Annotated in this window: 52 protein-coding genes (2 of these 52 running past the window's edge); 10 read left to right on the forward strand and 42 right to left on the reverse strand. The window is 64.2% G+C overall.

What is annotated here, in order from left to right; all coding sequences use genetic code 11:
- From OX459_RS16800 to OX459_RS16850, 11 genes are all read right to left on the reverse strand, one after another.
- On the reverse strand, positions 1–1,085 hold the 5' portion of the coding sequence (locus OX459_RS16800) for a CpaF family protein (RefSeq protein ID WP_099668285.1). Its footprint begins 262 nt before the window's first position; only the first 1,085 of its 1,347 coding nucleotides appear in the window; the start codon lies at positions 1,083–1,085; its stop codon lies off the left edge, out of view.
- Between the two features lie 50 nt (positions 1,086–1,135).
- Positions 1,136–2,305 (reverse strand): AAA family ATPase, encoded by a 1,170-nt coding sequence (locus OX459_RS16805; protein ID WP_077398652.1) that lies wholly within the window; start codon positions 2,303–2,305, stop codon positions 1,136–1,138.
- A 52-nt stretch (positions 2,306–2,357) separates the two neighbouring features.
- A complete protein-coding gene (locus tag OX459_RS16810; protein ID WP_289905870.1) occupies positions 2,358–2,966 on the reverse strand; it encodes a TadE/TadG family type IV pilus assembly protein in 609 nt (202 codons plus the stop codon).
- On the reverse strand, positions 2,956–3,438 hold the full coding sequence (locus OX459_RS16815; RefSeq protein WP_289905871.1) for a TadE/TadG family type IV pilus assembly protein: 483 nt from the start codon (positions 3,436–3,438) through the stop codon (positions 2,956–2,958). The genes OX459_RS16810 and OX459_RS16815 overlap by 11 nt, the downstream gene beginning before the upstream one ends.
- The gene (locus tag OX459_RS16820) at positions 3,435–4,862 is read right to left on the reverse strand and encodes a pilus assembly protein TadG-related protein (protein ID WP_289905872.1); all 1,428 of its coding nucleotides are present in this window, start codon (positions 4,860–4,862) and stop codon (positions 3,435–3,437) included. The genes OX459_RS16815 and OX459_RS16820 overlap by 4 nt, the downstream gene beginning before the upstream one ends.
- Positions 4,852–5,154: a hypothetical protein gene (locus OX459_RS16825; RefSeq protein ID WP_289905873.1), complete on the reverse strand. Its 303-nt coding sequence runs from the start codon at positions 5,152–5,154 to the stop codon at positions 4,852–4,854. Before OX459_RS16825 ends, OX459_RS16820 begins: the two co-directional genes overlap by 11 nt.
- A 16-nt stretch (positions 5,155–5,170) precedes the next feature.
- Positions 5,171–6,601 carry a type II and III secretion system protein family protein gene (locus OX459_RS16830; RefSeq protein WP_289905874.1) on the reverse strand — a complete coding sequence of 477 codons (1,431 nt, stop codon included), beginning with the start codon at positions 6,599–6,601 and terminating at the stop codon, positions 5,171–5,173.
- A gap of 38 nt (positions 6,602–6,639) precedes the next feature.
- Positions 6,640–7,497 carry a Flp pilus assembly protein CpaB gene (gene cpaB, locus OX459_RS16835; RefSeq protein WP_289905875.1) on the reverse strand — a complete coding sequence of 286 codons (858 nt, stop codon included), beginning with the start codon at positions 7,495–7,497 and terminating at the stop codon, positions 6,640–6,642.
- Positions 7,494–8,867 carry an ATP-binding protein gene (locus OX459_RS16840; RefSeq protein WP_289905876.1) on the reverse strand — a complete coding sequence of 458 codons (1,374 nt, stop codon included), beginning with the start codon at positions 8,865–8,867 and terminating at the stop codon, positions 7,494–7,496. Before OX459_RS16840 ends, cpaB begins: the two co-directional genes overlap by 4 nt.
- Positions 8,868–8,960: 93 nt before the next feature.
- Complete coding sequence (locus OX459_RS16845; RefSeq protein WP_289905877.1) at positions 8,961–9,494, reverse strand: A24 family peptidase; 534 nt, start codon at positions 9,492–9,494, stop codon at positions 8,961–8,963.
- Positions 9,495–9,547: 53 nt separating this feature from the next.
- Entirely contained in the window at positions 9,548–9,730 is a 183-nt protein-coding gene (locus tag OX459_RS16850) for a Flp family type IVb pilin (protein ID WP_034752975.1), read from the reverse strand.
- A gap of 481 nt (positions 9,731–10,211) precedes the next feature.
- Between OX459_RS16850 and OX459_RS16855 the strand changes: the two genes are divergently transcribed.
- A complete protein-coding gene (locus OX459_RS16855; RefSeq protein WP_289905878.1) occupies positions 10,212–11,258 on the forward strand; it encodes a GGDEF domain-containing protein in 1,047 nt (348 codons plus the stop codon).
- Here OX459_RS16855 and OX459_RS16860 read toward each other — a convergent pair.
- Positions 11,255–12,481, reverse strand: coding sequence for an HD-GYP domain-containing protein (locus OX459_RS16860; protein WP_289905879.1), 1,227 nt, complete (start codon positions 12,479–12,481; stop codon positions 11,255–11,257). The two genes, OX459_RS16855 and OX459_RS16860, sit on opposite strands and share 4 nt — an antisense overlap.
- Before the next feature lie 138 nt (positions 12,482–12,619).
- Here OX459_RS16860 and OX459_RS16865 point away from each other — a divergent pair, with 138 nt between their 5' ends.
- Both OX459_RS16865 and OX459_RS16870 read left to right on the forward strand, forming a co-directional pair.
- A complete protein-coding gene (locus tag OX459_RS16865) occupies positions 12,620–13,561 on the forward strand; it encodes a LysR substrate-binding domain-containing protein (RefSeq protein WP_289905880.1) in 942 nt (313 codons plus the stop codon).
- Positions 13,562–13,755: 194 nt separating this feature from the next.
- Positions 13,756–17,352, forward strand: a complete 3,597-nt coding sequence (locus OX459_RS16870) for an indolepyruvate ferredoxin oxidoreductase family protein (protein ID WP_289905881.1) — start codon at positions 13,756–13,758, stop codon at positions 17,350–17,352.
- A 53-nt stretch (positions 17,353–17,405) separates the two neighbouring features.
- Here OX459_RS16870 and OX459_RS16875 read toward each other — a convergent pair whose 3' ends face one another.
- Positions 17,406–18,416, reverse strand: coding sequence for a substrate-binding domain-containing protein (locus OX459_RS16875; RefSeq protein WP_289905882.1), 1,011 nt, complete (start codon positions 18,414–18,416; stop codon positions 17,406–17,408).
- Between the two features lie 452 nt (positions 18,417–18,868).
- Between OX459_RS16875 and OX459_RS16880 the strand changes: the two genes are divergently transcribed.
- Positions 18,869–19,201, forward strand: coding sequence for a hypothetical protein (locus OX459_RS16880; RefSeq protein WP_289905884.1), 333 nt, complete (start codon positions 18,869–18,871; stop codon positions 19,199–19,201).
- A 6-nt stretch (positions 19,202–19,207) separates the two neighbouring features.
- Here OX459_RS16880 and OX459_RS16885 read toward each other — a convergent pair whose 3' ends face one another.
- Positions 19,208–20,251, reverse strand: a complete 1,044-nt coding sequence (locus OX459_RS16885; protein WP_289905885.1) for an MBL fold metallo-hydrolase — start codon at positions 20,249–20,251, stop codon at positions 19,208–19,210.
- Positions 20,252–20,420: 169 nt separating this feature from the next.
- Here OX459_RS16885 and OX459_RS16890 point away from each other — a divergent pair, with 169 nt between their 5' ends.
- Positions 20,421–21,044 (forward strand): TetR/AcrR family transcriptional regulator, encoded by a 624-nt coding sequence (locus OX459_RS16890; RefSeq protein ID WP_099665834.1) that lies wholly within the window; start codon positions 20,421–20,423, stop codon positions 21,042–21,044.
- On the opposite strand, the gene OX459_RS16895 is transcribed toward OX459_RS16890, so the two are convergent.
- Both OX459_RS16895 and OX459_RS16900 read right to left on the reverse strand, forming a co-directional pair.
- On the reverse strand, positions 21,017–22,123 hold the full coding sequence (locus OX459_RS16895; RefSeq protein ID WP_289905886.1) for an exo-alpha-sialidase: 1,107 nt from the start codon (positions 22,121–22,123) through the stop codon (positions 21,017–21,019). The genes OX459_RS16890 and OX459_RS16895 overlap by 28 nt on opposite strands.
- A gap of 4 nt (positions 22,124–22,127) precedes the next feature.
- A complete protein-coding gene (locus OX459_RS16900) occupies positions 22,128–22,397 on the reverse strand; it encodes a MoaD/ThiS family protein (protein WP_099665836.1) in 270 nt (89 codons plus the stop codon).
- Between the two features lie 91 nt (positions 22,398–22,488).
- Between OX459_RS16900 and OX459_RS16905 the strand changes: the two genes are divergently transcribed.
- Positions 22,489–22,800 carry a hypothetical protein gene (locus OX459_RS16905; protein ID WP_070258491.1) on the forward strand — a complete coding sequence of 104 codons (312 nt, stop codon included), beginning with the start codon at positions 22,489–22,491 and terminating at the stop codon, positions 22,798–22,800.
- Position 22,801: 1 nt separating this feature from the next.
- Here the strand turns inward: OX459_RS16905 and OX459_RS16910 are convergent, their stop codons facing one another.
- The 13 genes from OX459_RS16910 to OX459_RS16970 all read right to left on the reverse strand — a co-directional run bounded on the left by OX459_RS16910 (position 22,802) and on the right by OX459_RS16970 (position 35,876).
- Positions 22,802–23,098 carry a 2Fe-2S iron-sulfur cluster-binding protein gene (locus tag OX459_RS16910; RefSeq protein ID WP_289905888.1) on the reverse strand — a complete coding sequence of 99 codons (297 nt, stop codon included), beginning with the start codon at positions 23,096–23,098 and terminating at the stop codon, positions 22,802–22,804.
- Between the two features lie 9 nt (positions 23,099–23,107).
- The gene (locus tag OX459_RS16915; protein WP_289905889.1) at positions 23,108–24,259 is read right to left on the reverse strand and encodes a Gfo/Idh/MocA family oxidoreductase; all 1,152 of its coding nucleotides are present in this window, start codon (positions 24,257–24,259) and stop codon (positions 23,108–23,110) included.
- 9 nt (positions 24,260–24,268) lie between these two features.
- Positions 24,269–25,321, reverse strand: a complete 1,053-nt coding sequence (locus OX459_RS16920) for a sugar phosphate isomerase/epimerase (RefSeq protein WP_289905890.1) — start codon at positions 25,319–25,321, stop codon at positions 24,269–24,271.
- A 46-nt stretch (positions 25,322–25,367) separates the two neighbouring features.
- Positions 25,368–26,303, reverse strand: coding sequence for a substrate-binding domain-containing protein (locus tag OX459_RS16925; protein WP_226941190.1), 936 nt, complete (start codon positions 26,301–26,303; stop codon positions 25,368–25,370).
- Positions 26,304–26,391: 88 nt separating this feature from the next.
- Positions 26,392–27,417, reverse strand: a complete 1,026-nt coding sequence (locus tag OX459_RS16930; RefSeq protein ID WP_289905891.1) for an ABC transporter permease — start codon at positions 27,415–27,417, stop codon at positions 26,392–26,394.
- Entirely contained in the window at positions 27,398–28,885 is a 1,488-nt protein-coding gene (locus OX459_RS16935; protein WP_289905892.1) for a sugar ABC transporter ATP-binding protein, read from the reverse strand. The genes OX459_RS16930 and OX459_RS16935 overlap by 20 nt, the downstream gene beginning before the upstream one ends.
- The gene (locus OX459_RS16940) at positions 28,885–29,910 is read right to left on the reverse strand and encodes a LacI family DNA-binding transcriptional regulator (protein WP_289905893.1); all 1,026 of its coding nucleotides are present in this window, start codon (positions 29,908–29,910) and stop codon (positions 28,885–28,887) included. Before OX459_RS16940 ends, OX459_RS16935 begins: the two co-directional genes overlap by 1 nt.
- Before the next feature lie 159 nt (positions 29,911–30,069).
- Positions 30,070–30,657, reverse strand: a complete 588-nt coding sequence (locus OX459_RS16945; RefSeq protein WP_099665844.1) for a hypothetical protein — start codon at positions 30,655–30,657, stop codon at positions 30,070–30,072.
- Positions 30,658–30,685: 28 nt separating this feature from the next.
- Positions 30,686–31,597, reverse strand: coding sequence for a glycerophosphodiester phosphodiesterase family protein (locus OX459_RS16950; protein WP_289905894.1), 912 nt, complete (start codon positions 31,595–31,597; stop codon positions 30,686–30,688).
- Positions 31,572–33,176, reverse strand: a complete 1,605-nt coding sequence (locus OX459_RS16955) for a hypothetical protein (protein WP_289905895.1) — start codon at positions 33,174–33,176, stop codon at positions 31,572–31,574. Before OX459_RS16955 ends, OX459_RS16950 begins: the two co-directional genes overlap by 26 nt.
- A gap of 1 nt (position 33,177) precedes the next feature.
- Positions 33,178–34,005 carry a hypothetical protein gene (locus OX459_RS16960; RefSeq protein WP_289905896.1) on the reverse strand — a complete coding sequence of 276 codons (828 nt, stop codon included), beginning with the start codon at positions 34,003–34,005 and terminating at the stop codon, positions 33,178–33,180.
- A gap of 75 nt (positions 34,006–34,080) precedes the next feature.
- Positions 34,081–35,115, reverse strand: coding sequence for a hypothetical protein (locus OX459_RS16965; RefSeq protein ID WP_289905897.1), 1,035 nt, complete (start codon positions 35,113–35,115; stop codon positions 34,081–34,083).
- A complete protein-coding gene (locus OX459_RS16970; protein WP_289905898.1) occupies positions 35,112–35,876 on the reverse strand; it encodes a hypothetical protein in 765 nt (254 codons plus the stop codon). Before OX459_RS16970 ends, OX459_RS16965 begins: the two co-directional genes overlap by 4 nt.
- A 187-nt stretch (positions 35,877–36,063) precedes the next feature.
- Here OX459_RS16970 and OX459_RS16975 point away from each other — a divergent pair, with 187 nt between their 5' ends.
- The 4 genes from OX459_RS16975 (at position 36,064) to OX459_RS16990 (ending at position 40,426) form a co-directional block, all read left to right on the forward strand.
- Positions 36,064–37,440 carry a caspase family protein gene (locus OX459_RS16975; RefSeq protein ID WP_289905899.1) on the forward strand — a complete coding sequence of 459 codons (1,377 nt, stop codon included), beginning with the start codon at positions 36,064–36,066 and terminating at the stop codon, positions 37,438–37,440.
- Between the two features lie 85 nt (positions 37,441–37,525).
- A complete protein-coding gene (locus OX459_RS16980; RefSeq protein ID WP_289905900.1) occupies positions 37,526–38,347 on the forward strand; it encodes a hypothetical protein in 822 nt (273 codons plus the stop codon).
- 35 nt (positions 38,348–38,382) lie between these two features.
- The gene (locus tag OX459_RS16985; RefSeq protein ID WP_289905901.1) at positions 38,383–39,114 is read left to right on the forward strand and encodes a hypothetical protein; all 732 of its coding nucleotides are present in this window, start codon (positions 38,383–38,385) and stop codon (positions 39,112–39,114) included.
- Between the two features lie 46 nt (positions 39,115–39,160).
- Positions 39,161–40,426, forward strand: coding sequence for a DUF6445 family protein (locus tag OX459_RS16990; RefSeq protein WP_289905902.1), 1,266 nt, complete (start codon positions 39,161–39,163; stop codon positions 40,424–40,426).
- Here the strand turns inward: OX459_RS16990 and OX459_RS16995 are convergent.
- The 13 genes from OX459_RS16995 to OX459_RS17055 form a co-directional block, all read right to left on the reverse strand.
- Positions 40,423–41,364: a LysR family transcriptional regulator gene (locus tag OX459_RS16995; RefSeq protein WP_131689644.1), complete on the reverse strand. Its 942-nt coding sequence runs from the start codon at positions 41,362–41,364 to the stop codon at positions 40,423–40,425. The genes OX459_RS16990 and OX459_RS16995 overlap by 4 nt on opposite strands.
- A 93-nt stretch (positions 41,365–41,457) precedes the next feature.
- Positions 41,458–42,432 (reverse strand): glycoside hydrolase family 43 protein, encoded by a 975-nt coding sequence (locus OX459_RS17000; RefSeq protein WP_289905903.1) that lies wholly within the window; start codon positions 42,430–42,432, stop codon positions 41,458–41,460.
- Positions 42,433–42,436: 4 nt separating this feature from the next.
- On the reverse strand, positions 42,437–43,411 hold the full coding sequence (gene yjfF, locus OX459_RS17005) for a galactofuranose ABC transporter, permease protein YjfF (RefSeq protein ID WP_289905904.1): 975 nt from the start codon (positions 43,409–43,411) through the stop codon (positions 42,437–42,439).
- On the reverse strand, positions 43,408–44,439 hold the full coding sequence (locus tag OX459_RS17010) for an ABC transporter permease (protein WP_289906101.1): 1,032 nt from the start codon (positions 44,437–44,439) through the stop codon (positions 43,408–43,410). The genes yjfF and OX459_RS17010 overlap by 4 nt, the downstream gene beginning before the upstream one ends.
- A 47-nt stretch (positions 44,440–44,486) precedes the next feature.
- Positions 44,487–46,040, reverse strand: a complete 1,554-nt coding sequence (locus tag OX459_RS17015; protein ID WP_289905905.1) for a sugar ABC transporter ATP-binding protein — start codon at positions 46,038–46,040, stop codon at positions 44,487–44,489.
- Positions 46,041–46,049: 9 nt separating this feature from the next.
- The gene (locus OX459_RS17020) at positions 46,050–47,024 is read right to left on the reverse strand and encodes an ABC transporter substrate-binding protein (protein WP_077398584.1); all 975 of its coding nucleotides are present in this window, start codon (positions 47,022–47,024) and stop codon (positions 46,050–46,052) included.
- A gap of 163 nt (positions 47,025–47,187) precedes the next feature.
- Positions 47,188–49,545, reverse strand: a complete 2,358-nt coding sequence (locus tag OX459_RS17025) for a glycoside hydrolase family 127 protein (protein WP_289905906.1) — start codon at positions 49,543–49,545, stop codon at positions 47,188–47,190.
- A gap of 9 nt (positions 49,546–49,554) precedes the next feature.
- Positions 49,555–50,589, reverse strand: coding sequence for an arabinan endo-1,5-alpha-L-arabinosidase (locus OX459_RS17030; RefSeq protein ID WP_289905907.1), 1,035 nt, complete (start codon positions 50,587–50,589; stop codon positions 49,555–49,557).
- Positions 50,590–50,657: 68 nt separating this feature from the next.
- The gene (locus OX459_RS17035) at positions 50,658–52,208 is read right to left on the reverse strand and encodes an alpha-L-arabinofuranosidase C-terminal domain-containing protein (RefSeq protein WP_289905908.1); all 1,551 of its coding nucleotides are present in this window, start codon (positions 52,206–52,208) and stop codon (positions 50,658–50,660) included.
- Positions 52,209–52,416: 208 nt separating this feature from the next.
- Complete coding sequence (locus OX459_RS17040; protein WP_289905909.1) at positions 52,417–53,184, reverse strand: SDR family oxidoreductase; 768 nt, start codon at positions 53,182–53,184, stop codon at positions 52,417–52,419.
- 86 nt (positions 53,185–53,270) lie between these two features.
- The gene (locus tag OX459_RS17045; protein WP_289906102.1) at positions 53,271–54,842 is read right to left on the reverse strand and encodes an aldehyde dehydrogenase (NADP(+)); all 1,572 of its coding nucleotides are present in this window, start codon (positions 54,840–54,842) and stop codon (positions 53,271–53,273) included.
- A gap of 2 nt (positions 54,843–54,844) precedes the next feature.
- On the reverse strand, positions 54,845–55,837 hold the full coding sequence (gene araD1, locus OX459_RS17050; protein WP_289905910.1) for an AraD1 family protein: 993 nt from the start codon (positions 55,835–55,837) through the stop codon (positions 54,845–54,847).
- A gap of 12 nt (positions 55,838–55,849) precedes the next feature.
- Positions 55,850–56,893, reverse strand: the 3' portion of a protein-coding gene (locus OX459_RS17055) for an IlvD/Edd family dehydratase (protein ID WP_289905912.1). The gene runs 699 nt beyond the window's last position; only the last 1,044 of its 1,743 coding nucleotides appear in the window; the start codon falls outside the window, past its right edge; the stop codon is at positions 55,850–55,852.

A 56,893-nucleotide genomic window follows, 5' to 3' on the forward strand; every position in this document is an offset into this window, starting at 1 on the left:
GCCGAACAGATCTGCTGGCGCGTGGCGCGCGGCGTCAGGTTCACGCTGGCCATGCCGACCATGTTTTCCAGCCGCGCCAGCGCATCGCGCGCCGTGTTCGAGTGGATGGTCGCCAGCGAACCCTCATGCCCCGTGTTCATCGCCTGCAGCATGTCGAGCGCCTCGGCGCCGCGCACCTCGCCCAGGATGATACGGTCGGGCCGCATGCGCAGCGCGTTGCGCACCAGCGCGCGCTGGCTCACTTCTCCCTTGCCCTCGATATTCGGCGGGCGCGTTTCCAGGCGCACCACGTGCGGCTGGCGCAGCGCCAGTTCGGCCGCATCCTCGATGGTGACGATGCGTTCGCTGCCGGGAATGAAGCCGGACAGCACGTTGAGCAGGGTCGTCTTGCCGCTGCCCGTGCCGCCCGAGATCAGGATGTTGACCTTGGCCTGCCCCAGCGCCTGCAGCACCTGCACCATGGGCGGCGTCAGGCTTTTGTAGTCGAGCAGATTGGCGATGCTCAACGGCTGCACGGCAAAGCGCCGGATCGACAGGATCGGGCCATCGACGGCCAGCGGCGGAATGATGGCGTTGACGCGCGAGCCGTCCGGCAGGCGCGCGTCGACCATCGGGCTCGATTCGTCGACCCGCCGTCCCACGCGCGAGACGATCTTCTCGATGATCTTCATCAGGTGCGCATTGTCGTGGAAGGTCACGTCCGTCAACTGCAGCCGCCCGCCCCGCTCCACATACACCTTGTCGCAGGTGTTGACGAGGATATCGGACACGCTGGCATCGGCCAGCAACGGTTCCAGCGGGCCGAAGCCCAGCATCTCGTGCTGGATGTCGAGCACCAGGCTATGCCGCTCGTGCTGGTTCAGGACGATGCGCTCTTCCTCGATCACGCGCTGCACCAGCAGCGCCAGCTCGTGCTTGAACTGCTCGGCCGTCAGGCGTTTCAGGCGTTCCAGGTCGATACGGTCGAGTATCGTCTGGTGCATGGTCTTTTTCAGTTCCTGGTAGGCGTGCAGCGCCAGCGCCCCTTGTCCATTCGTGGCGGGGCGCACCGTTTCATTCGCCGCCAGGCGTTCGCGTAAAGTCATCTCGGCTCCCATGATGGCTCCCGGCGGGAGCCTTGACATCCATCCCCGTCCTAAGCCTCGCTGCGGCTGAACAGGCGGTCGAACAGGCCGCGGCTTTCCGTCACGCGGCGCGCCGTCACCAGTTCCACCAGTTCGGCCAGGCTGCGCGCCACGGCGCTGGTGCGCGACAGCTGCAGCAGCGGAATGCCCTGGTTGACGGAATCGGTGGCGGCGATGTAATCGTTGGGCACCGTGTGCACCACTTCCGCGCCCAGCGCCTGCTCCAGGTCCGCCAGGCGCAGGCGCCCGCCCTTTTCATAGCGGTTGACGATCAGGCGCAAGCGCTCGCCCGGATAGCCGAGCGAACGGAAGATATCGAGCAGGCGGCGCCCGTCGCGGATGTCGGGCAAGGCCAGCTGCAGCACCGGATAGATGGCGTCGGCGTTGTCGAGCGCGCGCAGCGACAGCGCATCGATCTGGCGTCCCACGTCGAGCACGATGTAATCGTAGTGCTGGCGCGCCACGGCCAGGATGCGGTCCATGTGCTCGGGCTGCATGTCGACCTTGTGCGCCGGGTCGTCGGCCGCCGCCAGCACGCCGAAGTTCGGCGTGATGTGCACCAGGCACGAGGCGAGAAAGGCGCCGTCCATGCGCGCGATCTGCGCGCAGATGTCGGACAGGGTCATGGCCGGCTTCTGGTCCGAGACATACAGGGTGGCGTCGCCGAACTGGCCGTGCAGGTCGATCAGCAGCACCTTGCAGCCGGCCAGGCTGGCCAGCGCATAGGAAAAATTCGTCGACAGGAAGGTGGCGCCGCTGCCGCCCTTGCACGAGATGAAGGCGAGCACTTTGCCGTCGCGCATCTGCGTCACGCCGGCCTGGATATCGACCCGGTCCATCGCTTCGTGGAAGGCCTTGTGCACCAGCGGCAGCTGCAGCACTTCGCGCATGCCGGCGCGCATGGCGCGGATCAGCACATCCTGCTGCTGGCCGCGCGTGAGCAGCATCAGCACGGCCAGCGGATACTGGCGCGCCAGGCGCTCGAGCAGGTCGGCTTCGTCGGCATCGATGCCGCTGGCGTCGACGATCACCAGCTCGGGCGCTTCGGGCAGCATGCGCTCGACGGCGTCGCGCAAGCCGCTGCGCCGGTCCAGCAGCCGCAGCACGGGCATGCGGGCCGCGCCTTGCGCCGCGATTTCATCGTGCAGGCTGGCGTCGCGGGTAATCATCAAGGCTTTCATCCCCCCTCCTTCATTCAAGGCATTACATTCGGCTGCGCCGACGCACTGGCGCTCATGGACAAAAGCCGGGATTGTCCGCGTAGCCCAGCGACTCGGCCACCGCCATGGTGGTCCCGCTGGGCAAACGTATGGCGCCTGCGCCGGAGGGAAACATCATCCCCAGCAACGGCAGGATGGGCCGGTACGGCACGCGCTCGCAGCGCGCGCCGACGCCGGGCTGGCACAGGCGCGCGCGCACGAAGCGGATGCAGCTGGCGCCGTGCGGATCGTCCAGGCAATTGATGCGGTTGCGCTGCGGGCAACCCGGCAGCACCGTCACCGGCAGTGCCGCCAGCGCGGCGCCGTCACCGCTCTCCGACAAGTAATCGATGCGCACATGCGCGTCGCCGAGGCCGCCGCCCAGCGGCAGCGTGCCCGGCGTGGCGCGCAGCACGGCGTGCGTGCGCACGGCTTGCAAGGCGCCGGCATCGCTGAAATCGGTGACGGCGGCCGCGCGCGCCGCGCGCCGGGTAATTTCATGCACCATGTTCCACATGTACACGGCGCGCGCCATTTCCAGCATGGCGAACAGGAACAGGAAGAACAGCAGCGCCAGCATGGCGAATTCGACGGCGAAGACGCCGCGCTGGCGCTGCCGGCGGAGGCGCGGGTTAATGGACATAGCGCAACGTCGCGTTGGCCCGCAGCGGGATCGGCGCCAGTTGCGGCAGCCACTTGCGGGTCAGCCCCGGCAGGAAATCGACCGGCATGTCGGCGGTGACCTTGATGCGCACCTGCAGCGGCGCCGTCGCGTAGCTGCCGCAGGCGTAGGAATCGTCGGCATACACGCATTCCACGTTGACCCACGCGGGATTGATGCCCGGCCAGCTTTCTGCCATCGCCTCGGCCACCATCTCCCGGGCCAGCGCGGCGCCCTGGCTCGCCGCGTCGAACTTGCCCATCTGCGGCAGCGGCATGGTCGCCATGTAGCGCGCCGCATCGTGCGCGCTTTTTTGCAGGGCCGTGTACACCAGCAGCGCACGGCCGAACAGCAGCACGAAGGGCAGCAGCGCCATGAAAAACAGCAGGATCAGCGCCAGCTCGATGGCGGCGACACCGCCCTGGCGGCGCGCAGCGCGGCGGAGCGGCCTCATTGCAGCAGCTCCGCGGGGCCGGCCAGCGCGCCCTCGTCCACCAGTCCGGCAAATTCGGCGCTCAATACGCCATTGCTGGCCGGCGCCGTCATGAAGAAGCGGCCGACGCCGCGCACCCGCGCCAGCACGTCGCTGCCGGCCGGCACGGGGCAAGCCAGCAGGGGAATATGCAGCAGGCGGCGCTGCGCCACGCCCGTGTTGCTGGCCGGCGCCGTCTGGAAGCCCAGCGTCTGGTAGGGCGGCGTGGCTGGGTAGCCGGACTTCGCGGCCGGCGCGGCCGGGCTGGCCGGATACAACCTGGGCCAGTCGCTGGTGGCAAACGGCAGATAGCCGCCGGCCGGCTTCGGGTTGCTGTACCTGGCCGCCCTGGAAAACGACCACAGCGGTCCATAGCTGCCGACGGCGGGCGGCGTCGCGTTCGATTCCGGATCGGCCACGGACAGCAGCGGATTGCCCGTGCTCAGGGCGCTCGGCGCGTCGGGCATGTTCATCATCCACCAGCTCGCGGCCGTATTCGGATAGGCGCGGATATTCGTGTCCGGCGGCGCCGTGACGGCATGGCAGCCGCTGCCCGCATGCTGGTTGAAGCGCGCGTTGAAGGCCGTCCACAGCGCGGCGGGAAAAGGCCGGTGCACATGCACCTGGGCGCTGCCGATACGCGGATACAGCACCGTCCCGCTGCAGACAAACGGCAGCACGCTCGCTTCGCCGACCTGCTGCGACGACCCCAGCACGCCCGGCTGGCCCAGCGGATTGAGCACGAAGTGTTCGGCCGCGGGGCCATGCGGATTGAGTTTTAACAGGTTATACGCCACGCCGCGGCGAAAGCCATATTCCAGCAACTCGACGGCCGGCAGCAGCGCCGCATTCGTGCGCGGGCTGGCCGCGCTGGCCGACAGCGCGCAGATGGCCAGCGGCGTCAGATACAAGCTGGTGCGCCCCGCCACGGCCCGCGCGCCCGTCTCCAGGGTGCGCAGCGCCGGCGACCAGGCACCGAGGAACGCCGTCGCCACCCGTCCCAGCGAGGGGGTACTGGCTTGCGTATCGACGCGCACGAACAGCGCCGTGGCGGCGTCGGGCACGGCACCAGCCGCATGCCAGGCGCTGGCTGGCGCGTCGGGCGCGCTGGCGAAGCGGATGCTGGCGTCCGACAAAGTCGCGCCCTGCATGCGGCGGCGCCATGCGCTGCGGTCGGCCGCGCTACCCTTGGCTTTTTCCACGGCGACGAGCAAGCCCTCGGGCGTGCCCACCAGTTCCGCGGCGGCCGCCATCGCCGCATTGTCGGCCAGGTTCTGCAGTTCCGTCTTGCGGCCGATGACTTGCCCCACATCGAGCGCCAGGCCGACAAAGCCCAGCACCACGATGAGCAGGATGGAAAAGGCGATCAGCATCGCCCCGCGCTGGCCCTGGCGTCTATTTGCCATTGCCGCCTCCCAGCATGAATTGCACCGGCTGCGGCGCCTGGGCATTCGGTTCCGCGAACGAGGCGCGGTAGCGCTGCATGACGGCGTGCGCGCTGGGGCCGTCGAGACCATCGGCAGGCGTGCGATTGCCCGCGCCGGCCGGATCGCGCACCTGCTGCGCCATGGACAGGCGCACGGCGTCGCCGAAGCGCCGATCCAGCTGCGGCGTGCTGCCGTACGCGCAGGCGGCCAGCTGCAAGGCCAGGGCCAGGGCGGCGCAGCGCCGCAGCGACGTCAAGAGCGAGTTCGGCATGGCGTATCTCCCCGTCTCATTTCAACTCGAAAACGTTGGCTGCGCGCGGCGGCGGCACGGACGGCGGCGTGCCTTCCATCTTGCCGCCCAACATCAAGTCCATGCGCGAAGGCGGCGCCAGCTGCGCCGTCGGCAGCACGGCATCGGCCGGCAAGGGCTTGACCAGGTGCGCGGTAATGACGAACAGCAATTCCGTGCGGTCGTGCTGGAAATCCGTGCTGCGGAACAGCGCACCGAGGATGGGCACTTCGCTGAGCCAGGGCACGCCCGTGATGTTGCTCACCTGGTTATTCTTGATCAAGCCGCCGATGGCGTAGCTCTGGCCGTCGTACAGCTGCACCGTGGTCGAGGCGCGCCGCGTGGTGATGACGGGCAAGATCGAACGCCCGCTGACGCCGGCCGCGGAAATGCCCACGCCCTCGCGCGACAGTTCCGACACTTCCGGCGCCACCTTCAGATTGATGCGTCCGCCCGACAGCACGGTGGGCGTAAAGCGCAGGCCGACGCCGTATTCGCGCTCTTCCAGCGTGATCTTGTTGTTGTCCTGGCCGACAGGAATGAAGATCTTGCCGCCGGCCAGAAAACTGCCCTCTTGCCCGCTGATCGCCATCACCGTCGGTTCGGCCAGGATGCGCACCAGGCCATCCTGTTTCTGCGCCTCGATGGTCAGCTGCTGGCGGCCATTCGACTTGCGCACGTCGAGCAAGCCATTCGCCGTGCCGCTGAGGAAGTTCGACAGCAAGGTGGTGGCCCAGCTGCCGGACGCGAGACGCAGGGTGGCGCCCACTTCCAGCCGCTCCAGCAGGGACTTCGACACTTCGGCAATTTGCACGGCCAGCATCACCTGCTGCGGCGCGCTGACGTCGAGCATGTTGATGATGCGGCTGTGCGCGCCGCCCGCGCCGCTGGCGGGCGCCGTGGCGGCGGGCGGCATGGCGGCGCCATCGGCCGGCTTGGGCAGCGCCAGCGGTACGGTTGCGCGGCGCACGTAGGCGTGCGCCAGCTCGACGGCGCGCAGCACGGCGCCCGCATCCTGCACCGTACCCGACAGCACCAGGGTGTCGGCCACGGCCGTGACGCGGATGGCTTTTTCTTCCGGCATCAGCGCCGCCAGGGTCGTTTGCAGGCCGGCCGGGTCCATGCTGACGCTGACGTTCACCACGCTGCACACGCCGCTGCGGCCCTGGATGATCATATTCGTGCTGCCCACGTCGACGCCGACCACGTACAAGGTGTCGGGCGCGACCAGCATGGCTTGCACCACTGCCGGATTGCCGACGCTGCGCTGCTGCACCGCCTCGGGCAGGCGCAGCATGCTCGACTTGCCCACCTGCAGCTGCAAGTGGCCGGGCGAAGCCGCTTCGCCGCCGCAGCGCGGGCCAGGATCGGCCGCCGCGCCGGCAAGCGGCGACAGCAGGCAGAACATTATCAGCAGGGCGCGGTTCATGAGCGTGTCCATGGTTGAGCAAGGCAAAGGCCAAAAGGCTAAAAACATTCGCGCGACTGGCGCGTCCCGTCGATGACGCCGCTGCACAGGCGCTGCGGTTCCGGCGGCGCCTTCGCCACGCGCACGGGACGCGGCGCGGCGGCCAGCACGGGCGCGGCGGCAGGAGGGGCAGGCTCGGCTTCATGCGGTCCGCCCAGCAGGGTCAGCTTGGTGGCGCCCGCCGTCACGCCCGGCTGCGGGTCGACCTGATTGCGCAGCACCAGCGACAGGCTGCCCACGCTGCGCGCCAGGTCCAGGTTTTCCGCCTGTTCCGGCGTCACTTCCAGGGTCACCGCATTGACCACGCGCGGCTTGGTCTCGTCGCGCCCCACTTCCTGCGCCACGGCCAGCACGAGGATGCGTTCGAGCACGATCTTGGAAATGTTGCGGCTTTGCGGAAACGCGCGGTCGCCGGCATCCTGCTGGGTGCTCACGATGATGTCGACATAGTTGCCCGGCAAGGCGAAGCCGGCCACGCCGATCACATCGTTGACGCGCACGGTGATGGCGCGCCGCCCTTCCGTGATCAGGGCCGACAGGCCGCCCAGGGTGCCGGCCGGCGCCAGCTTGGCCTCGCTCAGGGGCTCACCGCGCAGCACGCTGGTTTTCAGCACCCGTCCCGCCAGTGTGGCCGGGTCTTGCAGCGCGCCCTGCGGCAAGCTTTCCGCCGGCCACTCGGCCAGGCGCAGCATTTCGGGCGTCAGGCGCTGGCCCAGGTTGACATCGCTGGCGGCCACGACGATCTTGCCCTTGCCGGCCGGCGTCTGGCGCAGCAGCCAGTGCGAGGCCAGCAGCACGGCCAGCAAGCCCAGCACGACCGCCAGGCCCATCATCAGGAGGGCGCGCCGGTTCTTCATGCGATGCGCTCGCACAGGCTGGCGGCCGGCATGTCGCAGCTGGCGAACAGGCTGCCCCAGGCCTGTTCCAGGGCGGCCACCGTCAGGCGCGCCTCGCTGCCGGCAAAGCCGGCGAAGTCGCCTATGCGCGCCAGCAATTCCTGCGGATAGCTGGCCAGCAAGGGCCGTCCCTGCGCGCCATGCAGCTGCAGCAGATGGTTCAGGACCTGCTCGTCGATGGCCATGCCGGCCAGCCGGCATTGCTGGCGGAACAGGGCGCGATAGGCGCTCTCGGTCAGCGGCCCCACCTGCACCTTGTAGCCGATGCGGCGCAGCAAGGCGGCGTCAAACAGCTCGTCCGGCGGCACGTTCGTGGCCAGCACGAGGGCATTGTCGAACGGCACGCTGATCTGCACGCCGCCGGGCAAGCCCAGCTGGTCGCTGCCGCGCGCCAGCGGCTGCATCAGCCGCGTCAGCAGTTCTTGCGCCCCCAGGCGCTGGCGGCCCAGGTCGTCGATGATCAGCATGCCATTGTTGGCGCGCACATGAGGCGGCGCCTGGTAGCAGCCGCCGCTGGCGTCATAGCGCAGCTCCAGCATGCCGGCGTCGAGCTCGGCGCCCACGTGGATCACGGGACGCTGGCACAGCACCCAGCGGATGTCCGTGCTGCGCCGCTCCAGCGCCTGGCGCGCATGGCTGACGTGCTGCGGCGCGGGCGGCAGGTGCTGGGCCGGGTCATATAACTGGATGATGTCCTGGCCGACGACGATGGCGTAGGGCACGGCGACCAGCCCGTGCAGCAATTGTCCCAGCTGCAGCGCCAGGGTCGACTTGCCGCTGCCGGGCGGACCGTACAGCAGCAGCGAGCGTCCCGAATGCAGGGCTGCGCCGACCACGTCGAGCATGCCCGGCCCCGCATGGGCACCTCCCAGCACGGCGGCCAGATCGTCGCTGCCGACGCGCTGTTCCTGCGCCAGCCACGACTGGCGCGCCACCATGGCGCGGTACGCTTCCAGGGTAACGGGGGCGGCGCCGATATACGCGCAGCGCTCGAGGAAGGCGCTGGCGCGCTGCTTGCCGGCGCCCGTCAGCTGGTACTGCACGTCGATATCGGATTCGCCGCGCCAGGCCACCTCGGCCATCTGCTCCGTCACCATGAAATCGAGCACTTCGCGCAAGACATTGATCGACAGGCGCAAGCGCGTCGTCAGCGCGGACAGGTGCGTCTTGCCGCCCACAAACATCAGCTTGGCGATCAGCTCGACCACCAGCGGCCGCTCGAGTCCCGTTTCACGCAAGCTCTTCGGTTGCGGCGGCAGGGGCGGCATCAGGTTCGCGTCGGCAGGGCGCGGCGCACTCTCGGTGCTCAGGGAATAGTCGACCTCGATCATGCTGCGTCTCCAAGCCGGTTAAGAGGGCATTCAACAGAATTCATTCTAGCGAGCGGAGACTGGCGCCCATTGATCAAGAGCAATGAATACCAATCAGAAATAATGACGCCCCTGCACCGCCAGGCAGCCCAGGGCAATGGCCAGGCCGTACGGCATGTTGCCCACGCTGGCCTGGCTGCCGAGTGCAGTTGGCGCCAGGGGAATGCCGGCCATGCGCGCGATCATCGGCCACAGCAGCTGGCGCAGATTGCCCAGGCAGGCGCGCCACTTGCCCTGCCAGGTGATCATCAGCACGGCCATCACGCCGCCCAGGACGAACGTGGCGAAACAGATCTGCAGCACGGGCCAGGGGCCGGCAAAGGCACCCGCCATGGCGATCAGCTTGACGTCGCCGGCGGCCATGCCGCGCAGCACATACAAGGGTAAAAAGAGGAAAAAACCCGTCGCCATGCCGCCCAGCCACACGGGCAGTACGCTGTGCGGCCACAGCCACAGGTGCAGGGCCAGGGCGGCGAGGATGCCGGACAACACCACACCGTTCGGTATCTTGCGGCGGATCAAATCACTGACGGCAGCTCCCGTCACGAAGCACAGCAACAGCAAATCGCACAAGGCGGTTGCAGGCATGGCACACCTCCCGAAAAAAACCCGCCACTGGCCGGCCAGCGGCGGGCACCCGCTTAGGGCGTCAACACCAGGTTCGACGAAATGTCGGTGAGGACGGCCAGCAAGTTGGTCTTGATCAGCAAGAAACCGGCCGTGATGGCGGTAGCCATCAAGGCCGCGATCAAGCCGTATTCGATTGCCGTAATGCCATCCTCATCCTTGACAAACTGCTGTACTGCCGACAGGAAGGTATGCATGACAAGCTCCCAAAAGTGAATCACAAGTCCCTGGCGCAATCGGGTGTGAAACATTGCCCATTCCTGCTAATATGTTTCCTGCCGTAAATTTCTGCGCCATTGCATTGACTATAAAGCGTCCACGTTTTGGCAAATTGACGCGCCACAAGTTTCCATATGGAAATTATCAAACCCTGTCGACATGTCGGCTGACGCAAACAAATGTTGCGATCTGGATTGAAAGCCTTCGTCAGGGCAAGTTTTTTGCAATGCAGTGCATGAATCTCATGTATTTACATGAAATATTGCATACGTTAATTGCCTATTAGGCAAAAAGACATTATCCTGCTTAGCTCTTCTTTGGAAAGGCCTCTCGCCCGGCGGTACAGAGCGTCATGCCACCAAATAAATCTTGGCTTCTTGTAGACGGACGCGAACATGCTCTTGCTTGATGCAATGCTGGTATGACGACACTTGTGTGACTACTTTCCAGAGATCGACAATGGATTCCCTACTGAAACACATGGTGGACATGACCGGGCACCGCGACCACACGATGCTCGACATCTCCGTGATCTCGGCGGTCCAGGAACTCGCTGCCGCATCGCAGACCCGTGTGCTGGCCCTGACCACCGTGCGGGGCCAGGTGTTCGTGCGGTCGCGGGCCATCATCGTGGCGGGCAGCGTGGCCCGCATGGAAGAGCATACCGATCCTACCCTGCCGGGCGAACCGCTGTCGGACTACCCGGCCTTGGCCGCCTGCATCAAGCGCCATGAAGCGAGCGCCGACACCCTGTGCGCCGACGGCCGCCACCTGCTGTGGCTGCCCATCTGGATCGGCGACCAGGTCACCACCTGCCTGGAAATCACCAATCCCACGCCCTACACGGGCGCCACCATCCAGGTGATCGGCGGCATCGTCAGCGTGTACCGCAATTTCCAGAACCTGCTCGACTACAGCGAACGCGATTCGCTCACCGGCTTGTTGAATCGCAAGACCTTCGACGACCAGCTGGCAAAAATCCTGCAAAGCCGCGGCGAACCGGAAGCGGACAAGCCGCGTCCCGTGGATGAAGAACGGCGCCACCATACGGACACGGAACGGCAATGGCTGGCCGTGATCGACGTCGATCATTTCAAACTGGTCAACGATAAATTTGGCCACCTGTATGGCGATGAAGTGCTGATCCTGATCGCCAACCAGCTGCAATCGTCGTTCCGCTCGCAAGACCGCATCTTCCGCTTCGGCGGCGAGGAATTCGTCGTGCTGCTGCGCTCGATCACGCTGGAAAATGCGCAGAAAATCATCGACCGCTTCCGCACCAATGTCGAGGCGCACGACTTCCCGCAAGTGGGCAGGGTGACCGTCAGCGTGGGTTTCGTCAGCATCAACGCCTACGAAGCGCCCGTGATCATCCTCGGCCGCGCCGACCAGGCCCTGTATTACGCGAAAAGCCATGGCCGCAACCTGGCGTGCCACTATGACGAGCTGGTCGCCAAGGGCCTGTTAACTACCATTACCTCGAACGATACGGCGGAATTTTTCTAGGCATCCGCCAGCGATAAAAAACGCATGGGATCGACTTGCCACTTGGCGGCCGACTCATGGCCGACGATCTTGTCGGCGCCGCCGAAGCCGAAGCCGCGCGACAGGTCGACCGTTTCCGGCTTGATGTAGGTCTTGCTCTTCGTACTGAAAAACACATTCACTTTCGGCGCCAGCAGATTGCTTTCGTGCGCCTCGATGACGACGGCCAGGCGGCCCGATTCCAGCATCACCATGGTGCCTACCGGATAGATACCCACGCAGCGCATGAAATCCTGCGCGAACACGGGATTGAAGTGGAATTTGCTCCATTCATAGATCTTGCGCAAGGCTTCGGCCGCGGGAATGCCCTTGTGATAGCTGCGGTCGGACGTCAGCGCGTCATACACGTCGACGATGGCGGCCATCTGCGTCAGTTCGCTGATGGCGTCGCCGGCCAGCTGGTCCGGATAGCCGCTGCCGTCGCGCCGTTCGTGGTGGTGCAGGGCAATATCGAGCGGTATCGCGCCCACCTCGGGCGACTGGCGCAGGATATCGTAGCCGTCGCGCGGATGGCGCTTGATCAGGGTAAATTCTTCCGGCGTCAAAGGACCGGGCTTGTTCAGCACGCTATCGGGCACCAGGGCCTTGCCCGTGTCGTGCAGCAAGCCGCCGAGGCCCGCCTGGTGCGTGGTCGTGGCATCGATGCCGCGCGAGCGGCAAAACGCCACCAGCAGCGCGCACACGCTGACGGAATGCAAAAAGGTGTAATCATCCTTGGTCTTGATGCGCAACAAGCCGACGAGGGCGCCGGGATTGCGCAGGATCGATTCGGTGATGTCCTGCACCGTGTGCTGCACGCGGTCGAGCTCGACCGCCTTGCCCAGGCGCACGTCGGCCATCACCGTGCGCACCAGGCTGGTCGCCTGCCGCCGCACCTGCGTGGCGCGCGCCAGTTCCATGCCCAGCGACACGCGCGTGACCACTTGCAGCGGCGCGGCGATCTGCACCAGTTCGCGCTCCGTCTCGGCGCGCGCCTGCGCCACGGTAGGCGCGTCCTGCACGTCGAGGCCCTTGCCGCTGTCGATCACCACGTCGTGGATGCCGGCCTGCATGATCTTGCGGATTTCATCGTCGCTGCGCAACAGGAAACGGTTGCGCACGAATGGATGCGTCATCCAGTCGCAACTGAGGTCATGGATGTACATGCCCACTTTTAATTGAGACGAATCAACTTTCTTGAGCATGCTGTCATCCCACAAATACGCGACTGGAGCACCGAAGGCGCTAGAATGAGTATAACAAAATTGTTATTCTGCTGGCCGCGTTCGGCGCCGTGGCGCAACACCCGGTTTTTTCCGCTCAACGCACCGCTTCTGGGACCCATGGAACTGCGCCAATTACGCTACTTTGTTGCCATCGTCGATCACGGCTCGCTGTCGCGCGCAGCCCTGATCCTGCACGTGGCGCAGCCGGCCCTGACGCAGCAGCTGCGCCAGCTGGAAGAGGAACTGGGCGTGCAGCTGCTGCACCGCTCGGCGCAGGGCGTGCTCAGCACGGATGCGGGCAAGGTGTTTTACGAACATGCGCAGGCGATCCTGAAACAGGTGGCCGACGCCCGCTCGGCCGTCACGCAAAGCGCCACGCGTCCGTCCGGCAATGTCACCCTGGGCTTGCCGCACAGCATCTCCGGCGCCCTGGCCCTGCCCCTGCTGCTGGCCGCGCGCGAACGCTATCCCGAAATCACCCTGCAGCTGACGGAAGAAATCACGGGCAACCTCAATGAACAGCTCAAATCGGGCCGCATCAACCTGGCCGTGCTGTTCGACGACGGCCAGCTGACGCCCTTTGCCTGCAGCCCGCTGGTGGAAGAGGAGATGCGCTTTATCTGCCGCAACGATTCGCCGTTCGCGCCCGCCGGCCATGCCGTGTCGTTCCAGCAAGCCTTGAGCGCCACCCTGATCCTGCCGGGCCTGCAGCATGGCGTGCGCCCGCGCATCGACAGCCGCGCGCGCGAGCTGGGCCTGGAAACGGCGAACGTGATCGAGATCAACTCGATCGCCATCCTGAAATCGGCCATCCTGGCCGGCATGGGCGCCACCATCCTGCCGGCCGCTCCCCTGCTGGCCGAGCTCGACAGCGGCGCCATGCGCAGCTACGCCATCCACAGCCCCGTCCTGTCGCGCACGGTAGCCCTGTGCGCCTCGAAAAACATTCCCCTCACCAATGCGGGCAACGCCGTGAAAAACCTCGTGCTGCAAGTGGCTGCCGAGCTGTGCGGCAGCGGGCGCTGGGTGGGGGCGCATGTGCTCGCGCCCATGGCATAAGTATTTCTTATACCCCCATCGGCAAAGCGTATTTGCCCCCTTTCCTGACTCGTTCTACACTGACCACATTAACTATTTTAAATTTAAAATAGTTATGTGCCGCCCACACGCGGCCATCCCGTCTGCACAGTGCGCGCCTTACCGGGCGCGTCCCTTGTACAGCCGATATCTGAAACACCCTTTTGGAGACAGCCATGTCCGTGACCACGGAAAACGGCTCCGCAGCGTTCGCTAGAAACGCCGGTGCCGCGCCATCTACGCCCCCCGACACTTCCCGTTTGACCACCGTCAGCCTCGACGACAAATACACGGCCACTTCCGGCGCCATCTTCCTGTCCGGCATCCAGGCCCTCGTGCGCCTGCCCATGATGCAGCGCCTGCGCGACCAGGCCGCCGGACTGAACACGGCCGGCTTCATCTCCGGCTACCGCGGTTCGCCCCTGGGCGGCCTCGATGAAAACCTGTGGAAAGCCAAGAAACAGCTGGAAGCGCACCACGTGCAGTTCGTCCCCGGCGTCAACGAAGACTTGGCCGCCACGGCCGTCTGGGGTTCGCAGCAAGTCGACCTGATCGGCCCGGCCAAGTATGACGGCGTATTCGCCATGTGGTACGGCAAGGGTCCGGGCGTGGACCGCTGCGGCGATGTCTTCAAGCACATGAACCATGCGGGAACGTCAAAACTGGGCGGCGTGCTGCTGGTGGCCGGCGACGACCATGGCGCGTATTCATCGACCCTGCCGCACCAGTCCGACCACCTGTTCTCCGCCTCGATGATCCCCGTCTTGTATCCGTGCAACGTGCAGGAATACCTGGACCTGGGCATCCACGGCTGGGCCATGTCGCGCTTTTCCGGCTGCACGGTAGCCTTCAAGGCGCTGGCCGACACGGTCGAATCGTCGGCCTCCATCGATGCCGACCCGTTCCGCGTGGAAGTCAAGATTCCGCAGGATTTCGTCATGCCAGAAGGCGGCCTGAACGCGCGCCTGTCGAGCATCCCGCTGGGCCAGCAGGCGCGCAACCAGGAAGCGCTGATGCAGGACTACAAGATCTATGCGGCCCTCGCCTATGCGCGCGAAAACAAGCTCAACCACACCACCATCGACAGCCCGAACGCCAAGCTGGGCATCATTGCCTCCGGCAAGTCCTACCTGGACGTGCTCGAAGCGCTGGAAGAACTGGGCATCGACGAGCAGATGGCGGCCGACGTCGGCATGCGATTGTTCAAGGTGGCCATGCCGTGGCCGCTGGAGCCGGATAGCGTGCGTGAGTTTGCGCAAGGTCTCGATGAAATTCTCGTGGTAGAAGAGAAGCGGCAAATCGTCGAATACCAGTTGAAAGAGCAACTCTACAACTGGCGCGACGACGTGCGCCCGCGCGTCATCGGCAAGTTCGACGAAAAAGGCGAATGGGTGGCGCCGCGCGGCGAATGGCTGCTGACGTCCAAGGCGGACTTTTCCGTCTCGCAAGTGGCAAGAGTCATCGCCAGCCGCATCGCGCGCCTGATTTCCGACCCCGTCACCTGCGACCTGATCAAGGCTCGACTGAGTTTCCTCGACGCCAAGGACGCGGTATTGAAAAAGGCCGTGAACACGCCGTTCCGTCCCGCCTTCTACTGCTCCGGCTGCCCACATAACACGTCGACCAAGGTGCCGGACGGCAGCCTGGCGCTGGCCGGCATCGGCTGCCACGTGATGGCCACCTCGATCTACCCGGAAATGAACAAGCTGACCACGCACATGGGCGGCGAAGGCGCGCCATGGATCGGCCAGGCCGCGTTTTCCGAATTGCCGCACGTGTTCCAGAACCTGGGCGACGGCACGTATTTCCACTCCGGCTACCTGGCCATCCGCGCCGCGCAGGCCGCCAAGGTGAACATCACCTACAAGATTCTCTACAACGACGCCGTCGCCATGACGGGCGGCCAGCCCGTGGACGGCTTGATTACCGTGCCGATGATGGCGCAGCAAGTGGCGGCCGAAGGCATCGCCCGCATCGCCCTGGTCACGGAAGACTTGAGCCGCTACAGCGACCGCAGCAACCTGCCCGCCCACCTGACCTTGCACGACCGCAAGGACATGGATGCCGTGCAGCGCGAATTGCGCGAAGTACCAGGCGTGTCCGTGCTGATCTACGACCAGACCTGCGCGGCCGAGAAGCGCCGGAGAAGGAAAAAAGGCGAGTATCCCGATTTGCCGAAACGCATGGTCATCAACGACGCCGTCTGCGAAGGCTGCGGCGACTGCGGCGTGCAATCGAACTGCGTGTCGATCTTGCCGAAAGAGACGGAATTTGGCCGCAAGCGCACCATCGACCAATCCTCGTGCAACAAGGATTACTCGTGCGCCAAGGGTTTTTGCCCCAGCTTCGTCACCGTCGAAGGCGGCAACCTGAAAAAAACCAAGACGGGCGCGAGTAAAACGGGCGAGACGGACAACTTCGGCCCCCTGCCGGAACCGGTCCTGCCCGGCTGCGACGCGCCGTACAATATCCTGATCAACGGCATCGGCGGCACGGGCGTCATCACCGTGGGCGCGCTGATGGGCATGGCGGCCCACCTGGAAGGCAAGGGCGCATCCGTGCTGGACATGACGGGCATGTCGCAAAAGAACGGTTCCGTCACCTCGCACGTGAAAATCGCCCGCTCCCCCGCGCACATCCGCGCCCAGCGCATCGCCACGGGCGAAGCGGACCTGATCCTGGGCTGCGACATGCTGACGGCCGGCGCGCAGGATGCCGTGTCGAAAATGCGTCCTGGCCGCAGCCTGGCCGTCGTCAACCTGCACGAGCAGCCGCCGGGCACGTTTGCGCAGAATGCCGACTGGCAATATCCGACGGCGGAAGTGCGCCAGCTGATCGAGGAATCCGTGGGCGGCGCGGACGCGGCCGACTTCATCGACGCCACAAAACTGGCCACGGCGCTGATGGGCGATTCGATCGCCGCCAACCTGTTCATGCTCGGCTACGCGTGGCAAAAAGGCCGCATCCCGCTGACGGAAGCGGCCTTGCTGCGCGCCATCGAACTCAATGGCGTGGGCATCGAGTCGAACAAGAAAAGCTTCCTGTGGGGCCGCCGCGCCGCCGTCGACGTGCGCCGTGTCACGCAAATCGCCACGCCGTCACAAGCGATCATCATGCAAATGCCGCAAAGCCTCGATAGCGTCATCAAAAAACGCGTCGAGTTCCTCACGGCCTACCAGAACGCCCCGTATGCGGACGGTTACTTGACCCTGGTCAAACAGGTGCGCGACCGCGAAAACACCTTGGGACTGGGCCAAAAGCTGTCGACGGCTGTCGCCAAGAGCTATTTCAAGTTGCTGGCCTACAAGGATGAGTACGAAGTGGCGCGTTTGTACACGGATGGCCGTTTCGTGGAGCAATTGCAACAGCAATTCGAAGGCAATTTCTCCGTGAAATTCAACCTGGCGCCACCGCTGTTTGCGAAAAAGGATGCCAAGGGCCACCTGGTGAAAGCGGAGTTCGGTTCCTGGATGTGGCGCGCCTTCAAGCTGCTGGCGAAAGCCAAGGGGCTCAGAGGCGGCACCTTCGACGTCTTCGGTTATACGGCCGAGCGCAAGATGGAACGCGCGCTGATCGTCGAATACCGCGAATTGCTGGCCGGCATGCTGGTCAACCTGACGGCGGACAACCTGGCCACTTGCGTGGAACTGGCGACCCTGCCCGAAAAAATCCGCGGCTTCGGCCACGTCAAGGAAGCGGCCGTCGCCACGTATCGCCAGGACAAGGCGAGATTGCTGGCCAAGCTGGCGGACGGCAGCAAGCACGCGGCGTAAGCCGGCCAGCGGGGCTTGAAATGAAAACGCAGAGCCGAGGCTCTGCGTTTTTTTCATTCAGGGCAGCGCCCCACCGTCGCCCCCGGCAACAGCACCGGTTGCCAGATTTCCTGCAGCCGTTCCGGCGGCGTGCCGGCCAGCAGGGATTGCAGCATTTCCACCATCTTCGCGCCGGCGCGGCGCAGATCGGGCTGGTCGATGGTGGTGACGTTGATGCCGATCAAGGTGTCTTCCACATTGCCCCAGACGATGACGGAGATTTCCTTGCCGATCTCGATGCCCGCATCCATCAGCGCGCGCACCACGCCCACGCCGGACAAGTGATTGTCGACGATGACGGCCGTGGGACGGGGCGAGCAAGCCAGCAATTGCTGCATGGCCTGGTAACCGCTGCGGCGGTCGAAAGTATTGTCGAGCAAATAGCGGGGATCGACCGGCAAGCCCGCTTGCGCCATGCAGCGGATAAAGCTTTCCTTGCGCTCATAAGCAAAATGCAGCTCCAGCGGCGCGCTCAGCAGGGCGATGCGCTGGTGGCCGTGCGCGGCCAGGAACGACACGGCCAGGTCGATGCCCGTGTCGTTGTCGTAATCGAAATACGCATACGGTGCGTCGATGCGCGTGCGGCCATTCGCGACAAAGGGAAAGCCCACTTTCGTCAAATATGCGATGCGCTCGTCGACCACCTTGGTGCGGCCCACCACGAGGCCATCGACCTGGCGCCCGCGCACCATGGTTTCATACGAGGGCTGTTCATTCTGCGGCGACACGGGGGCGATGATCAAGCTCATCTTCGACGCTTCGACGGCATCCGACATGCCATTCACCACGGAAAGAAAGACGCTGTCGCCCAGGTCGCTGGGCAGCAGCGGATAGATCATGCCCAGCACATTGGTGCGGCCGACGGCCAGGCTGCGCGCCAGCGGGTTGGGCCGGTAGCCGACTTTCTTGGCGGCGGCCAGGACGATTTCACGGGTGCGGGAATTGACTTCCGGATAGCCGTTCAACGCCCTGCTGACTGTCGTTTTCGACATGCCGAGGGCAATTGCGAGGCTCTTGAGATTCATGTTAACTACCTGTCTGTATGGCAAAAGAAACCAACTCTGACCGTCAATTATAGCCCAGAGCGCCAAACAGACCGCGCATTCGCGTGCGCAGACACGGTAGAAAAACAACAACACATTGACTATTTAAAAAGCAACGTTTTAAATGCGACCATTTTTTCTTCTTCCCGGCACGGCATCCGTGATGGCAGACAAACAAGGGCCACAAGCGACAGCGGGTACTCACTTTGACAAGTGTCTCGCCAGCGCCGGCATGCCGCTGCGGCAACACACAGCGCGCACGATAGCATTATCAAGAAAACATAATTCACTGGAACTGTGCGAGAATTTGTCCTACTCTTGATTCAGGTAAAGATTACCGCCTGGCATGTTCGGACAATGATGCCTGGCACAGCACATCGGTCCGGGCTTCCCCCATCCCTGCACGCCTGGACATACTCTCAAAGGTGAACAATGTGGTCACGCTAAGCTCCGTCAACAACTTGCATGCCTCGCTGGCCACGGCGCAACGCCGGGTCGAACAAGGCCAGAACCAGGTACAGCGCGACAGCGAACAGCTGGCGCAAAGCCGCCAGCTGCTGGCGCGGGAACAGGAATCGCTGAGCCAGACCCAGCGCAGCAGCCAGCAAGCCCAGGCCGATGCCCCGGCCGCCGTCAAGGCGCCGCAGCTGGACCAGGCGATCAAGGTGGCCGTGCCGCAACCAGCCATCCCCTCCGTGCCGAAAAGCACGCCCCAGCTGAACGGCTATGGCCAGACGGTGGGACGCCTGATCGACGTGACGGCGTAGGCGAGCCTACTTCGCCATCTCCTCTTCCAGCATCGCCAGCCACCATTTTTCGCCCTTCTGCGGCTGCGCCAGGTCGACCGCCTCGCCCATCTGCGGCGTGGCCAGGTTCACGCCCTGCTTGGCCGCCAACCCCGCGATGCGGTCGAACGGTTCATGCCAGGCGTGCAGCCCCAGGTCGAAGGTGCCGTTATGCACGGGCATCAGCCATTTGCCGCGCAAGTCCAGGTGGGCTTGCAAGGTCTGTTCCGGCTGCATGTGCACGTCCGGCCACAGCTTGTCGTAGGCGCCCGTCTCGATCATGGTCACGTCGAACGGGCCGTACTTGTCGCCGATCTGCTTGAAACCGTCGAAATAGCCGGAGTCGCCGCTGAAAAACACGCGCACGTCCGGCGCGTCGATGACCCACGAGGCCCACAGGGTTTGATTGCCGTCAAACAAGCCGCGTCCCGAGAAATGCTGCGACGGCGTGGCGACGAGTTTCACACCGGCAATCGTCGTGCCTTGCCACCAGTCGAATTGCCGTACCTTATCCTTCGGCACGCCCCATGCCACCAGGGTATCGCCCACGCCCAGCGGCGTCACAAAGTGTTCCGTCTTGGCGGCCAGTTGCAGCACGGCAGCGTGGTCGAGGTGGTCGTAATGGTCGTGCGACAGGATGACGGCCTTGATCGGCGGCAAGTCGGCGATGCTGATGGGCGGCTGGTGGAAACGCTTCGGCCCGGCCCACTGCACCGGCGAGGCGCGCTCGGAAAACACGGGGTCGGTGAGGAAGAATTCATTGTTCAGTTTCAACAGCAGGGTCGAGTGGCCCAGGCGAAACAGGCTGTTGTCGGGCGCGGCCAGCAGTTGCGCCCGGGTCAAGGCTTGCACGGGCACGGCTGCGGCCGGCACGGTGCTGTCGGGCTTATCGAAGAAAAACGTCCACATCAGCTTGAGCGTTGCGGCCGTGCCCAGCTTGTGCATTTGCACGGGGTTGCGGAACTTGCCGTCGAGGCGTTGTGGCGATTCTATGGGCGCGGCAGGCGCGGCGCGCAAGGTGCAAGAACTCATGATGATCAGGACTCCCAAGGATAAGAGACGACGTGCGACTCGGTGCAAGTGCATATGCGGCCCGGCAAAGAATTAACAAGGGTTAAATTACACTACACAGTGTAGTTCCTATTTCTGGCAAAGTAAACCAAGAGGTGTAAAATATTGTTTTCAAAGGAGATTTCCCGCCATGGCCGCACCGCAACGCCTCACCGACCGCAAGCGCGTCGCCATCGTCGATGCCGCCATCGCCGAGTTCCGCGAGCACGGTTTTGATGCGACCAGCATGGACAAGATCGCCGCCACGGCCGCCGTATCCAAGCGCACCGTGTACAACCATTTCCCCAGCAAGGACGAGCTGTTCGCGGAAATCCTGCAGCGCATGTGGGAAAGCAGCATGGCCCAGCCTGCCGTGCCCTATGTTGCCGACCAACCCCTGCGGCCTCAGGTGCTGGCCCTGGTCGAGCAAAAGATGGACTTGCTGTGCGATCCGGCCTTCATCGACCTGGCGCGCGTGATCTTTGGCGAAACCATCCACTCGCCCGCGCGCGCGCAAGCGATGGTGACGCGCCTGAATGAAAAGGAAACGGGACTGAATATCTGGATCCGCGCGGCGCAGCAGGACGGGCGCATCAAGGCGGGCGAGACGCTGGAAGTGGCGCACCTGCTGATGTCGCCCTTGAAAACCTTTGCCTTCTGGCCGCAGATCACCCTGGGCGAGCCTTTGCTGGGCCCGGCACGCCGGCGCGAAGTGACGGAACTGGCCGTCGATATCTTCCTGTGCTATTACGGCGTGGCAAAACAGACGGCATAAACGGGCGGCAAGTGGGCGGAAATGGTCTGCCAGTGTTCGCCCCCGTCGCCTGAAAACCAGGCGCCGCCTGTCGTCGACGCCATCAACAGACTGCGCCCATCGTCGGCCAGCGCCAGCCCGTGGCGGTAGATGAGGTCGTAGCAATGCTGCTGCGGCAAGCCCGCGCGCAAGACTTCGAAGGTTTTCCCGCCATCGCGCGTGCGCGTCACGGCCAGCGCGCCATCGATGGGAATGCGCAGCACGTCCGCCTGCGCCGGCACGAACCAGGCCGTGTCGCCATCGCGCGGATGCACGGCCACGGCAAAGCCGAAATGCGCCAGCGGCGCCGTCGTGACTTCCTGCCAGTGCCAGCCGGCATCTTCCGAGCGCCAGATGCCGTTATGGTGCTGGCACCACAGCGCCTCGGGCGCGCCGGCGCTGCGCACGATGCGGTGCGGGTCTTGCACGGCTTCGTTTTCATCGAGTTCGGGCGGCATGTAATCGGCGCGCATGCCCGTCGCGCTCAAGGCCCAGCTGGCGCCGCCATCGACCGTTTGCCACACGCCGCCGCAGGACACGCCTACCAGCACCTTGTCGCTGTCGCGCGGGTCGACGCAGATGCTGTGGATGCCGGGCACGTCATAGCCGCCGCCAAACCACTGCGCCCGCTGCGGCACGTTCCACAGGGATTCCACCAGTTGCCAGCTGTCGCCGCGGTCGCTGGAACGAAACAGGCCGCCAGGCAGGGTGCCCGCCCACAGCACGCCTGGCTGGTCCGCGCCGCCGGCCGCCAGCGACCAGATTTGCCGCAAGGTCCAGTCCACCGTATCCGTGCTGCCCTCCGGCTTGGCGGGATAGGCGGGCACGGCGACTTCTTTCCATTCGCCACTGCCCGCGTCGCGCCGGTGCAGCTTGGCGCCGAAGTGGCCCAGGTTCAGGGCCGCATACAAGGTGCCGTCGCGGCCGTCGTGCAGCAGCATGGACACGGGATCGCCGGCAAACTGCACCAGCGCCAGCTGCCAGGCGCCGGCCGCATCGACATCGAACTGGAACAGGCCCTTGCGGGTGCCGAGATACGCGCGCTGCGGGACTGCTGTCATGGCGTCAACCTCCGGAAAGTGCCTGCAAGATATACACCTGGCTGTCGGGCCGCAAGGCGTCGTCGAGCACGCGCCGCTCGCGGCAGCGGGCGCCGTCGATGAAGATCACCACATTGGGGCGCAAGGCACCCTGCTCGTCGAGCACGTAGCCGCGCAGGCGCGGCTGCCGGGCAAACGCGGCATCGAGGGCGGCGCGCAGGCGTGGCGCATCCACCTCCACGGCAGGAACGTCGAGGAAACGCGCCAGTTGTTGCGTAAAGTGCAAGTTCGCCATGCTGCCTTCGACATCATCGGCCTGGACTCATTCTAGTCCCCTTTGCGGCCAATACAATTAAAATAGAGGCAAGCACACAAGGAGGCCAGGCATGACGATTACCCCGGAAGAACTAGCGGTGCTGATGCAGGAAGTGGAAGTGGCCGATCCCATCGATTTTGCCGACTTGCCCTTCGACGAGCAGGAATTGCGCGGCCTGATCGCCAATCACCTGTGCGAGATGGCCGACGCCATGGAAAGTTTCAGCCCGGAAGACCGCAACCTGGCCTTGCTTGCCGTGGCGGCCAAGCTGGTGCTGGAAAACCTCGTCTTGCACGTGCAGTTGCTGCGCCGCCACGGCTTGCCCGTCAGCGACAGCGTGGACGCGCTGCTGCAGCGCCTCAAGGGCGGCAAGCCGTCGTGAACTAATTGCCCGTACGCACGGCGCGCGCCTGGATGGTGACATCGCTGTCCGCCACGGCCACGCAGGGCAGGATGTAGCCGTCGAGCCGTTCATCGGGGCTGATGCCGGGCCAGTCCACCGTGTAGCGTATCTTTCCTTCGGGCATGTGACACAGGCAGGTGCGGCAGGTGCCGTTGCGGCAAGAGCTGAGCAGGCGAATGCCGGCCAGCTCGGCGGCAGCCAGGATGGTACTGCCCGCATCGGCCGGGAATTGCCAGCCTTGCGGGACGATCGTGATGGTAAAGGGAGGCGCGCTCATGCCTCCAGTTTAACAGTCCGCCAGCGCGGTCCAGCGGCCGCCATCCGCATGGCTGCGCAGCACGGCTTCCGCAAAGGCCAGGCCCGCCACGCCATCGGTGACGGTGGGCAGCCAGCCCGCTTCCTCGGGCACGGGCAAGCCAGCTTGCAATGCGCGGATGCGCAAGGCCGCATCCAGGTACAGCTGGGCGAACGCTTCCAGATACCCTTCCGGATGGCCGGCCGGCACGCGCGTGGCGTGGCGCGCCGCGGCGCTGTCGACCCGGCCCGGGCGCAGCAGCTGGCGGTTGCCGCCCTGCGGCGTGAACCACAGCTCGTTCGGTTGTTCCTGGTCAAAGTCCAGCTGTGCCTTGCTGCCGAACAGGCGCAGGCGCACCGTGTTTTCGCAACCGGTCGCCACCTGGCTGGCCCACAGGGTGCCTTTCGCCCCATTCGCGTAGCGCAACATCACCTGCACGTGGTCGTCCAGGGTGCGGTTCGGAACAAAGGTCGACAATTCCGCCAGCACCTGCTGCGGCGTCAAGCCGCTGACGAATTGCGCTAGGTGATACGCGTGCAAGCCCACGTCGAGCAGCACACCGCCCGGCCCCGCCTTCTGCGGATCGTTATGCCAGTTGCCTTCGCTCATGCCGCCCGCCGCGATGGCATCGGCCAGCCAATCCTGCGAGTATTCCACTTGCACGAGGCGCAGCTCGCCTATGTCGCCCGCCTCGACCATGGCCCTGGCGTGGCGCAGCAGCGGGTAGCCGCTGTAGGTATGCGTGAGCGCAAACAGCAGATTTTTCTGCTGCGCCAGCGCCGCCAGCGCCTGGCCCTCCGCCAGCGAGATGCCCAGCGGCTTGTCGCAGATCACGTGAATGCCCGCTTCCAGGAACGCCGTGGCGACGGGCGCATGTAAATGATTCGGCGTGACGATGGCGACGGCCTCGATGCCGTCCGCGCGCGCGGCTTCCGCCTGCGCCATGGCGCGGTAATCGCTGTAGCAACGCTCCGGCGCCAGGTGCAGCGCGGCGCCGCTGTCGCGCGCGCGCTGCGGATCGGACGACAGGGCGCCCGCCACCAGTTCATACTGGTCGTCGATGCGCGCCGCAATCCGGTGCACGGCGCCGATGAACGCGCCCTGCCCGCCCCCTACCATGCCCAAGCGTATCCGTCGCTGCATGTCGTCTCCCTATTTCAAGCCTAGCAAGTGATGGATTTGATCCTGGTCAACCGCGCTGCCCGCGAAATCGTCGAACGCGTGCTCGGCCACGTGGATGATGTGCTCGCGGATGAAACGCGCCCCTTCGGCCGCACCATCCTCCGGGTGTTTCAGGCAGCATTCCCATTCCAGCACGGCCCAGCCGGGGAAATCGTACTGCGCCATCTTGGAAAAGATAGCCTTGAAATCGATCTGCCCATCGCCCAGCGAGCGGAAGCGCCCGGCCCGGTCTTGCCAGTCGCCATAGCCGCCATACACGCCCTGGCGCCCGTTCGGCCGGAATTCCGCATCCTTGACGTGGAAGGCCTTGATGCGCGCATGATAAATGTCAATGAAGGCCAGGTAGTCGAGCTGCTGCAGCACGAAGTGGCTGGGGTCGTACAAGATGGATGCGCGCGGGTGGTCATCGACGGCGGCCAGGAAACGCTCGAACGTCACGCCATCGTGCAAGTCCTCGCCCGGATGCAATTCGTAGCAGAGGTCCACGCCGGCCGCGTCGAACGCGTCGAGGATGGGCAGCCAGCGCCGGGCCAATTCCGCGAACGCCGTCTCCACCAGGCCGGCGGGGCGCTGCGGCCACGGGTACAGATACGGCCAGGCCAGCGCGCCGGAAAACGTCACGTGCGCCGTCAAGCCCAGGCGTTGCGAGGCGGTGGCGGCCCACAGCAGCTGCTGCGTGGCCCAGGCCGTGCGGGCGGCGGGATCGCCCCGTACTTGTTCCGGCGCAAAGCCGTCGAACAGGGCGTCGTAGGCGGGATGCACGGCGATCAGCTGGCCCTGCAAATGCGTCGACAATTCCGTCACCTGCAAGCCGTGGCGCGCCAGCAGGGCGACCACGTCATCGCAATACTGCTGGCTGGCAGCCGCTTGTTCCAGATCAAACAATCGCGGCGCCGTCGGCAGCTGCAAGCCCTTGTAGCCCAGGCCGGCCGCCCATTGCGCCAGGTGCTCGAGCGAGTCGAACGGCGGCGCGTCGCCGAGAAACTGGGCCAGGAAGATGGCCGGGCCCTGGATGGTTTTCATGGGTATCCTTTGGCCCCCGGGAATCTGGCCCCGGGGGAGGTTCAGTTTAAAAAGGCGAGTTCGGAAAGTAGAACTGCTTGGCGTTCTCGCGCGTGATCAGCACCGATGGGATGATGGTGTTGGCCGGCAATTTATCACCTTTCAGGCGCGCTTCCGTCGTCAGCTTGATGGCGTCGTACATGAACTTGGGCGAGTACGACACGTCGGCCACGATCAGCGGGTCGGAACCGTCCATGATCTTCTTCACGGCGCCCTTCGCGCCCGCACCGCCGAACACTTGCTTGATGTCCGTGCGCTTCGCTTGCGCGATGGCCTTTTGCACGCCGATGGCCATGTCGTCATCGGCGGCCCAGACGGCGTCGATATGCTTGAAGCGGGTCAGGTAATCCTGCATGACCTTGAAGGCATCGTCGCGGTTCCAGTTGCCATACTTGGCGTCCAGCACCTTGATGTCGGGATGGCCCTTCATCACGGCGGAAAATGCGTCATAGCGCTCGTTGTCGAGCGTCGTCGGCATGCCGCGCAGCGCGACGATATTGCCCTTGCCATTCAAGCTTTTCGCCAGGTATTCGGCCGGCAGCTTGCCGAAGGCCGTGTTGTCGCCCGCGATGTACGCATCCTGCGACTGCGTGTTGGTCAAGCCGCGGTCCACCACCGTCACGTACACGCCCTTGTTTTTCACTTGCGCCACGGGCTGCGTCAGCGAGGCCGACTCGATGGGGAAGATGACCAGGGTGTTGATCTTGTTCACCGTCAACATGTCCTGCAGCTGGTTCGCCTGCTCGGGCGCCGTGGCGGCCGTCTTGACGATGATCTTCAGCCCCGGATGGGCTTTTTCCAGCTCCGCCTTGGCCTGGTTGGCCCACCAGACGATGCCCGAGGTAAAGCTGTGCGTGGCCGTGGGAATGGCCACCCCAACCACCAACTTTTCTGCCGCTTGCGCACTCGGCAGCGCCCACGCCTGCATCACCAGCACTGCCATCCCTGCTACCCGTATAAAGCTCTTCATGCTGCTCTCCTCCAAGGTTGTGGGCGCCCGGTGGCCGCCCTTTCAGAACGCCGCTCTTGTTTTATTTGCGGCCTCGCTGCAGGAAGGCGACGGCGATGATCACCACGCCTTGCACTGCGGCATTCAGGTAGACACTGATGATGCTGGTCAAATTCAGGATGTTGCTGATCACGGATAATAAAATCGCGCCGATGACGGTGCCGACGATGCGCCCTTCGCCCCCTTTCAGGGCCGTGCCGCCCACGACGACGGCGGCGATGGCTTCCAGTTCCCACAGCAAGCCCGTCGTCGGCGTGGCCGAGCCCAGGCGCGGCACGTACAGCACGGTGGCGATGCCCACGCACACGCCCAGCAGCATGTAGGTGGCAATTTTCACCTTGTCGACGTTGATGGCTGCATAGCGCGCTACTTGCTCGTTGGAACCAATCGCCTGCACATGGCGGCCGAACGTCGTGCGGTTCAAAATGATGGCGCCGGCCGCCGCGACGAAGAGGAAAATCCAGATGGGGATCGGCGCGCCCAGCACGCTCGTGTAGTAGACGGGGCTGTACAGCTCGGACAGGGTGGCGTCCAGGGTCAGCGCGCCGCCGTCGGCCAGGTAAGTGAGCACCGCGCGGAAGATGCCGAGCGTGCCCAGGGTAACGATGAACGGTTCGATATTGCCCTTGCTAATTAAAAGACCATGCATCAGGCCAAAGCCGGCGCCCAGGATCAGCGCCATGGCGATGCCCAGCACCAGCATGGTGATGGGCGCCAGGTCGCCGCCCGCCCCTTGCGCCAGCGCATTCATGAAATAAATCATGCAGCCGGCGATCAGGGCCGCCATGGAACCGACGGACAGATCGATGCCGCCGGAAATGATGACGAAGGTCATGCCGACGGCGATGATGCCAATAAAAGCCGTGCGCGTGAGCACGTTCATCAGGTTGTCCAGGGTGGCGAAGTCGCCATTGAGCAAGGTGCCCGCGATGCACAGGGCCAACAGGCCCAGCACGGGGCCGAAGCCCTTGATGCGCGCGCCCAGTCTGGCGATGCTGGCGCCCGGGGCGCCGGTGGAGACAGTGGTGTCAGTGCGTGCCGGTTGCATGGGCAATCAACTCCTCTTCGGTCAGGTGGTCAGCAGACAGGGTGGCTTGCAAGGTGCCGGCGCGCATCACGGCGACCCGGTGGCACAGGCCGATCAATTCGATCAGTTCGGATGAAATCACGATCACGGCGCGCCCTTCGGCGGCCAGGCGGTGGATCAAAAAGTAAATGTCGCGCTTGGCGCCCACGTCCACGCCGCGGCTTGGTTCATCGAGCACGACGACACGGGGGTCCGAATGCAGGTATTTCGCCAGCGCCAGCTTTTGCTGGTTGCCGCCCGACAGCATGCGCGCGCGGCTGTCCAGGTCGCCCGTGCGGATATTGAAGTCCAGCACCGCCTTGGCCAGCGCCTCCTTTTCCGCTTTCACGTCCAGCCACGGCCGCGCATAGCGCTCCATCGTCATCAGGGTGAGGTTTTCGCGCAAGCCCAGGTTCACATGTAGACCTTTTCCCTTGCGGTCTTCGCTCAAATACGTCATGCCATGCTGCATGGCCTGCTTGGGCGTGCGGATGTCCACGGGCTGGCCATTGAGATGGATCAACCCCGCGCTGCGCGGACGCAAGCCCAGCAGCGCCTCGAACGATTCCGTGCGCCCCGCGCCCACCAGGCCCGCAAAGCCCAGTACTTCGCCGGCGCGCACCTCGAAGGACAAGTCCCTGGACCAACCCGGCACCGTCAGCCCCTCGACTTTCAGCAACACAGGAGCTTCTTTCGCCAGCGCCACTTTCGCGGGGAACATGTCCGACAGTTCGCGCCCCACCATCAGGTTCGCCATCTGCTGGCGCGTGAGGCTGGCCGTCGGTTCGCGCGTGACGAAACGCCCGTCGCGCATGACGATCACTTCGTCCGTGTTGCGTTCCACTTCATCGAGCTTGTGGGAAATGTAGAGAATCGTCACGCCGTCCGCTTTCAGCTGCGCCATGACGGCGAACAGGCGCTGGGTTTCCGACGACGTCAGGGTGGCCGTCGGTTCATCCATGATCAGGAAGCGGGCGCGGCGCGACAGGGCCTTGGCGATTTCCACAAGTTGCTTTTCAGCTACGATCAAGTCGCGGATTTTCGTCTCGGGCGACACGTCCAGGCCCACCTGTTTCAGGTAGCGCGAGGCTTCTTCCTGCATGGCGGCCTCGTCGAGCAGCCAGCCGCGCGTCTTTTCGTGGCCGAGGAACATATTTTGCGCCACCGTCAGGTGCTCGGCCAGGTTGAATTCCTGGTGGATCAGCACGATGCCGGCGCTCTCCGCCGCGCGCGAGTTGCTAAAGCGCCGGGGCTGGCCATCGATCAGCAACTGCCCTTCGCTCACGGCCTCATAGCCGGCGAGGATTTTCATCAGGGTCGACTTGCCGGCGCCATTTTCGCCCAGCAAGCCATACACGCGTCCTGGCGACAGGTTGAAACTGACGCCATGCAAGACGCGCACGGGGCCGAAATCCTTGCAGACCCCCTCGAAACCGACGGCAACGCTCACTATGCACTCCCTCGCAGAATTAATCGGTGTTGCAGCAGCACGCCCGGCACACTGGCCGCCGGGTCCGCCAGACGCTGCAGCAATAATCGCGCCGCCGTCTCGCCCAGTTCGCGCATCGGCTGGGCGATGGTGCTCAAGCCCGGATCGATCTGCGCGGCGATGGCGATATCATCGAAGCCGATGACGGCCACGTCTTCGGGCACCCTTTTTTTCAGCTGGCGCAGCGCACTCAGCACGCCGATGGCTAGGGTGTCGGACACGGCAAAGATGGCCGTGGGCGCATCCGGTCCCGCCATCATCCGCAAGGTGGCGGCCGTGCCCGCTTCGTAATCGAGGCTTTGCACCGTGTGCACCCACTGCGGCTGTACGGGCAGGCCGGCCGCCGCCAGGGCGTCCAGGTAGCCTTGCTGGCGTTGCCGCGCGTACAGATAGCGCTCGTCGGAGTTGATCAGGCCGATGCGCGTATGGCCGCGCGACAGCAGATGCGCGACGGCGTCGGAGGCGGCGCGGTGGTTGTCGATGCCGACATAGGGCACGGCCACGGCGGGATCGAATTCGCAGCACGCCACCCACGGCAGGCTGACGGATTCATGCGACAGGGCATGCTGCACCGTGTCCGGATCGAGGCAGATGGCGCCGTCGGCGCGGTGCATGCGCAGCAAGTCGAAGTACGAGCGCTCGCGGCCCGCGTCGGCGCCCGTGTCGCACAGCAGCACGAAATAGCCGTGTTCGCGCGCCACCGTGTCGATGCCGCGCACGATCTGCGCATAAAACGGGTTGCCCACGTCGGGCACCATGGTCAGCAGCATGCGGCTCTCGGCCGTGCGCAGGCTGCGCGCCAGATGGTTCATGCGGTAGCCCAGGGCCGCCACGGAAGCGAGCACCTTGTCGCGCGTGGGCGCCCGCACCCCGGCTTGCTCGTTCATCACGCGCGACACGGTGGCCACCGACACGCCCGCATGCGCGGCGACGGCGCTGATGGAGACGGTTTCGGCGGGCAAAGGTGATGGAACGGCTGGCGGCATGAAGGTGCTCAATAAAATGTAATCGATTACATTTATAGGCCAGTCGCGCGCGCGATGCAAACATTATCGATGCTGCGATGCGCAAAAAAGAGGCAGGAATGCGGCAGGGAAAAGGCAAAAACGGGGCAAAAACGGCCCTGCGCGGGCCGTCGGATACAGCTATTTCTGGGCTTGCAAGGCGCTTTGCTGCACGGCAAAACCGGCGCGCACGGCGGACAGGGCCGCCACCCACAGGATCAGGCCGGCACCGAGACAGCCGATGGGGTGCATGGGGCCATGGCGCACGGTCAGCGGATAACCGATGGCCCACACGCACAGGGCCATGCCGATGGCCAGGTGGCGGCGCGCCTTGAACAGCCAGGCCAGCGGGAAGAAATGCAGGCCCACGATCAAAATGACGGCGGGAATGAACCACGCCTGCAAGCCCATGTTTTTCAGGACGTTGCCGACGATGAAGATGGCGATCCATTGCCCGGCGTTCACGATATTGAACAGCCGCCCCACGCGTTTCGCTTCCGGCGATTGTTCCGCCGCCGCATGCGCGGCGCGGTGGCGGCGGAACTGGCGCCACGCCAGCATGAACAGCAGGACGGTGACGCCGGCGACCGGCAGCAGCCTGAGCGGATGCGCGCCATACGTCTGCACGCACCAGGCGGCCACCCACAGGCCGCCAAACAGGGAAAAGAACATGGCGCCGATGGCGCTACGGGCCAGCGCGGCGGCGGGGTCGGGTTGCGGCAGGGTCATGGCATGGTCTCTCGGCAAGTAAAAATGCTTACTTCATCATCGCACAAAACGTCTCGGGATTGCCGTCAAGAATGACGCCGCTGGGCCAGCGGTGGCTGCGCTGCTGGGCGCGCAGCAGGGACGCGGCCAGGGCCGAGTCGCCATCGACGGCGTACACGAAGACGGGCATGTTCAGGCTGGCGGCATCAGCCAGCAGATTCGGATTGGCGTCCAGGCTGCGCGCATCCACATGCACGCCGGTGGGCATGCCGATCTGTTGCTGCACGCGCTGCAGCCATGGCTTGTCCAGCTTGGGCGGGCGGGCATTTTTCGCGATATAGCGGCTGACCCGGTTGGCGCCGGCCGCCTGCGCATTGCGCGCGTCAAACACGAGCAGGCCCAGGTAACCCTGCGGATCGGCGCGGCGCGCGCACGCCAGGTTGTTCGGCACGCCGGACGTCAAAAACCAGTTGCCGTGCTTGATGTTCGCGCGCAACTGTCCCACCAGGGTGGCGATCGGCGCACACGACGACACCACATCCTTGATTTCCGCATTCAGGGTCTTGGCCGGGAAAGCCGTCGCCAGGTCGGCGACATCGGTGACGAAGGGCGGCGTTTCCGGTGTGGCCACGCCGCGGTTCTTCATGCTGGCGGCGCGCCAGTCGTCGGCCGTCAATTGTTTCACGGTGCGGGGCGAGCCCGTGTCGACGACTCTTCCCGTCAGCAAGTCGTGGTGCACCACCCAGCTGCCATCGCCCAGCAGCTGCAAATCCGTCTCGACGCCGTCCCAGGTGCCAAAATACGTGTTGCGCAGCGCGCTCAGCGAGTTTTCCGGCGCATTGCCTGCGCCGCGGTGCGCATGCATCTTCATGCCCAGGCAATCGGCTTGCGCGGCCGTGCTGCACATGGAGAACAGCAAGGCCAGCGCGGCCGCCTTATTTTTGTTGCGGGTGATAGCCATAGTGAATTCCCTGCAAAACATGGATGCGGATCGCTTCGTTGACGGGGTAGCTGTAGCCCTGCCCCACCGCCACGACGTGCGTGATATTGGCCAGGATGGCCTTGCCGGCGAGATTCCAGCGCGTGCTGTCGGGCTCGCCCTGGCGCGTCCAGTCCAGCATTTGCCGGAACAGCTCGCTACGCGTGACATTGTTGTCCAGCACCGACAGCATGCCCCAGGTGCCCGCAAAGGCCGTCGCCAGCACGCCCGTGGCGATCCAGGCGGAGCGCCGGCTCAGCTGTCCATCGGCGCCCGCCTGCTCGCCACGGCGCATGGCCAGCAGCAATAATACGACGGTCGCGATCAGGTACAGCAATTTGGAAAAGTGGCCGATGGCGCCCAGCAGCGAGAAGAACAGGGCCACGGGCGGCACGATGGCGGCGCGCGCCGCTTCCTTGCCTTCGTGGAAGAACCTGCCGCCCGCTTCAAAATCCGTGCGGCTGGCACGGTATTCCACCAGTTTTTCCGCCGTCTGGCGATCCAGGAACTGGTCGAACAGGCGGCCGAACTCGGCCGGACTCGCATACGCGGCCTGCACCGTGGCGCTGGCCGGCAACTTCAACGCTTCGCGCAATTCCGCCTGCACGCCGGGGCGCGCGACAAAGGCGGCAAACGGCAAGCCCGGCGGGATGCGCTCGCCGCGCACGGAGACGCCCTTGCCGGCCGCCTCGGCCGCGTAACGGCGCTTGACGGCGGCGCGGAAGCCCAGCTCGTCATCGGTGCGCCAGTTGGCGGGCACGGGCACTTTCTTGCGCACATTGTTGACGACGGCAGCCTGGCGCCGCATCGGCACCGAATGCGGCTGCCAGCCGCGCCGCGACAGGCTGCTCACGTATTCCTGCCACGACGATTGCTGCTTGGCGCGCAAGCCGGCATCGCTGTCGGGGATGATGCCCGCATACAATTCCCACTTGCCGGCCAGCTCGCGCATGGCTTCTTGATATTTGTCATAGTAGCCGGACGGGCCGCCTGCCACCTGGCGCACGTTGGCGCGCACCAGCTGCTCCTTGGCCGGTCCCATGCGCTCGTCGAGATGCCGCACCGAGACAGCCAGGAAGGGGAACAGGGCCAGGAAGGATTTCCCCTCCGGCTTGGCGAACAGGGTGGGATCGTCAACCAGGCCCTGCAGCTGCAAGCTGCCGCCTACCAGCGAACGCTGCAGCAGGGTGGTGTTGAAGGCCATGCGGCGAAATTCCGCGTCGCGCGTATTGACCAGCACATTCACCGTGGTTTTCAGCACGCCGAAGACGACGCCGGCCGTCACCACGCAGCAGACGAGGATCTTGGTCCAGCCCGGCCCGCTGCCATTGTTCTTCAGCCGGCGGCGCCACATCAGCTGCAGCACCACCAGCGCGGCGGCGATGCCCGACAGGCTGCGGCCATAGAATTCCACCCCTTCCACGTCTTCCGGCTTGACGTTGCCCCCCACCACGTCGAGCAGGCGGGCATTGAAGCCCAGCTCGAAGCACAGATACATAATGGTGAGGACGATCAGGATCAAGGTCTGCCGGATTTGCAGACTGCGCAAGCTGGCGGCCATCCTATTTCCTCAAATCGATGACGACGGGCTTGATTTCTTCCGTCTGGAAACTCATGGCGGCCGGCACGCGCGAAGCGCTGTCGCCGGCACGCGCGGCCGGAGCTGCCGCTGCCGGGGCGCTTGGCACGGTGCGGGCTGGCGCGGGCGCTTCCTGCGCCACCTGGCGGCGGTTCCGGCTGGTGGCGCGCGTGGCGGGCTTGGTGGCGGCTGCCGGTGCGGCGGCCGGAGCGGCAGGAATCACGCGCCCGCTGTCGCTGCCCGGCACGGTGGCGATGACGGGGCCGGCGGCGCGCAGAGCGTCGTCGGCAAACGGCTGCGCGCGCGTATCGACGCCGGGCGGCACGGGCACGCTGGCGTTGAGCAGCCGGCTGTCCGTGTAAATCATGCGCGCCAGGCGGTTGTAATTGGGGAAGTCGATATTGAGCGAACGGCCATCGGCCGCCAGTTCCACGCGGGGGCGGTCGTTGCAATTGCCGACCGTCCACTGCAGCACGTCCGTGCCCTGGAACGCCAGCACTTCATAGCGGTAGGCGCAGCCGCGCTCCTGGGTTTCGACGATCACCACGGTGCGCTCGCCCACGTTTTCCACGCGCGCCACGCGGGCCGTGATGGCCTTATCCAGCGGCACGACGCGGAACGCCTGCGACAGCTTGATCGAATACTTGCCCTTCGGATCCTTGCGCAAAGTGCCTTCCGTGCCGTCACGCAAGCGGAAGGTGGAAATCGGCGTGCCGAACAGCTCGGCCGTATCGAGGCCCATCAACACGCCGCCACGGCCATTCGGCGTCATGGCGCAGCCCGTCAACAGGACGCCGGCGGCCAGGCCCATGGCCAGTTTGCGCCAGTGCGCAGATGCAAAATTCTTATACGTTGCCATACTTGATAACTTTCTCTTATTTCGGGGTCAGGGATTGATCACGGCCAGCGGATTGCCCGGACCTGGCGGCGGCAAGACTTTCTGGCGGTTGCGCGACAGCACAGTGAAGGCGCCCAGGGTGTCCGGTCCGGCGACGATTTCCAGCTGCTCGCGCTGCAGCCAGGTGCGGATTTCCGCCTCCGTGGCCTCGGCGCGGAACAGCACGCGCGTGCGCACGCCCGTCTCGACGCCGCTGCCCTGTGGAGCACCGTTGCGGAATTCCGCATTGCCGACGACGGCGCCCTCTTTCGGCAGGAACAGCCACGCCGACTGCACCACCATCACGCTGGCGGCCACGGCCGTGACAAGTTTGAGCCAGCGGCTGGAATTTGCCGCCTGCATTGGCACCTTCACCGGTGGCGAAGTAGCATCGGCCGGAGCGATCTGCAACTGCTGCAGCCCCTGGCGCAACAATTGCCGATACGCCACGCGGCCATCCTTGCACAGCTCGCTCGACAAGGGCGTGCCCGTCAAGGCGTAATCGTCGCCCGGCAAGGCCACGCGGGCGATCACGCCCGGTGCGGCTGCTGCCCCGTTGGCGCGGCCATGCAGCTCCAGCCAGCGCGCCGCCTGCAGGCGCTCCTGGCTGAATACGCCCAGGCAGGCGCCCAGGTCCGTCACGGCCAGCGTCACCGGCATGTCGCACAGCACCAGGCCCGCGCGCGGGTCGGCGGGCGCGTCGCGCTCCTCGACCACGAGGCCGCAGGCGTCCGCATACGATGTGTCCGGCGTGACGAGCCAGCCGCGCCAGCGCTGCCGCGTGCTGTCCCAGGCATCGAGCAGCACGGCGCCGAAGCCGGGGCGGCGCGCCAGCAGGTGAATCTGTCCGCCCGCGATGGGCCGCCCGGCCAGCGGCGCGGCATCGCTGCGGCGCGCGAAGCGTTGCATCAGGTGTTCCGGCACGGCGATGCCGCGCCAGTCGGGGGTAGCGCCCGCCACCTCGTCGTCCAGCACGTCGATGGAAGACGGGGGCGACGGCAGGCGCGCGGCAACGATGGCCAGGGTGGGCGTCAATGCATTCATGCCGGTGGCCTTTCATCCGGGTTCGAGGGAGGGGACGCGGGGTCCAGGTGCAGGGATAACGCGGCCACGCACAAGATATCCAAAACTATTTGCGCCGCCTGCATGTCGCGCGCGGCCAGGGTATCGCCCACGCGCAGCTTGAGCAGGCTCAAGACCCAGCTGCCCAGCAAGGTGGCGCGGTGGGCCGGCTCGACCACCTGGCGCCCCGCGCTGGCAGGCTCGCCCTTCTGCCTGTGGACCAAGCCCAGCTTGCCGCCGTGGTAGTGCGCGGAGGCAATCTGCTCGGCCAGTTCCTTGACGGGCATGCCGCCGCAGCCGCAATGGCGCAGCAGCAAGATCAAATCGCGCGGCAAAGTCGTAATGAAACTGTCGGCCGCCTCGCGCACTTGCTGCGGCGTGAGCTGGTAGTCGCGCAGCGGTTCCGCATAGGCGTCGGGCGCGCGCAACTCGCAGCCCTCTTGCGCATCCGCATCGTCGTCGTCACGCTGCTTGCGCAGCTGGTCGATGATGAAACGCTTGAAGTACAGAAACAGGGCACCGATGTGGTGGGGCGCGGCGTCGCTGTCGCTGTGCAAGACTTTTTCGATGAAGAACTGGTGGCGCAGATCGGCCAGGGAATCGCCCAGCGACGCCGCTTCGCGCGGACGGCACGGGGTCAGCGCGGCGATGACGCGCTGGTAAAACTCGCCCAGTTCGCCTTGTGTCAGCTGCGGGCGGCGGGTCCAGAAAGCATGAATCCGTTCAAATTGTTCCGATTGCACAGCCGGTCCGATCGTGTGTTGGGCGCCACGCGCCACTGGCCGGCGGCGACGCGCACCGGCAAACAAGCAATACGCTGGCCAGACAAGAGAAACTTGTCAGTAAGGTAAAATGCATTTAAGCAATTTTCTCATATCACCGTCAAAATCGCTAACTTTTGTTACTTTCACGACAATTCCCGAGACGCCGATGCATCGCCTGATTTCCCTGTTTTTCAGCCTCATCTTTTTACTCTGCGGTAACGGCGTGCAAGCGGCCACGGGGAATGTCGGCAGCGGTCCCGGCAAGCGCATCGCGCTGGTGATCGGCAACGCGGCCTATCCGCAGCCCCTGTTAAATCCCGTGAATGACGCGCGCGCCATGGCCGAACGCCTGCGCCGCCTGGGCTTTGAAGTGCTGTTGCGCACGGACATCAATGCAGCGCAGCTGCAAAAGGCGTCGGCCGAGTTTTCCACGCAGGCACGCGGCGCCGATATCGCCCTCGTGTTTTACGCGGGCCACGGCGCGCAGGCGGGCGAAGCCAATTATGTATTGCCGCTGGGCGCCAACATGAATGCGCTCAGCGCGTCCGCCATCGTCGCGCAGGGCGTGTCCGTTTCCAGTCTGGCGGGCGACTTGCAGCGCACGGGCGCGCGCGGCGCCGTGCTGATCCTCGACGCTTGCCGCCAGGAATATACACGCGGCGGCGCGGTGGTGGTTCCCGGCGGCAATGCGGCCAGCCACGGCTTTGCCGATACGGCCGCGCCGCGCGGCGTGGTGATCGCCTATTCGGCCGGGCCCGGCGCCCTGGCCCGCGATTTCTGGTCGCCCGATTCGCGCAACAGCCCCTACACGAGCGCCCTGCTCGACGCGCTGGACGCTCCGGGCTTGCCCATGGGCGACGTGTTTTCGCAGGTGGCGGCACGCGTCGCGGCCATGACGCACGACGTGCAAAAGCCCCGCGTGTCGTTCGGCGAAACGTCGGCGCGCCTGGTGCTGAACATGGGCAGCGGCAAGGGTGTCAGCCAGGCAACACCGGGCGTGCTGGCCTCGGGCAGCAGCGGCATGCGCGCGCCAGCGCCAGCCATGGAAAAGCCGGCCGCACCGGGCGTCAAGGTGTGGCCAGGCAACGTATTGCAAGACATCAACTATGAAATCCGCATGCAGATCGCGGCCCGCCCGTTTCCCCGCCAGCAGCTGGAAAAGCGCGCACGGGGCGGCGACCTGGTGGCGCTGACGGCCCTCGGCTATGGCATCGGCGGCGGCGACGCGGGCGTCAAACAGCCGAAGGTGGGCATGCAGTGGCTGGAAAAGGCGGCCGCGAAAGACTTTCCGATTGCCCAGACCTATCTGGCCGAATTGCTGATGGTCAAGGGCGATCCCGCCTCGCTGAAACGGGCGGGCGCGCTGCTGGACGCCGCCTCGCAGGCGGGCTACACGGCCGCCCATGCGTATAAATTCGACCTGGCGCGGCGCACGGGCGCGCCGCCGCAGGATGCGGCCCGGCATTTGCAGGACGCGTTCATGGGCTTGATGAAGGATTACCAGGGCGCCGCCAAAGACCTGATGCAGCCGCCCAAAAAATAATTTCAAATAATTTTGGATTTCCCTGAACTGCCCCCGTTATCCGTGGGTACATGCAATACAGCATGACAGTGACCAGGGAAATCCCATGCAAGCATCCAGCCCAGCAGCAATCACCACCGGCCAACGGGGCCGCATCCTCGCCTACCAAGCCAGCGGACAAGGTTCCGTCAGCGTGGCCGGCATTCAACATGCCTTCGACGTCGCTACCCACTGGCGCTCCGACGTGGCGCCCGCCATCAATGCCGTCGTCGACGTGCGTTTCAACGAGTCAGGCGGCCTCGACACGGTCAGCGCCGTGGCGACGCAGCAACTGGCGCAGGAAGAGATGGCCGGCGCGGCGAAACTGGCGCGCGACAAGGGCCAGCAGCTGTGGGGTCAGGCCGTCTCGGCACTGGGCATCAAGGTGCTGGCCAGCCTGGGCGTGCTGATCGCCGGCGCCTTTGTCTTCAACACCATCGGCATCCGTTTGTTCGCCTCCGTGTCGCGCACTTACTGGCAGTTGCTGGGCCTGTCCGCCGACAGCCTGGAAAGCTTTGCCCGCGATGGCGGCGGCGGTTTTACTTCGGCGCAATTTTTCTTCCTGCTGGCCATTGCCGCCTGCTGCGCCACCATGGCCAGCAATCACCCGAAAGCGGCGCTGGGCAAGTGCGCGCCGCTGCTGTTCATCGTCCTCCACAGCAGTTTGCTGTTCATCAAGATCAAGGGCGCCGTCAGCGACGCGGGCAACGCCATGGGCGGCATCATGGGCAGCCGCGCGGCCCGCATGGCCGAGCAGATGGCCAGCGAAATGCTGGGGCAGGTGTGGCAAGGGCTCTCGTTCGGCATCGGCTTTTATCTCGTGCTGGCCGCCAGCATTGTCCTGGCCGCCTACGGCCTTGGCGAATACAAGCGCAAAACCGTCGGCTAAGTCACCTCTTACACACCCATACTGAAGGAAATACCATGAACCGCACTTTCCCCGCCCTGCTCGCCATCGCCGTGATCCTGTCCGCCTGCGGCAAGACAGATAACGCCACACCAGCCACTTCCGCCCCCGTCGCCGCGAATGTCGCGGACCTGGCTGCCAAGGCGCAAGTGAAGGCGGCGGCCGCCAGCCTGCCGCAAGCGGACGCTGCCACGCCAACGTCCAGCTATGTCGACATCACCAGCGGCAACCAGTTGATGTACAGCTACATTGCCCTGTCCGGCGTGCCGCCCGACTACGCGGCCGTGGCGCAGCGCATCTCGCGCGAATATGCGGGCAGCAACGATGCCTTCCGCAAGCAGGAAGTGCTCGACGCCCTGAAACCGCAGATCGACGCCAAGGTCAATGAGGCGAAAACCCGGCGCTACCTGCGCTACCAGATCAATGGCCAGGGCGCGCTGTCGCCGTACGCCATGGACAAGGCCGCCTTCCCGGCCAAGTTCGCCGACGCGGGCACGTATTACTACATGTACGACAACGGCGACTACAAGCTGGCATTCACGAATGGCGATGGCTATTCGCTGCTGAAGGTGGACCAGGACGCGGCCCGCAAGATCGAGGCGGCGCGCAGCGGCTACAAGGACTTCGCCATCGTCGTGTACGCCTACGCCCAGGAAACGGACATGGCCAGCAACCAGGTCAAGGCACAGATCGTCAAGGTGGCGATCAAGCTGAACGGGGAAGAAATTCCCGTCAACCAGGCGCAGTAGAACGGGCTCGGTTACACTGTTCGCCACATTGCATCGGGATAGCGACATGGGCGAACAGACACTGGCGGAACAACATCTGGCAAACGGGCAACGGCTGCAACAGGCGGGCAAGCTGATCGAGGCGATCAATGCCTACCAGGCCGCGTACAAGCAAGACCCGGCCCTGGCCGAAGCGCAGCATTTCCAGGGCCTGGCCATGCTGGAATTGGGCCAGGGCGCCATCGGCCTGGGCTTGCTGAAACTGTCGCTCAAGCAACAGCCCGACAACGCCCTGTTCCACTACAACCTCGGTAATGTGCTGCGCGGCACGGATAGCGAGGCGGCGCTGGCCAGCTACGCCACGGCGGCGCGGCTGGCGCCGCACGAGCACGATTTCGCCATCAGCCATGCGGAACTGCTGATGGGAAAACAGCGTCTGCTGGAGACCATCGCCGAACTGGAGCGGGCCCACGCCCTGCGTCCGCAGCGTTGGCAAACCCTGCAGGGACTGGCCGAGCTGTATTACCGCACGGGACAGCAGGAACTGGCGCTGGCGCGCTACGCGCAAGGCCTGGCGCTGCATCCGGCGCTGGCGCAAACGTGCTGCATCGGCTTTGCCAGTCCGCAAGCGGAACAGGCAGAAACATTGACGCCGCACAATGTCGCGGACACCCTGCACGATTTTATCCGCGAAACGGACTTGCACATCCTCGACGATTTCCTGCCCGACCCGGCCGCCTGGCGCACGCAGGCGCTGGCGTTGCCGTTCGAGCAGCAGCGCTATGCGGGACAAAACTATCCGGGCAGCCAGACGGCGGGCCAGCCCAGTCAAGCCATCATGGAGCGCATCGCCACGGCCTTGGGCCGCCCCATCCGTTTCATTTCGCCCGACAATGGCTCGTACCGCCTCAGCTATGCGGACGCCATGGCGCGCACGGATATCCACGTGGACAATGAGACGGGCAACAATTTCAATTTCTATGCGGGCGTGCTGTATTTGAACCCGCCCGAGCAGTGCCAGGGCGGCACCACCTTCTGGCGCCACCAGCCCAGCGGCTGGTACCGGAGACTACCCGAGGCGGACGTCAAGGCGGGCGGCTACGCCAGCTTCAAGGATTTCCAGAAACGCTGGCTGCCGAACAATAAAGTACAGAAATTCAACGACTTACAGGAACAGCGCGACAGTTGGCAAGCCCTGCTGGAAGTGCCGATGCGCCACAACCGCCTGATCGTCTACAAGGGCCATTACTTTCACTCGATCAGCAATGTGTTTGGCGACAGGCCCGAGAATGGCCGACTGGTGCAGCTGTTTTTCTTTGAAGTGCCCGACTAGTACATATCCTGTGCCGTGGCGCGCACAGCTTTCAACAACATGTCCGCGCCCGGCGACAATAAGTGATCCTGCTGGCGGATGATGCCGAACGCATCCATCTTGCACGGCAGCTCGATGGGCAGGATGCTCAGCACGTTCAACGATTCGTAGTAATGCGCCACTTCCGTCGGCATCACGTGCAGCGAATCCGTTTGCTGCAGCAGGGACGTGATCAACAGCAAGGCGGTCGTGTCGACCACGTCGACGGGCGGTTCCAGGCTGGCGCGGCGGAACATCATGTCGAAGCGGTGGCGCAGGATGCTGCCTTGCGGCGGCAAGATCCACGGCTGGCCCGCCAAGTCTTTCAATTGCAAATTCTTGCGCGACAGCAGCGGATGGCCATTGCGCGCCACGGCGCTGGCCGGCTCTTCCGTCAATTCCTCGTAGATCAGGCCGGCGCTGCTTTCCTTTTCCAGGATGCGCCCGATCATGAAATCCAGGGTGCCGTGCTGCAGCATGTCCATCAGGGTATTGCTGTGCTCCAAGTGCACGCCGATGCGCATCAAGGGCGCCTGCTGCTTGATGCGGGCAATCGCCCGCGGCAGCAAGGCCATGGCCGGCGTCATGATGACGCCCACTTCCACCTGGCCCGTCAAGCCCGACTTCAGGGCGACGATGTCGTCATGCGCCAGCGACAGGCTCGTCAAGGCCATGCGCGCGTGGCGTATCATCGTTTCGCCGTAGATGGTCGGCTCCATGCCGCGCGGCAGCCTGTCGAACAGGCGCACGTCCAGCATCTCTTCCAGGTCCTTGATTTGCTTGGACGCGGCCGGCTGCGTCATGTGCAATTCTTCCGCCGCGCGGTGGATGTTGCGCTGCTCGTCAAGGGCGATCAACAGCAGCAATTGCCGCGTCTTCAGGCGGGCTCGCAAGAACCAGTTGGGGTTGAGGGTATCCATGAATAAATCATATCATGATCGATATCGCTTCTAACTCAATATCGATGTTATAGATATCGGTGTGTCTCCTTTTTGTGTATCGTCAAGCAGCGTTCAGGATGCCTTGCAAGCGGCGCTGGGGTTGGCCGCCGGGCCGGCCGTTTGATGGATGAATTCGATGGTGCCGTCCGGCTTGTATTTCAGTTCTTCCACGGCCACGGAGCGCCGGTATTCTCCGCCGCCGGGCAACTTGTCGTTGTGATAGAAGATGTACGACTTGCCGTTGAATTCGATGATGGCCTGGTGGATGGTTTTTACGATGGCATTCTTGTCCATGATGGTGCCGCGGAAATGCCATGGCCCCGTGGGCGTGGGCCCCGTCGAATACGCCGTTTCCTCGGGGAAGTTGCGCGAGTACGATAAATAATACGTGCCCGCATGCTTGTGCATATACGCCGCTTCCGTGAACGCATCCATGCCGAAGGTCAGGATCGGGCCGTCGAGCTCCGTCATATTCGCTTTCAGCTTGGCGTACTTCAAGACCGTGTTGCCCCAGTAAATGTAGGCTTGGCCATCCGTGTCGATGAAGACGGCCGGATCGATGTCGTCCCACGGGATCGCCGTCTGCTTCGTCATGTCGTTCGTGATCAGGGCGCTGCCGCGCACGTCGACGAAGGGGCCCGTCGGGCTGTCGGACACGGCCACGCCGATGGCCTTGCCGGGGATGCTCTTGTGGTCGACGGTCGAGTAAAAATAGTACTTGCCGTCGCGCTTGACGATGTCGCCCGCCCACGCATCCTTGCCGGCCCAGGCAAAAGTGGAAAAGCGCACGGGCGAGCCGTGATCCGTCCAGTTCGCCATGTCGCACGAGGAATACACGCGCCATTCATGCATGCGGTAGTCAAGGTCCGTGGCGCTCGCTTCATCGTGGCCCACATACAGATACACCCTGCCATTGTCGACCAGCGCGGCCGGATCGCCCGTGTAGATATCCTTGACGATGGGGTTGGCCGCCTGCGCGCCGAATGGGACGCAGGCGAGCGCCGCCGCCATGCCGATGGCTGCGGCACGTTTGTGTTGCTTGAACATCAGATTAACTCCCGTTGGTATTTTTCTGGCCCATGGCCATCAGTCTTTGCACGACGCAAAAGACGAACAGCAAGCCGCCGATGACGATCTTGGTCCACCACGAGCTGAGCGTGCCGTCGAAGGCGATCAAGGTCTGGATGGTGCCCAGCACCAGCACGCCCGACAGCGCGCCCGCCACGTAGCCGTAGCCGCCGCTGAGCAGGGTGCCGCCGATGACGACGGCGGCAATCGCGTCCAGCTCCGTGCCTTGCGCATGCAAGCCATAGCCGGACAACATGTAGAACGAAAACAGCACGCCACCCAGCGCGGCGCAAAAGCCGCTGAACGCATAAATCAGCACCTTGGTGCGGCCGACAGGCAGCCCCATCATCAAAGCCGACTGTTCATTGCCGCCGATCGCATACACGGCGCGGCCGAATGGCGTGGCGTGCGCCAGCCAGATGGCCAGCAGCAAGGTCGCCACGGCGATCACGACGCCGGGCGAGACGAAGCCGCCCAGGAATCCCAGCTGGGTCTGCGACATGGCCACGAACAGCGGGTCGGCTATGGTGATGGAATTGATGCTGATCAAATAGCACAAGCCTCGCGCCAAAAACATGCCGGCCAGGGTGACGATGAACGGCTGCAATTTGAAGTAATGGATCAGCGCGCCCATGCTGGCGCCGAATACGGTGCCCAGCGCCAGCACGGTGACGATCACCAGCAGCGGCGGCCAGTGCGCCACGTTGAGCAGCCAGGCGGCGATCATGGTCGACAGGGCCAGCACGGAACCGACGGACAGATCGATGCCGCCGGAAACGATGACGAAGGTCATGCCGACGGCGATCACCAGCAAAAAGGCGTTATCGATCAACAGGTTAAAGATCACTTGCGTCGACAGCAGGCCAGGATAGGCGGCGCCGCCCAGGCCCAGCATCACCACCAGCAGCAGGACCGTGACGAGCGAGGTGAAATACGGGGTGTGCAGCAAACCCTTCATGCTTTTCTCCGATGCAGCAATTGCTTGAATTCCGACGATTGCGACAGGCAGACGAGGAAGACGACGACGGACTTGACGACCATGTTCACTTCCGGCGGCACGCCCAGCGAATAGATGGTGTAGGTCAAAGTCTGGATGATGAGGGCGCCGATCATGCTGCCGACCAAGCTGAACTTGCCGCCGGCCAGCGAGGTGCCGCCCAAGGTGACGGCCAGGATGGCGTCCAGTTCCAGCATCAGGCCCGCATTGTTCGCGTCGGCGCTCTTGATGTTCGAGCTGATCATCAGCCCCGACAAGCCCGCGCAGGCGGCGCAAAAGACGTACACGAAGAAGATCAAGGTCGCCGTCTTGATGCCGGCCAGGCGCGCGGCGACGGGGTTGATGCCGACGGCCTGGATGAACAGGCCCAGGGCGGTCTTGCGCATCAGCACGGCCGTGATGAGGAACACCAACGCCACGAGGAACAGCGAGAACGGCAAGCCGAACAAATAACCGCTGCCGATGAAGAAGAACGGTTGATAGTAGACGGTGACGATCTGGCCATCCGTCAACAATTGCGCCAGGCCACGCCCCGCCACCATCAGGATCAGGGTGGCGACGATGGGCTGCAAGCCCAGGCCCGCCACCAGCACGCCATTCCAGGCGCCGCACAGCAAAGCCGCGCCCAGGGCGGCCGCCAGGGCCCAGCCCATGGGAATGTTGCTCACGTAGGTCGGCACGCCGTTGTCCATCACCATGGTGCCGCCGATCAACATGGCAGCCACGGTGCCGGACAGGGCCACGACGGCGCCCACGGAAATATCGATGCCGCGCGTGGCGATGACGAGGGTCATGCCCAAGGCCGCCAGCATCAGGGGAGCGGCGCGGTTGACGATGTCGATCACGCTGCCGTACAAATGGCCGTCGCGGATTTCCAAGTGGAAAAAGCCGGGGATGGCAAAGAAATCGACCAGCAGCAGCAAGCACAGCGCGGCCAGGGGCCGGCTCAGGGGGTGATGTAAAACGGTATGCAAGGCGGACGTACCCATAGTGGAAGCCGGACGCGCCAGCGGCGCGCTCGATGGCGTGGATAAACTCATGTGGCGTCTCCGGCAATCACTTGCAGCACGGAACTATCGTCCAGCTCGCCACGCGCATAGTCGCCGCAGGCCTTGCGGTCGCGCATGACGAGAATGCGGTCGCTGCAGCGCAACACTTCCGGCAATTCGGACGAAATGAACAGGATGGCCATGCCCTTGCGGCAGAGTTTACCGACATAGCTCATGATTTCCTGCTTGGCGCGCACGTCGATGCCGCGCGTCGGCTCGTCTAAAATCAGCATGGCCGGCGACGTCACCAGCCAGCGCGCCAGCAAGGCCTTCTGTTGATTCCCGCCCGACAGGCTGCCGATGGGCGTTTCGATGCTGGCCGTCTTGATGCCCAGCGCCTTCACATATTCGTCGGCCAGCGCCTGCTGGCGTTTGAACGGAATGGCGCGCAGCAAGCCCGTACGGGCTTGCAAGGCCAGGATGATGTTTTCGCGCACGGACAGCGACAGGATCGCGCCCTCGTGCTTGCGATCTTCCGAGCAAAAGCCGATATCGCGGGCAATCGCGTCGCGCGGCACGTGGAACTGGCGCGGCTTGCCTTGCATGGTGATGCTGCCGGAATCGGCCTTGTCGGCGCCAAACAGCAGGCGCGCCAGTTCTGTGCGGCCCGAGCCGAGCAAGCCGGCCAGGCCCAGCAATTCGCCCTGGCGGATGTGGAAATCCATGGGCAACAAGGCGCCCTTGCGGCCCAGTCCCGTCGCTTCCAGCACTGCAGGGCCGAAACTGGCGGCGCCCGCTTCTTGCGCCAGATCAAGCTCCTGCGCCTGCGTATCGGCCGCCACGCCGATCATCTTGTTCACTAGCGCCAGGCGCGACAGTTCGCTGCACGCGTATTCCCCTTCGCGCTCGCCGTTGCGCATGACGGTGATGCGGTCGGAAATGGCGTAGGTCTGGTCCAGGAAGTGGGTCACGAAAAGTATCGCCATGCCCTGCTCGCGCAGGCGGCGCAGCACGGAAAACAGCAGATTGACTTCCGCCTCGTCCAGGCTGGACGTGGGCTCGTCGAGGATCAGCACGCGGGCCGAAATGTTCAGTGCGCGCGAAATGGCCACCATTTGCTGAATGGCCAGCGGAAAGCTGGACAGTTGCGCCGTGACATCGATATCGATCTGCAATTGCTGCAGCAAGGCGCGCGCCTGTTGCTGCATGGAACGCCAGTCGATGGGGCCAAAACGGCCGCCGAAGCGGCGCGGATAGCGGCCGATAAAAATGTTTTCCGCCACCGACAGGTTCGGGCACAGATTGACTTCCTGGTACACCGTGCTGATGCCCAGCAACTGCGCATCCGATGTGGAGGCGGGGGCGATGGGCTGGCCATCGAGCAAAATCTGGCCGCTGTCGGGCGTATAGACGCCCGTCAGCACCTTGATCAGGGTCGACTTCCCGGCGCCGTTTTGCCCCATCAGGGTGTGCACTTCGCCCGGATACAGGCGCAGGGCAACATCGCTGAGGGCTTTGACGCCGGGAAAGGACTTGCTGATGCCGCGCAACTCCAGCAAGGGAGCTGGCGCGGCAGTGTGATGCGCTTGCGTCTTCATCATGCGGCAAGCTTAGTATTTACGGTTCGGGAATTCCTTGGCGGCCACCTCGGCAGGGAACACGCCTTCCACCGTCGTGATGCGCGCTGGCACGGGCTTGCCGGCCACCACGTCGCGGGCGATGGACATCAGTTGCGGGCCCAGCAGCGGGCTGCACTCGACGGTCACGTTCAGCTTGCCGGCGATCATGGCCTCGAACGCGCCTTTGACGCCATCGATGGAGATGATGATGATGTCCTTGCCCGGTTTCATGCCCGCTTCTTCGATGGCCTGGATGGCGCCGATGGCCATGTCGTCATTGTGCGCGTACAGCACGTTGATCTTCTTGCCTTCGGCCTTGAGGAACGCTTCCATCACTTCCTTGCCCTTGGCGCGCGTAAAGTCGCCCGTTTGCGAACGGATGATCTTCATCTTCGGATTCTTGCCCACCACTTCCAGGAAGCCCGCCTTGCGGTCGATGGCCGGTGCGGAGCCGACCGTGCCCTGCAGTTCGACGATGTTCAGCGTCGCATCCGGGGTTTTCTTGGCGTGTTCGAGCAGCCATTGGCCCGCGCGGCGGCCCTCTTCCACGAAGTCGGAACCGATGAAGGTGACGTACAGCGATTTGTCGGCCACGTTGACGGCGCGGTCCGTCAAGATGACGGGGATCTTGGCGGCCTTGGCTTCGCGCAAGACGGTATCCCAGCCAGATTCGACGACGGGCGAGAAGGCGATCACGTCGACTTTTTGCGCGATGAACGAACGCAGGGCCTTGACCTGGTTTTCCTGCTTTTGCTGGGCATCGGCAAATTTCAGGGTGACGCCATCTTTCTTGGCTGCATCCTTGATGGAGACGGTATTGGCGGTGCGCCATTCGCTTTCGGCGCCCACCTGCGAAAAGCCCATGACGAGGGGCTTGGCGGCGAAGGCGGAAGAAGTAGCCAAGGTGGTGGCAGAAGCGGCCAGCAGCATGGCGCTGGCGAGGAGTGTGCGGCGTGTCAATGTCATTCTTGTCTCCAGTTTTTTTTGGAATACCATCACAGCCGGATGCCGGATGGGCGGTTTTTTTATGAACCCATGGTAGGAGAAAGCAACATAGCCATCCAATCAATTCTTTTTCGCTTGCGATACCGATTTGCGTATCGGTAGAACGAGCCGGGTCCTTCTTCCCTCAGCGCAACAGGCGCAGCCCGTACAGGCCGCCCGCCACGGAATCCTTGCCGGCGACAAATTTCACGCTGAGTTTGCCGTTGCCAGCCGCCACCAGGGCCTGGGGAATGGCGATATCGAGCGTGTGCAGTTCCTGCGGCGCATCGGCCGCCACGGTGACCGTTTGCAGTTTCGTGCCGTTGAGCAAGACGTCAAATACGCGGCCCGCATCGAGGGTGGACAGGGTCAGGCGCAGGGTCTTCGCTTCGCCTTGCGGGTCGCTCAGTACATAGCTGAACCAACCCGTCGCATGGCGCCAGTGCCGCCCCTTGTTCACGCCGTTTTCTCCCCCTTCGGCCTGGAAGTTGTGGTCGGACTCCGGCTGCTGTTGTCCCGGCGCCACCTGGTCGATGGTGAGCGCGTCGAGCGCCAGGCGCTCGGATTCCGCCTGGCGCGTGCTTTCCTGCAGTTGCGCCAGCCTGGCCGGCGTGGATACGGGCCAGTACAGCATGTAGCGAGAGTCATGCAGGCGGAAGAACGGGATCAGTTTTATCTTCGCCGCATCCTTGCCCTGGATCAAGCCGGGCGCCGTGAAGGTCAGCGGCTGGCCCTTCACGGGACGGATTCTCTGCATGAAATCCTGCTCGTCGCTGACGAACAGCGGTGACGATTCCAGCGGACACACTTGCCCTTGGGCGATATGGCCCATGCGCGTGTCGTCGGCAAAATAGTTCAGTTGTTCATGGGCGAACGGCTGCGTCTTGGCGGCCAGCACGATGGGACCTTGCAGCACGGCGTAATAATTCGACTGGTCCGGCATCTGTTCCAGGCGCGTCGTCATCGGCAGCACGACATCGACGCTGTCGCCGGCTTTCCACGCGCGCGTGATCGTCACGTACTCGCCCGGCGCGCCAGCGACACGCATGGCCTTGCCGTTGAGTTTGACGCGCAGCTTGCCCTTGGCTACCCACTGCGGGTAGCGGATCTTCATGCTGAACGTTTTACTTCCTTGCACCGTGATGCGCGTCGTGTCCCGGTCAGGAAACTGCGTGCTCTGAATAATCTTGACGCCCTGCTCTTTCCAGTCCAGGGTGGACGCCATGAACAGGTTCACGTACAGGGCGTCGCCCTCATGCGCGTAGATGAACTCGCCATACTTTGCCTGGCTTTCGATGCCGGAACCCACGCAGCACCACATGCCCTTGTCCACTTGCGAATACACGCGGTAGTGGTTCGGGCGCATGGGCGTAAAGTAGACAAAGCCGCCCGTGCCGGGGCGCTGCGATGACAAGATGTGGTTGTACAGGGCGCGCTCATAGTAATCCGCGTAGCGCACCTGTTCGTCGCGCTGGAACAGCTGTTCCGTCAGCTTGAGCATATTGTAGGTATTGCACGTTTCCGGCCCTTCGACCTCTTCCACCATCGAGGAAAAGTCGTGCTCGTCGTGGAAATGTTCCTTGACGCTGTTGCCGCCGATGGCCACCGTGCGCTTGTCGTGCACGGTTTGCCAAAAGAATTGCGCCGCCTGCTGCCAGTCGCGTCGGCCCGTCAATGCACCGATGCGCTCGAAGCCGATCACCTTCGGGATTTGCGTATTCGCATGCAAGCCCGTCAATTTGTCCTGTTGCGCCACCAACGGTTGCAATATGGCCTGGTGCGAAAAGCGCACGGCCAGGTCCAGGTAGCGCTGCTCGCCCGTCATGGCGTAGACGTCGGCCAGCACTTCATTCATGCCGCCGTGCTCGGCGCGCAGCATCGATTGCATCTGTGCATCCGTGAGCGAGGCCGAGAGTTTCACGGCCCAGTCCGACAAGGCGATCAGCATGGTTTTTGCTTGCTCGCTGCCCGCCTGCTGATACGCGTCGCGCAAGCCGGCAAACACCTTGTGCAGGTTGTACCACGGCACCCAGCGCCCGTTGACGGAAAAGGTGTCGGCCTGCATGTCTCCCTTGGCGATGGCTTGCCAGGCGGCGCTGCCGTCGGGAATGCCGCCCAGGTAGCCGTTGCCGTTGGCATCCTGGCATTTTTTCAGCTCCGTCAGCACGTAGTCAAGGCGTTCGCGCGCCTGCGCATCGCCCGTGGACGCCACCATCAGCGCCAGCGCGGACAGATAATGCCCGCCCAGGTGGCCGTCCAGGCCCGTCGACTCCCAGTTGCCATAGCTGGGCTGCACCTGCGGCAAGCCCGCCTCGCGGCGGAACGGCGCCAGCAATTTGTCCGGTTCGAAGCCCAGCAGGTAGTGCAAATCCGTCGTCTGCGCATCGAGAAACGGTCCCGCCCCCAGGCGCACGGACGAGAGGGGAAACAGTTCGGCCGCCTGCAGGACAGGCGTGGCCAGTCCGCCGGCGGCCAGCGCCAGCGTCAACACGGTTTTTTTCACGATGCGTCCTTACGGTTTGGCGGCGGGCAATTCGCGGCTGCGATAGCGGTTCAGGTCGCGGGGATCGACTTGCGGCCAGCCGTCCTTGTCCCACGTCATGGGCAGGATCTTGAGTTTTTGCAAGTAATTGTCCGCCGTTTCATATGCGTGCAGCACCAGGTAATCCTTGCCGTCAAACGTGTAGGCACTGTTGTGACCCAGCCCCTTCCAATCCTTGTCGCCTTGCAGCAGCACCGTGCCGCCGCCCTGCGCCATGTCGCGGCCATCCCTGTCCAGGTAGGGGCCCGTCACGCTGGTCGAGCGGCCCACGGCCAGGTGATACGTGCTTTTTTCCTTCTGGCAGCACAAGCCCCAGGAAACGAAGAGGAAATATTCGTTGCCGCGCTGGAAGATGAACGGCGCTTCAATTTCCTCGGGTGCAGGCTTGAATTCGCCGGCCCGTGGCGGCAGCGGTGCGCGGCGCGCCAAGGAGTGCCACTCTTGCGGTTCCGCAATACGGGTCCAGTCGGGCGTCAATTTCACCAGCTTGATGCCGTTCCAGAATGAACCGAAGGACATCCACGGCGTGCCGTGCTTGTCCGTGATGATGTTCGAATCGATGGCGTTCCACTCGTCGCGCTCGGGCACGGATTGCAGCAGCATGCCCTGGTCAACCCAGCGGTAATCGGGCGAACGGGGATTCAAGGTGGTGTTGACGGTCACGCCGATGCCCGACGTGTTCTTGCCGAAGCCGGACACGGAGTAGTACAGGTAATATTTTCCGTCATGGAATTGTACGTCGGGCGCCCAGATATGGTCGTCAAAACCGGGAGCGGCTGTTTTTGCCCACGTGGGCTGGCCCGCGAAGACGCGCCCTTCGGGCTGCCAGTCGAGCATATTCTTCGAACTGTAAAAGGTGATGCCGGGACCCGTGCTGTACAGATAATAGGTGTCGCCTTCCTTGGCCATCACGGGGTCGTGCACGCTGACCTGGGCCGCGTGCGCGGCAGCCATGATCGCCAGGGTGCTCAGGATGGCGGCCATGCCGCGCGTCAACATGTGCATCGTCTTCTCCAAAATGGTCAGCCAGCCCATCATGCGGGCCGGCTTGATGAATGACAAGGGGTGGCAGGCTAGTCGACCGCCACCACGACGACGGCCTTGGCGGGCACCGACACGGTCAGCTTGCCGCCTTGCGCCTTGGCGCTGAACGCCACGGGCTGCACGGCTTGCGGTTGCGCAAAGCTGTTGACGGCGTCCATCTTGCCGGCGGTCAGCACGCGGCCAGTCACGGCCGTCACTTTTTGCCCCGCCAGCGCCACGCTCACGTCGACAGCCTTGTGCGGGTTCGTGTTGACCAAGGACAAGTACACCTTGCCATCCTTGGCGCGCGCGGCCGAGGCGCTCACTTCCGGAATGCTGACCTTGCCCAGGCTGTACTTGCCATTGCCGCTGATGGCGACCGGTAACGATGTGGCATCCTGGAACGGCACGTACATTTCAAACGCGTGATACGTGGGCGTGAGGAAATATTTATCCTTGTCCGTGATGATCATCGCCTGTAGCACATTGACCATTTGCGCGATATTCGTCATGCGCACGCGATCCGCATGGGCGTGGAAGATGTTGAAATTCAAGGCGGCGACGAGGGCGTCGCGCAAGCTGTTTTGCTGGAACAGGAAACCCGTGTTGGTGCCCGGCTCCACGTCGTACCAGGTGCCCCATTCATCGACGTACAAGCCCGTCTTTTTCGAGGGATCGTTCTTGTCGATGGCGGCGAGATTGTTCTTGATCAAGCTATCGATGCGCAGGGTACGGCTCAGGGTGGAAATCCATTCGTTTTCGCCAAAGCCCGTGGCCGCGCCCTTCTTTTCCCACACGCCGGTCGGCACCGTGTAGTAGTGGAAACTGATGGCGTCCATCATGTTCGGCTTGATTTCGCGGCTCAGGGTGCTGGACCAGCTGATGTCGTCGTCATTGCCGCCGCTGGCGATGAATTTCGGGCGCGCGCTTTCCGGCGTCTTCATGAAGGTGTGATAGTGCTTGTACAGGTCGGCGTAGTACTGCGGGCGCATATTGCCGCCGCAACCCCAGGCTTCGTTGCCGATGCCAAAGTAATCGACTTTATACGGCTGTGCGCGGCCATTCTTGCGGCGCAGTTCGGCCAGGGTGGACTTGCTGTCCGACGTCATGTATTCCAGCCATTCGGACATTTCCTGCGGCGTGCCGGAACCGAGGTTGCCGTTGATATAGGTCTGTGCGCCCAGCAACTCGGCCAGGTCGAAGAATTCGTGCGTGCCGACGGCGTTCGACTCTTCCACGCCGCCCCAGTTGGTGTTGACCTTGGTCGGCCGCTTCTCGCGCGCGCCGATGCCATCCTTCCAGTGGTATTCATCGGCAAAGCAGCCGCCCGGCCAGCGCACCAGGGGCACGTGCAACTGTTTCAGTGCGCCCAGCACGTCATTGCGCCAGCCCTTGGTATTCGGAATCGGCGATTCCGGCCCCACCCACATGCCTTCGTAGATGCCCGTGCCCAGGTGTTCGGCGAACTGGCCGTAGATGTTTTTATTGATCACGGAACCAGGCTTGGCCGCGTCGATGGTGACGCTGACGGGCGCGGCAAAGGCGCTGCCGACGGCCATTGCCAGGCTGAGGGCCACGATGCTGGTGTTGATACATTTCATGCTGTCTCCTGTTTTTGAGTGAAAAGCAAGGGCCGGGATCAACCCGGCAATGGATGTGGCGATGCCTCTCCGGCTACGGAGTGGGAGGCATACACGAATGGGGTAAGGCGGGAAGGCCCGCGGCCGACAAAACGCCCAGGGCTAGGCGCCTTGCCGAAGACAGTACGAAAGTACGGCTAGGCAAGGCAACAACGCCCTGGACGTTTTGTCAGACCCAGCCGGCGTCGACGATGAATTCTTGGGAAGTGCACATCGCGCCGTCATCGGAGGCGAGGAACAGCACCATGGCGGCGATGTCCTGTGGCATCAGCTTGCTTGGCAAGCATTGGCTTTTCTTGATCTCCACTTCGGCCGCATCGTCGACCCACAGGTCGATCTGGCGCTGCGTCATGACCCAGCCGGGCGTGACCGTGTTGACGCGGATATTGTGCGCGCCGTAATCGCGCGCCAGGCCCCGCGTGAGGCCCACGACGGCCGCCTTGGTGGTGGCATACACGGGGTAGCCGCCCGACTTCATGTGCCACGAAATCGAGCTGACGTTGATGATGGAGCCGCCGCCCTGGCGCTTCATGCCCTCGAAGACGGCCTGGCACGTGAAGAACATGGGACGTTGATTGATCGCAATGCGCTCGTTCCAGTATTCCAGGGTGACATCCTGCGCCTGGTGGCGCTGGTCGTTGGCGGCATTGTTGACGAGGATATCGAAGTCGCCCAGTTGATCGGCCAGTTCGGCCATGACAGCTTGCAGGGAGGCAATATCCGTGATGTCGCAATGGCGGAACACGGGTGCCGTCCAGCCCGCTTCAGCCAGTCGGCGGCACAGGGCCTCGCTCGCTTCCACGGCGATATCGACAAACGCCACCACGGCGCCCTGGGCGGCAAATTCCGCCACCAGGGATTCGCCGATGCCGCTGCCGCCACCCGTGATGAACACGCGCTTGCCCTGCAAGCTGCCATATTTCGCCAATTGCTTCATCTTGTCTCCACCTGTTTATTTTTTATGTACAACGTGCAACGCAAGCTGGCGCGGCAAGGCCATCGGCCCCGCCGCGCAGCAGGTTTTTACTCCTTGCCGAGAACGCCATCCTTGCGGCGCCAGATCCCCAGCGGATTATCGGCGCGCAGCGACTCCGGCAGCAAGTCCTGCAGCAGGTTCTGGTACGACACAGGGCGCAGGAAGCGGTTGATGGCCGCCGTGCCGACGGAGGTGCTGCGGCCGTCCGACGTGGCCGGGAACGGGCCGCCGTGCACCATGGCCGTCGACACTTCCACGCCCGTCGGGAAACCGTTGGCCAGGATGCGGCCCACGCGGCGTTCCAGCACGGGCAGCAAGCGGTATGCGTCCGCCAGGTCGCCCGCATCCATCTGCAGGGTGGCCGTCAGCTGGCCTTCCAGGCTTTCCGTAATCGCCAGCAATTGTTCCATGTCGCGGCATGCCACCAGCAGCGAGGCCGGGCCGAAGACTTCGTCGCGCAAGTCGTGTTTGGCCAGGAAAGCCTCGCCCGACGTGACGAACAGGGCGGCGGCGCCCTTGCCCTCTTCTCCCGTGTTTTGCACCAGCGGCGTCACGTCCGCGTGCTGCGCCAGGGCGGCGACGCCCTTGGCATAGCTGCTGGCGATGCCGGCCGTCAACATGGTGGCGGCCGGCGCGGGCGCCAGCGCTTCGGCGGCAGCGGCGGCAAAGGCCGTAAAGTCGGCGCCTTCCAGGCCCAGCACGAGGCCGGGATTGGTGCAGAACTGGCCCACGCCCATCGTCAGCGAGGCGGCAAAACCGCCGGCGATCGCCGCGCCACGGGCGGCCAAGGCTTGCGGCAGCACAAACACGGGGTTGATGCTGCTCATCTCCGCGTAGACAGGAATCGGTTGCGGACGCTCGGCCGCCACCTTCATCAGGGCGATGCCGCCCGAACGCGAGCCCGTAAAACCGACGGCCTGGATGGCCGGATGGGCGACCAACGCCTGGCCGATGCCATTGCCCGTGCCCGTCAGCAAGGCGAAGACGCCGGCCGGCAGCTTGCAGATGGCAATCGCTTTCACGATGGCGCGCGCCACCAGTTCCGACGTGCCCGGATGGGCCGAATGGGCTTTCAGCACGACGGGGCAGCCGGCCGCCAGGGCCGAGGCCGTGTCGCCGCCGGCCACGGAAAAGGCCAGCGGGAAATTACTGGCCGCAAACACGGCGACGGGGCCCAGGCCGATCATGCGCAAGCGCAAGTCAGGACGGGGCGGCACGCGGTCCGGCAGCGGGCTGTCGATGCGCGCATCCGTCCAGGAACCCTCGCGCAGCAAGCCGGCGAACAGTTTCAACTGGCCCACCGTGCGGCCGCGTTCGCCTTCCAGGCGCGCGCGCGGCAAGCCGCTTTCCGTCATGGCGCGCACGATCAAGTCGTCGCCCAGTTCGCCGATTTGCGCGGCGATGGTGTCTAAGAAGTCGGCGCGCTCCGCATCCGTGGTAGCGCGGAACGGGTCGAAGGCGGCTTGCGCCAGACGGCACGCTTCGTCGATTTGCGCTACATCAACCATGTGGAAGGCGGGCGCGATGTGCGCGCGCGCGGCCGGGTCCCACGCTTCGAAGGAGCCGCCATTGCCCTTGACGGCCACGCCGCCGATCCATGCATCACCGGTGATATTCAAACTCATAATGTGCTCACTTTCGCAAATTCGGTTGGGAAGACGTCGAGGCGGTTGCGCAAGGCAGGGCCAAAGGCCGGCGCTTCGATTTCAAAGGTTTCGCCCGGCGCCACGCTGACGCCATCGGCAAAGCTCAGGGTAGCCGTGCCAAAGAAATGCACGTGCACATCGCCGGGGCGCTTGAACAGCGGATACTTGAAGTGATGGTGTTCCAGGTTGGCAATCGTGTGCGACATATTCTCTTCGCCGCTGACGAAGGCCTTTTCCCAGCGCACCTTGCCGGCAGCGTCCAGCACGCGCGAAGTACCGGCTATGTGCGCGGGCAATTCGCCCACCAGCAGGGCCGGGCCCACGCTGCAGGCGCGCAGCTTCGAGTGGGCCAGGTACAGATAGTTCTGGCGCTCCGTCACGTGGTCCGAGAATTCATTGCCGATGGCGTAGCCGACCCGGTAAGGCTGGCCGTCGTCGCCGATCACGTACAGGCCGGCGATTTCCGGCTCTTCGCCGCCATCGAGGGCGAAGTCCGGCATGCGCAGCGGCTGGCCGCCCGCGCGCACGATGGAGCCGTCGCCCTTGTAGAACCATTCCGGCTGCGCGCCGGCCGTGCCAGCGGCTGGCTTGCCGCCTTCCACGCCCAGGCGGAACATTTTCATCGAGTCGCTCAGCGACTCGGCGTCGCCGCCGATCTTCTTGTGCATGGCGTCGCGCGCGCCGGCGCTGCCCAGGTGGGTCAGGCCCGTGCCCGTCACGTAGCAGTGCGCTTCATCCGCGTGGTCGAGCGGTGGCAGTACGCGTCCGGCAGCGGCCACGTCCGCATAGGAATGCGTGGCGTTGCCGACGGTGGCGTTCACCAGCTCCGCCAGATTGACACGCTTGCGGATGGCGTCTTGCGCCAGCGCATATGTCGTGTTGTAGCCTTCGATGACGCGGATCACGTCGTCTTGCAGCAGGCCGACGAGGCGGCCGCCGTGTTCATTCGTAAATTGCAGCAACAGCATGGAATTCTCCGCTTAATGTGAATGGCGCGGCACGGCGGAACCGCGATTGCCGACCAGGAAGTCGAAATCGCAGCCTTCGTCGGCCTGCAACACGTGTTCGATGTACAGCTGCTGGTAGCCGCTCTTCGGACCGGGCGCGCTGCCCAGTTCGCGGGCCGCCAGGCGTTCGGCGATTTCCGCGTCGCTGATGTCGATGTTCAGGCTGCCGTTGTGGCAATCGAGGGCGATCATGTCGCCATCGCGCACGATGCCCAACGGGCCGCCCGCCATCGCTTCCGGCGCCACGTGCAGCACGACGGTGCCGTAGGCGGTGCCGCTCATGCGCGCATCCGAAATGCGCACCATGTCGGTGATGCCCTGCGCCAACAGTTTCGGCGGCAAGCCCATGTTGCCCACTTCCGCCATACCCGGATAGCCTTTCGGGCCGCAGTTCTTCATGACCAGCACGGAATCGGCATCGACGTCCAGATCCGGATCAAGGATGCGCGATTTATAGTGCTCGAAATCCTCGAACACGACGGCCTTGCCCTGGTGCTGCATCAGATGCGGCGAAGCGGCCGACGGTTTCAATACGGCGCCGCGCGGCGCCAGGTTACCGCGCAGCACGCAAATGCCGCCATCGGCCAGCAAGGGGTTGTCCAGGGTGCGCACCACTTCATCGTTGTAGATGGGCGCTTCGACGCAGTTGTCCCACAGCGACTTGCCGTTGACGGTCAGCGCATTCTTGTGCGGCAGCAAGTCGCCCTCGCCCAGGCGGCGTATGACGGCAGGCAAGCCGCCCGCATAGTAAAACTCTTCCATCAGGAAACGGCCCGACGGCAGCAAGTCGACGATGGTCGGCGTGCCGCGCCCTACACGGGTCCAGTCTTCCAGTTCCAGCGGCACGCCGATGCGGCCGGCAATCGCCTTCAGGTGGATCACGGCGTTGGTCGAACCGCCGATGGCGGCGTTGACCTTGATGGCGTTTTCAAATGCTTCGCGCGTCAGCACTTTCGACAGGCGCAGGTCTTCGTGCACCATTTCCACGATGCGGATGCCCGACATGTGGGCCAGCAC

Source organism: Janthinobacterium sp. SUN026, from assembly GCF_030397625.1.
GTDB lineage: Bacteria > Pseudomonadota > Gammaproteobacteria > Burkholderiales > Burkholderiaceae_D > Janthinobacterium > Janthinobacterium kumbetense.

Bases quoted from the DNA above. Each gene is read 5' to 3' on its own strand.
- OX459_RS16920 (WP_289905890.1), bottom strand. From the start codon at position 25,321: ATGAAAACCATCCAGGGCCCGGCCATCTTCCTGGCCCAGTTTCTCGGC.
- OX459_RS16975 (WP_289905899.1), top strand. From the start codon at position 36,064: ATGCATCGCCTGATTTCCCTGTTTTTCAGCCTCATCTTTTTACTCTGC.
- OX459_RS16960 (WP_289905896.1), bottom strand. From the start codon at position 34,005: ATGGGCCTGGCCGCCGGCGTCCTGTTGACGGGCTGCGCCATGACGCCG.
- OX459_RS17040 (WP_289905909.1), bottom strand. From the start codon at position 53,184: ATGAAGCAATTGGCGAAATATGGCAGCTTGCAGGGCAAGCGCGTGTTC.
- OX459_RS16995 (WP_131689644.1), bottom strand. From the start codon at position 41,364: ATGGATACCCTCAACCCCAACTGGTTCTTGCGAGCCCGCCTGAAGACG.
- cpaB (WP_289905875.1), bottom strand. From the start codon at position 7,497: ATGAAGAACCGGCGCGCCCTCCTGATGATGGGCCTGGCGGTCGTGCTG.
- OX459_RS16955 (WP_289905895.1), bottom strand. From the start codon at position 33,176: ATGGCCGCCAGCTTGCGCAGTCTGCAAATCCGGCAGACCTTGATCCTG.
- OX459_RS16985 (WP_289905901.1), top strand. From the start codon at position 38,383: ATGAACCGCACTTTCCCCGCCCTGCTCGCCATCGCCGTGATCCTGTCC.
- OX459_RS16890 (WP_099665834.1), top strand. From the start codon at position 20,421: ATGGCCGCACCGCAACGCCTCACCGACCGCAAGCGCGTCGCCATCGTC.
- OX459_RS16825 (WP_289905873.1), bottom strand. From the start codon at position 5,154: ATGCCGAACTCGCTCTTGACGTCGCTGCGGCGCTGCGCCGCCCTGGCC.
- OX459_RS17000 (WP_289905903.1), bottom strand. From the start codon at position 42,432: ATGTTCAAGCAACACAAACGTGCCGCAGCCATCGGCATGGCGGCGGCG.
- OX459_RS16865 (WP_289905880.1), top strand. From the start codon at position 12,620: ATGGAACTGCGCCAATTACGCTACTTTGTTGCCATCGTCGATCACGGC.
- OX459_RS16980 (WP_289905900.1), top strand. From the start codon at position 37,526: ATGCAAGCATCCAGCCCAGCAGCAATCACCACCGGCCAACGGGGCCGC.
- OX459_RS16930 (WP_289905891.1), bottom strand. From the start codon at position 27,417: ATGCAACCGGCACGCACTGACACCACTGTCTCCACCGGCGCCCCGGGC.
- OX459_RS16820 (WP_289905872.1), bottom strand. From the start codon at position 4,862: ATGGCAAATAGACGCCAGGGCCAGCGCGGGGCGATGCTGATCGCCTTT.
- OX459_RS16910 (WP_289905888.1), bottom strand. From the start codon at position 23,098: ATGAGCGCGCCTCCCTTTACCATCACGATCGTCCCGCAAGGCTGGCAA.
- OX459_RS16895 (WP_289905886.1), bottom strand. From the start codon at position 22,123: ATGACAGCAGTCCCGCAGCGCGCGTATCTCGGCACCCGCAAGGGCCTG.
- OX459_RS16805 (WP_077398652.1), bottom strand. From the start codon at position 2,305: ATGAAAGCCTTGATGATTACCCGCGACGCCAGCCTGCACGATGAAATC.
- OX459_RS16915 (WP_289905889.1), bottom strand. From the start codon at position 24,259: ATGCAGCGACGGATACGCTTGGGCATGGTAGGGGGCGGGCAGGGCGCG.
- OX459_RS17035 (WP_289905908.1), bottom strand. From the start codon at position 52,208: ATGAAATGTATCAACACCAGCATCGTGGCCCTCAGCCTGGCAATGGCC.
- OX459_RS16940 (WP_289905893.1), bottom strand. From the start codon at position 29,910: ATGCCGCCAGCCGTTCCATCACCTTTGCCCGCCGAAACCGTCTCCATC.
- OX459_RS16900 (WP_099665836.1), bottom strand. From the start codon at position 22,397: ATGGCGAACTTGCACTTTACGCAACAACTGGCGCGTTTCCTCGACGTT.
- OX459_RS16925 (WP_226941190.1), bottom strand. From the start codon at position 26,303: ATGGCAGTGCTGGTGATGCAGGCGTGGGCGCTGCCGAGTGCGCAAGCG.
- OX459_RS16990 (WP_289905902.1), top strand. From the start codon at position 39,161: ATGGGCGAACAGACACTGGCGGAACAACATCTGGCAAACGGGCAACGG.
- OX459_RS16870 (WP_289905881.1), top strand. From the start codon at position 13,756: ATGTCCGTGACCACGGAAAACGGCTCCGCAGCGTTCGCTAGAAACGCC.
- OX459_RS17015 (WP_289905905.1), bottom strand. From the start codon at position 46,040: ATGATGAAGACGCAAGCGCATCACACTGCCGCGCCAGCTCCCTTGCTG.
- OX459_RS16840 (WP_289905876.1), bottom strand. From the start codon at position 8,867: ATGATCGAGGTCGACTATTCCCTGAGCACCGAGAGTGCGCCGCGCCCT.
- OX459_RS16885 (WP_289905885.1), bottom strand. From the start codon at position 20,251: ATGAGTTCTTGCACCTTGCGCGCCGCGCCTGCCGCGCCCATAGAATCG.
- araD1 (WP_289905910.1), bottom strand. From the start codon at position 55,837: ATGCTGTTGCTGCAATTTACGAATGAACACGGCGGCCGCCTCGTCGGC.
- OX459_RS16850 (WP_034752975.1), bottom strand. From the start codon at position 9,730: ATGCATACCTTCCTGTCGGCAGTACAGCAGTTTGTCAAGGATGAGGAT.
- OX459_RS17010 (WP_289906101.1), bottom strand. From the start codon at position 44,439: ATGGGTACGTCCGCCTTGCATACCGTTTTACATCACCCCCTGAGCCGG.
- OX459_RS17030 (WP_289905907.1), bottom strand. From the start codon at position 50,589: ATGCACATGTTGACGCGCGGCATGGCCGCCATCCTGAGCACCCTGGCG.
- OX459_RS16810 (WP_289905870.1), bottom strand. From the start codon at position 2,966: ATGTCCATTAACCCGCGCCTCCGCCGGCAGCGCCAGCGCGGCGTCTTC.
- OX459_RS16950 (WP_289905894.1), bottom strand. From the start codon at position 31,597: ATGGCTATCACCCGCAACAAAAATAAGGCGGCCGCGCTGGCCTTGCTG.
- OX459_RS17020 (WP_077398584.1), bottom strand. From the start codon at position 47,024: ATGACATTGACACGCCGCACACTCCTCGCCAGCGCCATGCTGCTGGCC.
- yjfF (WP_289905904.1), bottom strand. From the start codon at position 43,411: ATGAAGGGTTTGCTGCACACCCCGTATTTCACCTCGCTCGTCACGGTC.
- OX459_RS16855 (WP_289905878.1), top strand. From the start codon at position 10,212: ATGGATTCCCTACTGAAACACATGGTGGACATGACCGGGCACCGCGAC.
- OX459_RS16945 (WP_099665844.1), bottom strand. From the start codon at position 30,657: ATGACCCTGCCGCAACCCGACCCCGCCGCCGCGCTGGCCCGTAGCGCC.
- OX459_RS16830 (WP_289905874.1), bottom strand. From the start codon at position 6,601: ATGAACCGCGCCCTGCTGATAATGTTCTGCCTGCTGTCGCCGCTTGCC.
- OX459_RS16845 (WP_289905877.1), bottom strand. From the start codon at position 9,494: ATGCCTGCAACCGCCTTGTGCGATTTGCTGTTGCTGTGCTTCGTGACG.
- OX459_RS16875 (WP_289905882.1), bottom strand. From the start codon at position 18,416: ATGAATCTCAAGAGCCTCGCAATTGCCCTCGGCATGTCGAAAACGACA.
- OX459_RS16905 (WP_070258491.1), top strand. From the start codon at position 22,489: ATGACGATTACCCCGGAAGAACTAGCGGTGCTGATGCAGGAAGTGGAA.
- OX459_RS16815 (WP_289905871.1), bottom strand. From the start codon at position 3,438: ATGAGGCCGCTCCGCCGCGCTGCGCGCCGCCAGGGCGGTGTCGCCGCC.
- OX459_RS16860 (WP_289905879.1), bottom strand. From the start codon at position 12,481: ATGCTCAAGAAAGTTGATTCGTCTCAATTAAAAGTGGGCATGTACATC.
- OX459_RS16965 (WP_289905897.1), bottom strand. From the start codon at position 35,115: ATGAATGCATTGACGCCCACCCTGGCCATCGTTGCCGCGCGCCTGCCG.